Annotated in this window: 45 protein-coding genes and 8 pseudogenes; 17 read left to right on the forward strand and 36 right to left on the reverse strand. The window is 70.9% G+C overall.

Annotation, left to right across the window (positions count from 1 at the left end; all coding sequences use genetic code 11):
• Positions 1-71: 71 nt before the first annotated feature.
• Positions 72-539 (forward strand): annotated as a pseudogene (locus ACWCXB_RS09705) (DUF6629 family protein); the annotation flags it as partial.
• Positions 540-1,127: 588 nt separating this feature from the next.
• Here the strand turns inward: ACWCXB_RS09705 and ACWCXB_RS09710 are convergent.
• From ACWCXB_RS09710 to ACWCXB_RS09720, 3 genes are read right to left on the reverse strand one after another with little or no spacing between them, the layout of a single operon-like run.
• Positions 1,128-1,955: an amino acid ABC transporter ATP-binding protein gene (locus tag ACWCXB_RS09710; RefSeq protein WP_450720863.1), complete on the reverse strand. Its 828-nt coding sequence runs from the start codon at positions 1,953-1,955 to the stop codon at positions 1,128-1,130.
• Positions 1,956-1,972: 17 nt separating this feature from the next.
• A complete protein-coding gene (locus tag ACWCXB_RS09715; RefSeq protein ID WP_450720865.1) occupies positions 1,973-2,773 on the reverse strand; it encodes an amino acid ABC transporter permease in 801 nt (266 codons plus the stop codon).
• The gene (locus tag ACWCXB_RS09720; RefSeq protein ID WP_450720953.1) at positions 2,770-3,612 is read right to left on the reverse strand and encodes an ABC transporter substrate-binding protein; all 843 of its coding nucleotides are present in this window, start codon (positions 3,610-3,612) and stop codon (positions 2,770-2,772) included. Before ACWCXB_RS09720 ends, ACWCXB_RS09715 begins: the two co-directional genes overlap by 4 nt.
• A gap of 150 nt (positions 3,613-3,762) precedes the next feature.
• Here ACWCXB_RS09720 and ACWCXB_RS09725 point away from each other — a divergent pair, with 150 nt between their 5' ends.
• Both ACWCXB_RS09725 and ACWCXB_RS09730 read left to right on the forward strand, forming a co-directional pair.
• Positions 3,763-3,930 carry a hypothetical protein gene (locus ACWCXB_RS09725; protein ID WP_450720867.1) on the forward strand — a complete coding sequence of 56 codons (168 nt, stop codon included), beginning with the start codon at positions 3,763-3,765 and terminating at the stop codon, positions 3,928-3,930.
• Positions 3,931-4,038: 108 nt separating this feature from the next.
• Positions 4,039-4,314 carry a hypothetical protein gene (locus ACWCXB_RS09730; RefSeq protein ID WP_450720869.1) on the forward strand — a complete coding sequence of 92 codons (276 nt, stop codon included), beginning with the start codon at positions 4,039-4,041 and terminating at the stop codon, positions 4,312-4,314.
• A gap of 144 nt (positions 4,315-4,458) precedes the next feature.
• Here the strand turns inward: ACWCXB_RS09730 and ACWCXB_RS09735 are convergent.
• The 5 genes and pseudogenes from ACWCXB_RS09735 to ACWCXB_RS09755 all read right to left on the reverse strand — a co-directional run.
• Positions 4,459-4,683 (reverse strand): annotated as a pseudogene (locus tag ACWCXB_RS09735) (hypothetical protein); the annotation flags it as partial.
• Positions 4,684-4,706: 23 nt separating this feature from the next.
• Positions 4,707-4,790, reverse strand: a pseudogene (locus ACWCXB_RS09740) (Mini-circle protein); the annotation flags it as partial.
• Positions 4,791-4,910: 120 nt separating this feature from the next.
• Positions 4,911-6,389: a glutamate-cysteine ligase family protein gene (locus ACWCXB_RS09745; protein WP_450720871.1), complete on the reverse strand. Its 1,479-nt coding sequence runs from the start codon at positions 6,387-6,389 to the stop codon at positions 4,911-4,913.
• 239 nt (positions 6,390-6,628) lie between these two features.
• Entirely contained in the window at positions 6,629-7,303 is a 675-nt protein-coding gene (locus ACWCXB_RS09750) for a DUF6766 family protein (protein WP_450720873.1), read from the reverse strand.
• Between the two features lie 106 nt (positions 7,304-7,409).
• Entirely contained in the window at positions 7,410-7,820 is a 411-nt protein-coding gene (locus ACWCXB_RS09755) for a hypothetical protein (protein WP_450720875.1), read from the reverse strand.
• Between the two features lie 221 nt (positions 7,821-8,041).
• On the opposite strand from ACWCXB_RS09755, the gene ACWCXB_RS09760 reads away from it, so the two are divergent.
• Positions 8,042-8,362, forward strand: a complete 321-nt coding sequence (locus ACWCXB_RS09760; protein WP_450720877.1) for a WhiB family transcriptional regulator — start codon at positions 8,042-8,044, stop codon at positions 8,360-8,362.
• 30 nt (positions 8,363-8,392) lie between these two features.
• Here ACWCXB_RS09760 and ACWCXB_RS09765 read toward each other — a convergent pair whose 3' ends face one another.
• From ACWCXB_RS09765 to ACWCXB_RS09775, 3 genes are read right to left on the reverse strand one after another with little or no spacing between them, the layout of a single operon-like run.
• Positions 8,393-8,605 carry a CDGSH iron-sulfur domain-containing protein gene (locus ACWCXB_RS09765; RefSeq protein ID WP_450720879.1) on the reverse strand — a complete coding sequence of 71 codons (213 nt, stop codon included), beginning with the start codon at positions 8,603-8,605 and terminating at the stop codon, positions 8,393-8,395.
• Positions 8,586-9,239 (reverse strand): HemK2/MTQ2 family protein methyltransferase, encoded by a 654-nt coding sequence (locus ACWCXB_RS09770; protein ID WP_450720881.1) that lies wholly within the window; start codon positions 9,237-9,239, stop codon positions 8,586-8,588. Before ACWCXB_RS09770 ends, ACWCXB_RS09765 begins: the two co-directional genes overlap by 20 nt.
• A 34-nt stretch (positions 9,240-9,273) precedes the next feature.
• Positions 9,274-10,320 (reverse strand): iron-containing redox enzyme family protein, encoded by a 1,047-nt coding sequence (locus ACWCXB_RS09775; protein WP_450720883.1) that lies wholly within the window; start codon positions 10,318-10,320, stop codon positions 9,274-9,276.
• Between the two features lie 77 nt (positions 10,321-10,397).
• Here ACWCXB_RS09775 and ACWCXB_RS09780 point away from each other — a divergent pair, with 77 nt between their 5' ends.
• Positions 10,398-11,669: a preATP grasp domain-containing protein gene (locus ACWCXB_RS09780; RefSeq protein WP_450720885.1), complete on the forward strand. Its 1,272-nt coding sequence runs from the start codon at positions 10,398-10,400 to the stop codon at positions 11,667-11,669.
• Positions 11,670-11,793: 124 nt separating this feature from the next.
• Here the strand turns inward: ACWCXB_RS09780 and ACWCXB_RS09785 are convergent, their stop codons facing one another.
• The gene (locus tag ACWCXB_RS09785) at positions 11,794-12,852 is read right to left on the reverse strand and encodes an NAD-dependent epimerase/dehydratase family protein (protein WP_450720887.1); all 1,059 of its coding nucleotides are present in this window, start codon (positions 12,850-12,852) and stop codon (positions 11,794-11,796) included.
• A 167-nt stretch (positions 12,853-13,019) separates the two neighbouring features.
• Between ACWCXB_RS09785 and ACWCXB_RS09790 the strand changes: the two genes are divergently transcribed.
• Positions 13,020-13,196, forward strand: coding sequence for a CsbD family protein (locus tag ACWCXB_RS09790; RefSeq protein ID WP_450720889.1), 177 nt, complete (start codon positions 13,020-13,022; stop codon positions 13,194-13,196).
• Between the two features lie 267 nt (positions 13,197-13,463).
• Here ACWCXB_RS09790 and ACWCXB_RS09795 read toward each other — a convergent pair whose 3' ends face one another.
• Positions 13,464-14,102 carry a histidine phosphatase family protein gene (locus ACWCXB_RS09795; RefSeq protein WP_450720891.1) on the reverse strand — a complete coding sequence of 213 codons (639 nt, stop codon included), beginning with the start codon at positions 14,100-14,102 and terminating at the stop codon, positions 13,464-13,466.
• Between the two features lie 113 nt (positions 14,103-14,215).
• On the opposite strand from ACWCXB_RS09795, the gene ACWCXB_RS09800 reads away from it, so the two are divergent.
• The gene (locus ACWCXB_RS09800; protein WP_450720893.1) at positions 14,216-14,686 is read left to right on the forward strand and encodes a PaaI family thioesterase; all 471 of its coding nucleotides are present in this window, start codon (positions 14,216-14,218) and stop codon (positions 14,684-14,686) included.
• Between the two features lie 223 nt (positions 14,687-14,909).
• On the opposite strand, the gene ACWCXB_RS09805 is transcribed toward ACWCXB_RS09800, so the two are convergent.
• From ACWCXB_RS09805 to ACWCXB_RS09850, 10 genes are all read right to left on the reverse strand, one after another.
• A complete protein-coding gene (locus ACWCXB_RS09805; protein ID WP_450720895.1) occupies positions 14,910-16,421 on the reverse strand; it encodes a glutamate synthase subunit beta in 1,512 nt (503 codons plus the stop codon).
• 215 nt (positions 16,422-16,636) lie between these two features.
• Entirely contained in the window at positions 16,637-19,438 is a 2,802-nt protein-coding gene (locus tag ACWCXB_RS09810) for a non-ribosomal peptide synthetase (RefSeq protein ID WP_450720897.1), read from the reverse strand.
• Between the two features lie 59 nt (positions 19,439-19,497).
• Positions 19,498-20,322 carry an SDR family oxidoreductase gene (locus tag ACWCXB_RS09815; RefSeq protein ID WP_450720899.1) on the reverse strand — a complete coding sequence of 275 codons (825 nt, stop codon included), beginning with the start codon at positions 20,320-20,322 and terminating at the stop codon, positions 19,498-19,500.
• Positions 20,323-20,336: 14 nt separating this feature from the next.
• The gene (locus tag ACWCXB_RS09820; protein ID WP_450720901.1) at positions 20,337-21,113 is read right to left on the reverse strand and encodes a thioesterase II family protein; all 777 of its coding nucleotides are present in this window, start codon (positions 21,111-21,113) and stop codon (positions 20,337-20,339) included.
• 1 nt (position 21,114) lies between these two features.
• On the reverse strand, positions 21,115-22,395 hold the full coding sequence (locus ACWCXB_RS09825) for a cytochrome P450 family protein (protein ID WP_450720903.1): 1,281 nt from the start codon (positions 22,393-22,395) through the stop codon (positions 21,115-21,117).
• Positions 22,392-23,765, reverse strand: coding sequence for an MFS transporter (locus tag ACWCXB_RS09830; protein ID WP_450720905.1), 1,374 nt, complete (start codon positions 23,763-23,765; stop codon positions 22,392-22,394). The genes ACWCXB_RS09825 and ACWCXB_RS09830 overlap by 4 nt, the downstream gene beginning before the upstream one ends.
• A 2-nt stretch (positions 23,766-23,767) precedes the next feature.
• On the reverse strand, positions 23,768-28,123 hold the full coding sequence (locus ACWCXB_RS09835) for a beta-ketoacyl synthase N-terminal-like domain-containing protein (RefSeq protein ID WP_450720907.1): 4,356 nt from the start codon (positions 28,121-28,123) through the stop codon (positions 23,768-23,770).
• 1 nt (position 28,124) lies between these two features.
• Positions 28,125-29,354 (reverse strand): cytochrome P450, encoded by a 1,230-nt coding sequence (locus tag ACWCXB_RS09840; RefSeq protein ID WP_450720909.1) that lies wholly within the window; start codon positions 29,352-29,354, stop codon positions 28,125-28,127.
• A complete protein-coding gene (locus ACWCXB_RS09845) occupies positions 29,351-32,866 on the reverse strand; it encodes a non-ribosomal peptide synthetase (protein ID WP_450720911.1) in 3,516 nt (1,171 codons plus the stop codon). Before ACWCXB_RS09845 ends, ACWCXB_RS09840 begins: the two co-directional genes overlap by 4 nt.
• Positions 32,866-34,563 (reverse strand): condensation domain-containing protein, encoded by a 1,698-nt coding sequence (locus ACWCXB_RS09850; protein ID WP_450720913.1) that lies wholly within the window; start codon positions 34,561-34,563, stop codon positions 32,866-32,868. The genes ACWCXB_RS09845 and ACWCXB_RS09850 overlap by 1 nt, the downstream gene beginning before the upstream one ends.
• Before the next feature lie 437 nt (positions 34,564-35,000).
• Here ACWCXB_RS09850 and ACWCXB_RS09855 point away from each other — a divergent pair, with 437 nt between their 5' ends.
• The 3 genes from ACWCXB_RS09855 to ACWCXB_RS09865 are packed head-to-tail and all read left to right on the forward strand — an operon-like array spanning position 35,001 to position 38,075.
• Positions 35,001-36,260 carry a cytochrome P450 gene (locus ACWCXB_RS09855; RefSeq protein ID WP_450720955.1) on the forward strand — a complete coding sequence of 420 codons (1,260 nt, stop codon included), beginning with the start codon at positions 35,001-35,003 and terminating at the stop codon, positions 36,258-36,260.
• Positions 36,261-36,268: 8 nt separating this feature from the next.
• Positions 36,269-37,042 carry a thioesterase II family protein gene (locus ACWCXB_RS09860; protein WP_450720915.1) on the forward strand — a complete coding sequence of 258 codons (774 nt, stop codon included), beginning with the start codon at positions 36,269-36,271 and terminating at the stop codon, positions 37,040-37,042.
• A 46-nt stretch (positions 37,043-37,088) separates the two neighbouring features.
• A complete protein-coding gene (locus ACWCXB_RS09865) occupies positions 37,089-38,075 on the forward strand; it encodes an aldo/keto reductase (RefSeq protein WP_450720917.1) in 987 nt (328 codons plus the stop codon).
• 100 nt (positions 38,076-38,175) lie between these two features.
• Here the strand turns inward: ACWCXB_RS09865 and ACWCXB_RS09870 are convergent, their stop codons facing one another.
• The 3 genes from ACWCXB_RS09870 to ACWCXB_RS09880 form a co-directional block, all read right to left on the reverse strand.
• Positions 38,176-38,583 carry a VOC family protein gene (locus ACWCXB_RS09870; protein ID WP_450720919.1) on the reverse strand — a complete coding sequence of 136 codons (408 nt, stop codon included), beginning with the start codon at positions 38,581-38,583 and terminating at the stop codon, positions 38,176-38,178.
• An 81-nt stretch (positions 38,584-38,664) separates the two neighbouring features.
• Positions 38,665-39,546 carry a diacylglycerol/lipid kinase family protein gene (locus ACWCXB_RS09875; protein ID WP_450720921.1) on the reverse strand — a complete coding sequence of 294 codons (882 nt, stop codon included), beginning with the start codon at positions 39,544-39,546 and terminating at the stop codon, positions 38,665-38,667.
• Between the two features lie 31 nt (positions 39,547-39,577).
• Positions 39,578-41,179, reverse strand: a complete 1,602-nt coding sequence (locus ACWCXB_RS09880) for an FAD-binding oxidoreductase (protein ID WP_450720923.1) — start codon at positions 41,177-41,179, stop codon at positions 39,578-39,580.
• Positions 41,180-41,254: 75 nt separating this feature from the next.
• On the opposite strand from ACWCXB_RS09880, the gene ACWCXB_RS09885 reads away from it, so the two are divergent.
• Both ACWCXB_RS09885 and ACWCXB_RS09890 read left to right on the forward strand, forming a co-directional pair.
• On the forward strand, positions 41,255-41,854 hold the full coding sequence (locus tag ACWCXB_RS09885) for a TetR/AcrR family transcriptional regulator (protein WP_450720925.1): 600 nt from the start codon (positions 41,255-41,257) through the stop codon (positions 41,852-41,854).
• Positions 41,851-43,428 carry a glycerol-3-phosphate dehydrogenase/oxidase gene (locus tag ACWCXB_RS09890; protein ID WP_450720927.1) on the forward strand — a complete coding sequence of 526 codons (1,578 nt, stop codon included), beginning with the start codon at positions 41,851-41,853 and terminating at the stop codon, positions 43,426-43,428. The genes ACWCXB_RS09885 and ACWCXB_RS09890 overlap by 4 nt, the downstream gene beginning before the upstream one ends.
• Before the next feature lie 179 nt (positions 43,429-43,607).
• Here ACWCXB_RS09890 and ACWCXB_RS09895 read toward each other — a convergent pair whose 3' ends face one another.
• The 3 genes from ACWCXB_RS09895 to ACWCXB_RS09905 form a co-directional block, all read right to left on the reverse strand.
• Positions 43,608-44,045, reverse strand: coding sequence for a DUF5959 family protein (locus ACWCXB_RS09895; RefSeq protein WP_450720929.1), 438 nt, complete (start codon positions 44,043-44,045; stop codon positions 43,608-43,610).
• Positions 44,046-44,198: 153 nt separating this feature from the next.
• A complete protein-coding gene (locus tag ACWCXB_RS09900) occupies positions 44,199-44,744 on the reverse strand; it encodes a hypothetical protein (RefSeq protein WP_450720931.1) in 546 nt (181 codons plus the stop codon).
• Between the two features lie 104 nt (positions 44,745-44,848).
• Entirely contained in the window at positions 44,849-45,307 is a 459-nt protein-coding gene (locus tag ACWCXB_RS09905) for a transglycosylase SLT domain-containing protein (RefSeq protein WP_450720933.1), read from the reverse strand.
• Between the two features lie 586 nt (positions 45,308-45,893).
• Between ACWCXB_RS09905 and ACWCXB_RS09910 the strand changes: the two are divergent.
• Positions 45,894-46,525 (forward strand): annotated as a pseudogene (locus ACWCXB_RS09910) (IS630 family transposase); the annotation flags it as partial.
• A gap of 109 nt (positions 46,526-46,634) precedes the next feature.
• Here ACWCXB_RS09910 and ACWCXB_RS09915 read toward each other — a convergent pair.
• A pseudogene (locus ACWCXB_RS09915) lies at positions 46,635-46,748 on the reverse strand (VOC family protein); the annotation flags it as partial.
• Between the two features lie 488 nt (positions 46,749-47,236).
• On the opposite strand from ACWCXB_RS09915, the gene ACWCXB_RS09920 reads away from it, so the two are divergent.
• On the forward strand, positions 47,237-47,650 hold the full coding sequence (locus ACWCXB_RS09920) for a hypothetical protein (protein ID WP_450720935.1): 414 nt from the start codon (positions 47,237-47,239) through the stop codon (positions 47,648-47,650).
• 17 nt (positions 47,651-47,667) lie between these two features.
• Here the strand turns inward: ACWCXB_RS09920 and ACWCXB_RS09925 are convergent.
• A pseudogene (locus ACWCXB_RS09925) lies at positions 47,668-48,057 on the reverse strand (transposase); the annotation flags it as partial.
• Between ACWCXB_RS09925 and ACWCXB_RS09930 the strand changes: the two are divergent.
• Both ACWCXB_RS09930 and ACWCXB_RS09935 read left to right on the forward strand, forming a co-directional pair.
• Positions 48,053-48,300: pseudogene (locus ACWCXB_RS09930) on the forward strand (amino acid transporter); the annotation flags it as partial. The pseudogenes ACWCXB_RS09925 and ACWCXB_RS09930 sit on opposite strands and share 5 nt — an antisense overlap.
• A gap of 55 nt (positions 48,301-48,355) precedes the next feature.
• Positions 48,356-49,291, forward strand: a complete 936-nt coding sequence (locus ACWCXB_RS09935; RefSeq protein WP_450720957.1) for a DUF5996 family protein — start codon at positions 48,356-48,358, stop codon at positions 49,289-49,291.
• A gap of 707 nt (positions 49,292-49,998) precedes the next feature.
• Here the strand turns inward: ACWCXB_RS09935 and ACWCXB_RS09940 are convergent.
• From ACWCXB_RS09940 to ACWCXB_RS09955, 4 genes and pseudogenes are all read right to left on the reverse strand, one after another.
• Positions 49,999-50,472, reverse strand: a complete 474-nt coding sequence (locus ACWCXB_RS09940) for a VOC family protein (RefSeq protein WP_450720937.1) — start codon at positions 50,470-50,472, stop codon at positions 49,999-50,001.
• A 312-nt stretch (positions 50,473-50,784) separates the two neighbouring features.
• Positions 50,785-52,024, reverse strand: a pseudogene (locus ACWCXB_RS09945) (IS1182 family transposase); the annotation flags it as partial.
• A 124-nt stretch (positions 52,025-52,148) separates the two neighbouring features.
• A complete protein-coding gene (locus ACWCXB_RS09950) occupies positions 52,149-52,718 on the reverse strand; it encodes a GNAT family N-acetyltransferase (RefSeq protein ID WP_365435250.1) in 570 nt (189 codons plus the stop codon).
• Positions 52,719-52,764: 46 nt separating this feature from the next.
• Positions 52,765-53,022 carry a hypothetical protein gene (locus ACWCXB_RS09955; protein ID WP_450720939.1) on the reverse strand — a complete coding sequence of 86 codons (258 nt, stop codon included), beginning with the start codon at positions 53,020-53,022 and terminating at the stop codon, positions 52,765-52,767.
• Between the two features lie 616 nt (positions 53,023-53,638).
• Here ACWCXB_RS09955 and ACWCXB_RS09960 point away from each other — a divergent pair.
• Complete coding sequence (locus ACWCXB_RS09960) at positions 53,639-54,232, forward strand: GNAT family N-acetyltransferase (RefSeq protein WP_450720941.1); 594 nt, start codon at positions 53,639-53,641, stop codon at positions 54,230-54,232.
• 441 nt (positions 54,233-54,673) lie between these two features.
• On the opposite strand, the gene ACWCXB_RS09965 is transcribed toward ACWCXB_RS09960, so the two are convergent.
• Complete coding sequence (locus tag ACWCXB_RS09965; protein WP_450720943.1) at positions 54,674-54,919, reverse strand: hypothetical protein; 246 nt, start codon at positions 54,917-54,919, stop codon at positions 54,674-54,676.
• Positions 54,920-55,030 lie beyond the last annotated feature (111 nt).

Here is a 55,030-nt window from a genome sequence, read left to right on the forward strand (position 1 = left end):
CGAAGAAACCTTACGGTTGCCGAAAACAGGGAAAATACCTCTCGTTCTCCCTCCGGCCCCTGGACGGCGCCATGTGCTGGAGCGCGACGGCCGACCTCGTGGCGGGCACGGCCGTCACCGCGATCGGCGTGGCCTGTGTGGCACACGTACGCCGCCCGCAGGATCTGCCGCTCGCCGCCCTGCCCCTGCTCCCCTGCCCCTGCTCCTGGGCGCCCATCAGATCATCGAGTCCGCGGTCTGGAGCTCCGGCGGCGGCACGGGCCCGGCCACCCTCGCCTGGGCCGTCATCGCCCTGCCACTGCTGCCGCTCTGGGTGCCCGCCGGCGTACTCCTCGCCGCGCCGGCCCGGGCCCGGCCCCGCGAGGCGGCCCCGCTCGCCGCGGGACTCGCCACCGCCTGCGTCCTTGCGTACTGCCCCCACCCGCCCCGTCGCGGCCGAGGTCCGCGGCCACACCCTGGGCTACGTCATCGGCCTGCCGTACGCGTCCCTTCTCGTGGCGGGCTACCTCCTCGCCACCGTCGGCTCGCTCCTGCTCGCACCCGTCGCCCCTGGCAAGCACCCTTCGACGCACCGCACTTGAGGGAGAAGTCCTAGTCGTCTGCGCCTCGGATCGAGGACGGAGGAGGCCCGTCGCCTCGGTTCCGCAGGGCTCTCCGTTCCCCGCAGTCAGAGTGAGATGAACGGGCCGTTGAGCTTGCAACTCTCCCTTGTCCAGCAAGCGGCACTCCGCCGCGCGTGCATTCTTGTCCGGCACGCAGGGAATCCGGCCCCCGGCCAGTGGGCTGCGCCGGGGGTGACTCGGTAGAGGCGCCGGTCCCGGATCAGGGCCCACAGGACGTTGACCCTGCGGCGGGTGAGGGCGATCACATGCCGGCCACGACCTCGGTCTGTTCGTGAGTGCGGAATCCGGCCTCGATGAGCCCGTCGGCCTCATTCACCGCGGCCCTTGAACCGGACGATGTGAGCGGATCTGGGAAAGGCCGATCGCCGATCCGTCTTCCGCGCCGAGATGGAGCTGTGCTCGCTCTACGGCATTCCCCGTAGCCAGCTCTCGGGCGCAGGGGAGGGCCGGTAGCCAGCTCTTGACCGGGCCAACGAACGGCCCGAAGAGGGACCTGAACCCAGCTCAGGACTTCCCCACACCCTCGCCTCCACCGGAACCGTCACCGGAGTCGGCGCCCTCGCCGGAACCCGCACCCGGCTCCTCCGCGGCCGCCGGGTCAAGGATCCGGGTGAGGAAGTTCCGCGTGCGCTCGTGCTGCGGGTTGCCCACCACCTGCTCGGCGGGCCCCTGTTCGACGATCACGCCGCCGTCCATGAACACCACACGGTCGGCGACCTCCCGGGCGAAACTCATCTCATGGGTGACGACCATCATTGTCATGCCCTCCGCGGCCAGTACGCGCATCACGGCCAGCACGTCCCCGACCAGCTCCGGGTCGAGCGCCGAGGTCGGCTCGTCGAAAAGCATCACCTCGGGATCCATCACCAGCGCCCGCGCGATGGCGACGCGCTGCTGCTGCCCGCCCGACAGCTGCGCCGGATACGCATCGGCCTTGTCGGCCAGCCCGACCCGCTCCAGGTTCTCCCGGGCAACGGCCGCCGCGCGCGCCTTGTCCCGCTTCAGGACGCGCCGCTGCGGCAGCGTGAGGTTCTCGGTCACCGTCACATGCGGGAAGAGGTTGAACTGCTGGAAGACCATGCCGATCCGGCGGCGTACGGCATCGATGTCGACGTCGAGATCGGTGACCTCAGTGCCGCCCACGAAGACCTGCCCCTTGGACGGGTCCTCCAGCAGGTTCACACAGCGCAGCAGCGTCGACTTGCCCGAGCCGGACGGCCCGATGACACACACCACCTCACCCCGGGCGATGTCCAGGTCGATCCCGCGGAGCACCTCGTTGTCACCGAACGACTTGTGCAGCCCCCGGATCTCGATCTCGTTGCGTGCCATCCCGTCCTCCCCGGTCCTCACTTGGCCTTCTCGGTACGGGCTTCCAGCCTGCGTACGACGAAACTCAGCGGAATCGTCACCAGCAGGTAGCACATTCCGGCGACCAGGATCGGTGTGGAGTTCGCGGTCTGACTGGCCAGGTCCCGGCCGAACTTGGTCAGTTCCCGCTCGTTCAGTGTGACGCCGAGGAACAGCACCAGCGACGAGTCCTTGAAGAGCAGCACCAGTTCGTTCGTCAGCGGCGGAATGACGATCCGGAACGCCTGCGGAATGATCACCGACACCATGGCGCGCGGATGCGAGAACCCCAGCGAGCGCGCCGCCTCCATCTGACCCTTCGGTACGGCCTGGATCCCGGCCCTGATCGTCTCCGCCATGTACGCGGCGGCGACCAGTCCGAGTCCGAGCGCGACCTTCCCGTACACCCCGCCGGGAATCTCCACACCGGGGAACGCCAGCGGCACCGCCACACCCACGAAAATGAAGATCAGCAGCGCGGGCAGGCCCCGGAAGAGCTCGATGTAGACGCTCGCGACCCAGCGGTACGGTGCGACCGATGACAGCCTCATCAGCGCGACGACCAGGCCTAGGACGAGGCCGAAGAGGAATCCGGAGAGCGTGTAGACCACCGTGTTGCGCAGGGCGACCGTGATGATGGCCGGGAACAGCTGGCTCGCGAGATCCTTCTGTGCGAACTGGTTCTGCAGCCGGTCCCAGTCGGCCAGCACGGCGACCGCGACCACAGCGGCGACGAAGACTGCGTACTGAATGCCCTGCGAGACGCGTCGGCGCTGCCGCCTGGTCAGCCGAGAGGTCACGACTGGCCCTGGGGCAGCGGCCCGATCCACTGCTCGTACAGCTTGTTGTACGTGCCGTCCGCCTTGGCGTCCTTGATCGCCTTGTCGATGGCGGCCAGCAGCTTCGTGTTGCCCTTCTTCACGGAGAAGCCGTACTGCTCACCGGTCTCGATGTTCTCGCCGAGGGCGAACGCGTCGGCGTTGGCCTTGTCCTTCAGCCAGCCCTGGACGACGGGATAGTCGATCACCACGGCGTCGACCTGCCCGGTCCGCAGACCGTTGAGCACGGCGTCCGAGCTCTCGAACGCCACCGGGTCGAAGCCCTGGGACTTCGCGTAGCTCTCGCCGGTCGTCTCCGCCTGCGCGCCGAGCTTCGCGTTCTTCGCCTTGACGTCGGCGAGAGAGGTCAAACCGCTCTTCTTTGTCGCGAGCAGCGCCTGCGTGGCGTCGAAGTACGGGACGGAGAAGTCGACGTTCTTCTTGCGCTCGTCGGTGATCGTCATGCCGGCGGCGGCGAGGTCGCACTCGCCGGAGTTCAGGAACGCACCGGTCTTGAAGTTCTCGAAAGGCGTGTCAAGGATCTTCTGTTCGACCTTGAGGTTTTTGGCCACCAGATCGATGAGCGCCACGTCGAACCCGACGATCTTGCCGTTCTGCTCGAACTGGAACGGCGGATACGGCAGATGCGTGCAGGTGGTGAGCTTCCCCTTCTCCACGACGGGCACGCCGCCCGCGGCCTCTCCCGGCCCGTCGTCCCCGGACGAACAGCCGACGGCGAGCAGCAGCCCGGCCACGGCGGCACCTGCCGTGGAGAGGGTACGAATACGCCGGCCACGACGGCCGCCGGATGTCCTGGACATGGTTGACCTCCATCGGCGCTGGGGCGGCCGTGAGCGGACAGACCGCCGAGCCATGATCGTATGACATCGGACGTGCGACGTCGCGGCTCTTCTCAGGTTGTCCGGTTCGGACGTTCCCGGCATCCGCCGGCGCTGTGCATCCTCGGGCGCATGAGTGACCCGCATTGCTCGAAGTGCTGCCCGGTCGAGCCCGAGGCTCCCGCGGAACCTGAACCCCTGCCGCCGGCGGCGATCATGACCGCACTCGTCGGGGCCGTGGTCGTCGTCGGCGGCTGGCTCGGAGTGATCTGGATGGGCACGTCGCTGTTCCCCGGCTGAGCCGCCGCCTTGCGGGCGCCCTCGTCGCCGACGCGCCGTCCGGGTGATCGGCTCCGGCGCGCACGGAGCCGCCCACGCGAGAGCGTCCGGGCTGCCTATGGTGCCCGCATGGACCTGGACGGCGATCTCGACGCACTGAGCCGTGACCAGCTGATCGCCGAGGTGAGACGGCTGCGTGCCGGCATCCGCGCGCACCGGGACAGCACCGGGCACGAGCTGTGCTGGCACCATCCGCAGCTCTGGGGCCTGCTGCCCGAGCGCGTCGAGCCTGATGTGGCGGTGCCACCGTGGCCCAAGTTCCTGCGCGGCTGTGTCCGCTACCGGGAGTCCCTGGAGCGCCAACTGCCGGACGCGCCCGTGCACGACAGGGAGTTCGGGCAGTAGGCGTGCGCCGTCGGCCGGGCACCGGCGTGCCGGACCCGACCCAGCCAGGAGCCGGACTACTCGCCCGTGGCCCCGTCGATTGCGCTCAAGGAGCAGATCGGCATGCCCGTTGTGCCGGGCGTACTCCTCGATCATGTGCGTGACGACGTAACGCACGGAGTACGTCTCGTCGCGAAAGCGCACCGTACTGTCGAGCGACTGCGCCGCGTCCACGACGCCCCGCGACCGGGCGCACTCCTCCCGCCAGATCGTGAACGCCTCGTCGGGATCGGCGCCGTCGCCATCGAACTCGGCGAAGTTTCCGGCCGGCCGGACGTGCCCGGCCGGTGACCGTTGCTGTCCTCGCCACTCAGGACGTTCCGGAACCAGATCCGCTCCACCTCGGCCAGATGCCGCACCAGCCCGAGCAACGACAGCCCGGACGGCGGAACAGCCCGCTGCCTGAGCTGTTCCGCCGTCAGTCCATGGCACTTCATCGCCGGCGTCTCGCGCTGGTACTGCAGAAACCCGGTCAGCGACGCCCGCTCGCCCGCCACCCGCGACGGCTTCGTCCTCCCGTGATCATTCGTTGCCTCATCTTGTCGGCCGGCGCCATGTCAGTCGACGGGCCAGGTATGGGCCGGTGCGTTGAGATGCATGTAGTCGATGTACTGCCGTGTCATCCGCCGCAACGCCTCATGGTGGTCGACATGGGCCGTGTCGACGACGTGATGGAACATCTCCGCCTGCCACACCGCGCCGTTGCGGACGGTCACGCACCGCTGCTCGATGATGCCCAGCAGGGGCTCCCGCCAGGCCGCGTCCATGCCGGACAGCTCAAGGCCCCGGTGCGCCAGCGGCAGCAGCCGGCGCAGGACGAGCTCGGCGACCGGCACCTCGCCCATCCCGGGCCAGTACAGGCGCGCGTCGATCCCGTGCCGGGCCGCCGCGTGGAGGTTGTCCTCCGCGGCCGAGAACGACATCCGCGACCACACCGGCCGCTCCTCCTCGACCAGGGCGCGAGTCAGGCCGTAGTAGAAGGCGCCGTTCGCCAGCACGTCGGCGACCGTCGGTCCGGCGGGGAGCACCCGGTTCTCCACGCGCAGATGCGGCCTGTCGTGGGCGACGGCGTACACCGGGCGGTTCCAGCGGTAGATCGTGCCGTTGTGCAGCGTGAGTTCGCCGAGCTGGGGGATGTCGCCGCCCTCCAGCGTCTCCAGCGGATCCTCCTCGTCGCACAGCGGCAGCAGCGCGGGGAAGTAGCGCACGTTCTCCTCGAAGAGATCGAAGACGCTGGTGATCCACCGCTCCCCGAACCACACTCTCGGCCGCACGCCCTGCACCTTGATCTCCTCCGGCCGGGTGTCGGTGGCCTGCTCGAACAAGGGGATCCGCGTCTCTCGCCACAGCTCCTTGCCGAACAGGAACGGGGAGTTCGCCGCCAGCGCCACCTGCACTCCCGCGATCGCCTGCGCCGCGTTCCAGTACCCCGCGAACTCGTCCGGCGCCACCTGCAGATGGAACTGCGTGCTCGTGCATGCGGCCTCGGGCGTGATCGTGTCCGCGTACGTCCGCAGCCGGTCGACCCCGTCCACCGCGATCCGCAGATCCTCACCCCTGGCGGCGAACACCTGCTCGTTCAGGAGGTGGTACCGCGGATTCTCCGACAGCGCCGACTCGCCCACATCCTGCTGCCGAAGCGTCGGCAGGATCCCGACCATCACCAGGTGTGCCCCCACCGCCGCGGCGCGTTCCTCGGCGTGGTTGAGCGCGTCCCTGATCTCCTTCTCCCATGCATCGGGCCCGCCGGCCGTCAGCTCCCGCGGAGGCACGTTGATCTCGAGATTGAACCGCCCCAGCTCACTCGACCACGCCGGATCCGCGATCGCCTCGAGCACGGCAGTGTTCCGCATCGTCGGCTCCCCGTCCCCGTCCACGAGGTTCAGCTCGATCTCGAGGCCGACCTGCGGCCGCTCTGCCTCGAAACGTTCCTCCCGCAGCATCTGCGCGAACGTGTCGAGGCACCGCTGCATCTTGGTCCGGTACCGGCGGCGGTCTTCGCGGGTGAACACCAGCGCCGGGACATCGCGTCCCATCGGCCCTCCCGAGTCTCCTCGGCGGCACCTTCAGCCTCCAGCGTCCCACTCACCGCCCGCTCGGACCAGTGGGTGCGACGCCGGTGCGACGCGCTCCGTCGGCTGATCACGCCGCGGTCCTCGGGCCCGTGGAGGCCTCAGGGTCGCGAGCTCTCAGTGATGCCATGGGCACTGACCGTGAATATGCTCGTGCTTACTACGGGCGGACGCGGACGCCTACGGCGCGACGCCTCGAATCATCAGCCCTCGACGCCGGTGGTGGTGTGGGCGGCGCCGACGGGCTTGGATTCCGGTGACCCGCGCTGGCGGAGGTAGACGGAGAGTACGGCCATGGATGCGACCGCGAGGAGTTCTGACTGCCAGTTCTGGAGGGAGCGGCTCCAGAAGTCGGCCGAGATCACATACTCGCCCCAGCTGACGGGCGCCTGGAGCTGGCGCAGGCGCTGTTCGTCGTAGGCGGCGACACCCGCGATGGACTGCGCAAGCCACGAGAGGAAGAACAGTGCCGCCATGACGAGCCCGAGTGAGCGGGAGAACACTGCCTGGCGCCAGTCCCGCGTGCCCGCCCAGCGCGGCGAATCGGGTCCCGCGTGCTCACCCATGCGCTGGTCCTTCTCGGACTCCACGCCTGCCTTGTGCAATTTCTTCGACTCCGGTGAACCGCGCTGGAGCAGGTGGACCGTGCCGAAGACGTAGAGGAAGAACTGCAGGTATTCCGACTGCCAGTTCTCGGTGACGTCCACCGCGAAATCCGATGACATGAGGTAGTCGCCGAGGCCGATCGGGGCGAGACCGTCAACTGCCATCTGCTCATTGAACTCGGCCTGGCCGGCGATTGCCTGACAGGCCAGAACCAGCAGGAACGCGCCACCGAATGCCAAGCTCAGACCGTTGTCACGCGCGAAACGGCGCATGCGAGATGCGGGTCGGGTCATCGGTGCAGCAGCCCGAGCGTGATGAAGTACGCCAGACCACCCAGCACTGTCACCAGGCAGAGCGTGAACATGACTCTCACATCGGTCAGCCTCCTTCGACCCGGCACTTGTACGGCCGTCCGCCCGGCTCGGGCAGACAGCCCGCCGCGACGACTCTCCAGCCACCCGGGAACTGAGACAGGAACACGGTGTCGTCCCGGAGCGCGACCATGGCCTGTCGGCCGTACACCTCCACGCGCCGTACGCCTCCCGTGGCGGGGATCTGCGCCTCGTCCAGACCGGAGGCGCATGTCCCGTGCCCGGATTCCTCGAGTTCGCTGCGCGTTTCGGGAGCCAGGAGGGCGCATGCGGCCACGGCATTCCCGTCGTGCAGGGCGCGTTCGAACTCCTCGGCCAGGGCAGAGGCGTCGGCCCCACGGACGCCGGCACCACCGCACCCGCTCAGGGCGCCCAGCACGAGAAGCACCAGCCCCATGCGTACGCATCGCTCGTGCATCCGCACCTTCCGCCCAACGAGCACCCGTCCGACGCCCATTGTGACCAGGGCCGCAGGCCGCGCGGTGCGCAACGCCGAAGGGCCGGAGAAGACCTGTGCGTGGGGGACCGAGCGCCACGGGAGGCACGCCGTTGCCCTGATCGCGAGGAGGTCCGCGTATCGAGGCCCGCTCGGGGTACCCGACGAAGGAACTGATGATTACCCGAGGGAAGGACGGTCCGATGACGGATGTTTCGCGTCTGCCCGGCGCTTTCCACCAGCACTGGGACTGGCAGTTGCGTGCCGCCTGCCGTGGCGCCGAAAGCAGTCTGTTCTTCCATCCGCCCAACGAGCGCGGCGAGGAACGGGACGAGCGGGAGAAGATGGCCAAACGCATCTGTCGCCGGTGCCCGGTCCGCAGGGCCTGCCTGCGCCACTCCCTGGAAACGCGTGAGCAGTTCGGCGTGTGGGGCGGACTGGGCGAGGAGGAGCGCCGGGCCGTGCTCGGACCGGTTCGTCGCCGACGGCGTGCGGGCCGCCCCATGGACGGATCGGCGAACTGACCGGCATGGACTGATCAGCGCACCGGACGTTCATCCGCGCGTGCGCCGCCGGTGGCTGGTGTCGCACCAGGGAAACCTGAGACTCCTCCGGCAGGTGCACAGCGCGACGCAGAAGCGGTCGGAGAAGACGACGGTGCCGTCCTCCAGGACGACCTCGACCGGGCCTTCGACGAGCAGTGGCCCGTCGGTCCGCACAGCGATGCGGCGTGGTGCTTGTGGTGCTTCACGGCGTTCGTCGGGCACGAATGACCACCAGCTCTTCCTTCTGTCCGCCGGGGGTCAGCAGACCCCGGCTGCACAGCCAGGGCCGCCTGGACCGCAGGACGGGTCCCAGGTTCACGGAGCGGCGCTCTGTCACCTCGGCCTTCAGGCCGGCCGACCGCAGCTGCGCCAGGGTGGCCCCTTCGCCGCTCAGCGCGGAGTGCACCACGAGCAGTACGCCGCCGGGCCGGAGCAGGCGCGGCACCTCACGGCAGATCCGGTCGAGGACGAGCCTGCCGTCCCGGCCGGCGTCCCAGGCACGGGCCGCCCCGCGACGCGGCGGGGAATCCGCCGGGCTCGGGACGTACGGCGGGTTGGTGACGATGAGGTCGAACGTGCGGTCCGCGACCGGGGCGGTCAGATCCCCTCGCAGCACTCTCACCGGGGTCCCGGCCAGCCGGGCGTTGAGCCGGGCGGTCCAGACGGCCAGGGGGGAGATGTCCACGGCCGTGACCTGCGCGCCGCGCGTCGCTGCCGCCAGCGCCAGGGCGCCCGTGCCGGTGCCGACATCGAGCACCTCGGCCCCCGGCGGGAGCGCCTCACGGTGCAGTGCTCCGGCCAGCAGCGCCGTGTCGTCTTGCGGGGCGTACACCCCGGGCAGGGCTATGAGCGTCACATATGTCTCGTACCCGCCTATACGGGATGAATCATTACGTGTCTCGCGCGCCGGACCTGCCACGGAGACCGGCACCGATGGGCGGACCGCCACCGTCGAGCGAGGTCCGTCCGTCTCGCCAGGCGCCGAGCAGATGGGCTGCGAGCCGGTTCTCCAGGTGGACGGTCGCGTCGATGCCGAAGGCGACGTCGGCCTCCAGGTGAGGTTCCTCCTCCAGGAGGCCTCCGATGACCTCGCGCCGCACGACCTGTTCGTGGACGGCGTCCGCTACGACGTGCTCGTCGTAGAAGAACTCCGCCGCACGCCCGGCTCCGGTGCGCCGCATGGCCGCGGCGATCCGTCTCGACCCGGGCGAAGAGGTGATCTCCACAGTCGCGAAGTGGCCGACCAGGCAGCCGCGCAGGGCGCGGTGCAGTCCGAAGAGCGACATGAGGTTCACCGTGGCCAGCACCTGGGTCGGCGCCGCCTCGAGATAGTGGCCGTACGTGGTGTCCAGGCCGAGATCCCTCATGAGGTCGGCGAAGAGTCTCGCATGGATCCGCTCGGCGCGGCCTCCGCCGTACTCGTCGAACTCCACAGCCGCCATTCCGGCCTTGGCCCGTCCCCATAGCCGCGGCAGCACCCAGGCGTGGGGATCGGCCTCCTTGAGGTGGTACAGCGAGCGTTGCGCCGCGTACTCCCTCAGCTGCCACAGCTCGCCCTCGTCCCGCAGGAAGTGGGAGACGCCGGTGCCGTGCACCGGCTCCACCAGCAGCCCGGCCAGCGCGTCGTCCACGGTCTCGTGGCGGGCGGCGTCCTCGCGCAGGGTGGCGAGGAACCGGTCCTCCAGCTCCCGCCGAACCCGTAGCAGTTCGGGATCCCATTCCAGGGCGGGGTCCACCCCGGCGAATCCGCGGTAGTGCAGCTCGTAGCAGAGGTAGAGGGCGAGCTGCAGATCGTCCCCGTAGGGATCGGCGCTCGTCGCGACCGTGGGCGCGGGAAGTGGCGCTCCTGCGGCGAGGCGGGCGATGACCGCCGCCGAGAGTGCGCCCCGCGCCTGCGGCAGCGACGGCCCGTCGTGGTTGGTCGCCGTGTCAGTCATGCCTCTCGTGTACCCGTTATCGCGCCGGTACCCGGTGCGCCGGATATGTCCCTGCCTGTGCGGGTAGGCGTCCCAGGGTGGAGCAGCACCGGCTGCCGCTGATCGTCTACGCGAACTTCTTCTCGGACGTGACCGTGGACCTCGCGGCCCACGAGATCCTGGCCCGGTGGGCGGAGCAGGCGCCACGCAAGATCTGGCTGATGCGGCCCGGTGACGTACTCGTCACGCCCACCCCCCTCAGTCCCGGTTTCCTGCGCTACGCCTGCGGTGTGCTGGGTATGCCGCCCGACTCGGTCACCGTGATCACCGCACCGCCGGTGCCGGGCTTCCCCATGGCCGAAGCGGTACGCCGGGCGGGGCTGACGGACCGGCTGCGGGCGCTCGCCGCCGAGCGGCCGGGGGCGCAGCTGCTGCCGATCGCCCTGGACACGGCCACAGTCGGCCTTGCCGGGCGGCTGGGCACACCGGTGGCTCCGTACGGACCGTCCGGCGTGGCGGCCTGCACCCTGGATGTGGTCTACCGGCTCAACACGAAATCCGGGTTCCGGGCCGTCGCCGAGGAGATCGGCATACGCGTGCCACCCGGGCGGATCTGCAGCGGCGAGCAACTCGGACCGACGGCTGCCGCACTGCTGCGCCGGTACGAGCGGGTTGTGGCCAAACCCGACCGTTCGGCAGGGGGTCACGGGCTCAGGTTCCTCTCGCGCACGGACGCCACGCCGACGGTGTCCGGACACGGTCCGGTCGGCACATGGGTGGTGGAGGAGTGCCTCGGTGCGGTCAGGTCCGTCAGTGTCCAGATGGAGGTGCTCCCGGACACCGGCCCGCACGTGGTGTTCAGCGGCGAGATGCGAACGGAGCGCGGTTCCTTCACCGGGTATCTGTCGCCCCTGCCGGACGACCTGGACGCCATCGTGAGCGAGCTGGAGCGATGGGGCTCGGTGATGGGGGCGTATCTGTCCACGCGGGGCTACTCGGGACCGTACGCGATCGACGCGGTCATCGATGCGGACGGCACGCTTTACGCCACGGAGAGCAACGTACGCCGGACCGCCACCACCACTCCACAGGCCATGGTCGACCGCCTCGCGCGCGCCGCGGGGGTCCCCTGCCCCGCCTGGCTGCTCGTCGCAGGACGATCACGCTCGGCCCGCACCCTCGCCGAAGCTCTGCGGCTGCTGCATGCGGAGTGCCTGGCCTGGGACACGGGCCGCGGCGAGGGAGCGGTGCTCTACACGGACGCGCCCCCCGACGGCCGGACCTGGCGGTACGCCGTGATCGGCCCCGACCGCGCGCGGGTGACGGAGCTGACAACGGCCCTCGCGGACGTCATGGCGCTCACTGTGTGAGCGCCCCGTGCGCCGTTGAGCCTCGTCATCCGGGCTTGATGCGGCCACGCCACGCTCCGGACCCGGTCCCGCGAGCTCGATGCCGCGCGCCGGTCGGTTCGCCCCGTACGACCGTGTCCGGAGCTCAGTTGCCCGTCCGTGTGCCCGGCGCGAGCGGTGCGGTGTCCATGCCGGCATGGTCGCGGAGCCCTTCGAGGAACTCCTGGATCGCCTCCACGGCCGTGTACCGCGGCTGCCAGTCCAGCTCTGCCCGGGCCCGGGAGCAATCCAGCAGCGGCAGGCGCAGTACGGCGTCGAACAGATCCGGTGAGGCGGGCACCAGCCGCAACCGCCAGGCTGCCGAGAGCGCGGCCCGCACCGGCATCACGGGCATCCGCAGCTGCCGGGCCTCCAGGATCCCGGCGAGCCGGGCGGTGTTCAGGGGCGGGTCAGCCGCGAGGTTGAACGCGCCGCGGACCGGACGGACCACGGCCTCGCAGTACGCCGCAGCGGCGTCGTCGGTATGCAGGGCCTGGAACGTCAGACCTGGCAGATCGGGGACCGCGGGCAGCGTTCCCGGCCGGACGAGTTGCGTGGGCAGGAGCGGGCCGGCGAAGATCCGGCACTGCTGGGACGCGGACTCCCGCTTGAACAGGAAAGCCGGTCGCATGCGGACGACCCGCACGGCCGGGTAAGTCTGTTCGAACGCGTCCAGATACCTCTCCAAGTAGGCCTTTTCGCGGCAGTAGGCCGCCCGAGGCCAGCCGTGGGTCGGCCAGGACTCGTCGACCGGCGATTCCTTGGGCCCGGGAGAGTACGCGCCGACCGACGATGCGTGGATCAGCACCGGTACCCCGGCCTCTGCTGCCGATTCGAAGACGCGGATGCTGCCCAGCACATTCGTCCGCCATGTCGTCACCGGGTCGTGGGTGGGCTGGAACTTCCAGGCCAGATGGACGACGGCGTCCGCTCCGGCGAAGTGGTGGACCAGGTCCGCGCCGCCGGGGTCGATATCGGCGGCGATCCAGGTCGTCCTCTCGGGCTGCCATTCGGGGAGCCGGCGGGCGATGCCGAGGATCGAACCCACGCCCGGATGCCCGGCGAGGGTCTGCACCACGCTCGTACCGACGTTACCGGTCGCACCTACGACCACGACCCGCAGCTTCGCTGCGCTCCCTGCCGCTTCATGCGTCCTGTCACTCATGTCGGCCGCCTTTCGGGGAAGGGGTACTGGCACCCGTGGAGGTACCCGGGCAGCTGCCCGATATACACCGGTTTACGGCATCTCAGGGCAGGTGCACGATGAACTGGGGACCCGGAGCATGTCCGAGCCCTGGGCACCTCGCCGAATCCGAGAGGACAGCGATCCCGATGACTAAAGGCAAATCCAAGGCGCAACAGCTGAAGGGCAAGATGAAGGAGACCCTCGGCAAGGCCACGCACGACAGGTCCATGAAGCGGGAAGGCCGGGGCGAGATGCTGCGCGGCAAGGCACACGAGATGGCGGAGAAGGCAGCCGATCAGATCCGGAAGAGGACCAAGCACTGACCGTGTGACGCTGACGGCGCACGAGGACCGCCCGGGCGGCCAGGAGGCCCGGTCCCCTGCCGCCGGTCGTTGCTTGCGAAGGGAGGACCCCGGCGGACAAGCCGGGGTCCTCCCCAGGGTGGTGCACGCCGTGGCGATATCCACGATACGAACGATGCAAAGGCGGCGGCCGCATCCGAGGCCGGGCGCAGGAAGCCAAGGGAAAAGCCCGTCGGCACAAGTGATGGGCCGTCACTGCGAGCTGTGGGGTCGGGGGCGGCCGCCGCCTCACATGCGGAGCTCCGGCGGGAAGCCGGTCCAGCGGAGCTCGGCAGGCAGGTGGCCCATGTCGTTGTAGAAGACCACCGCTGCGGGCCGGCCCGGCGTGTACCGGATGACCGTCAGCGCGGCGTTGCCGTGGTTGAGCCCTATCCAGCGCCACTTCGGGGCATCGAGGGCGGCCCGTACGAGCCACCCGATGAGGAAGTTGTGGGTGACGACCAGCTCGTGGCGCGCCTCGTCACCCTCGACCGGCCCGGTGAACCGGGCGAGGGCCTCGTGCGCCAACTGCGGGCCGCGTTCGCGCTCTTCGGCCGGGAACTGGGCCAGGCGACCGAGCATGCCGTCGGCCGACTCCGCCGGCAGCTCCTCCCGCTGCGGCAGGTAGGGGATGTAGTCCCCGGCCTCCTCCGACGAAAGCACGGGAACGCCGTCGAGTTGCTCGCGTATCAGCCGGGCGGTCTGCTCCGCCCTCGGGAGCGGACCGTGATGGATCGCCGCGAGAGGGCTGCCCGCAGAGCAGTGGTCACGGAGCCGCTCACCGAGGAGCACGGCCTGACGACGACCGTTCTCCGTCAGCGTGCTCTCGTCCGGGGAAGCCTCACCATGGCGCGCGAGATAGAGATGGCGGGGAGCTGTTGCGGTCATGCCTGGCCTCCGACAGTGTTCATGATCGTGCATACGCCCGGACGGACGCCGGGGTCCGCCGCGCGGTTCCGGTCCACGAGCGGGCTGTGCCGCTCGCTGTTAGCGTGGCCGAGGTGGCAGCGGCCGAGGGAGGCGCTTTGGGTGGACGCTCGGGTCCCTTCTGGGATTCCGCCGAGGGCCGCGCCCCGCTGCCGCGCGCGGCGGCGACGCTCGGGCTGGAGTTCATCGCCGCGGACGCCGACAAGGGCACGATCGAGCTGGCGTTCACCGGGACCGAGGACTTCACCAACCCGACGGGCAACATCCTGGGCGCCTTCCTCGCCGCGATGCTCTACGACACCGTGGGACCCGCGCTGCTCGCCACCCTGGAGCCCGACCAGTTCCAGTCCACACTGGAGTTCAAGGTGAACTTCCTGCGGCCGGCCCGCCCCGGCCGACTCCTCGGCCACGGCCGCGTCGTCCACCGCGACGGCGACCTCGCCCACCTCGCCGCCGACCTCACCAGGACCGACGGAACCCTCGTCGCCACGGCCACCGCGACCGCCCGCGTGATCAAGCTCGCCGACGCCCGCAGCGCCGTCTGACGGCGCCACCGTCGTCGGTTGCGGCCACGACGCCGATGGCACGGGTCGGCCGACCCCCGGCCGCCCGGTGCCGTATCAGGTGGCGCCTGCCCCGCCGTTGGGGGAGCGGTCGCGCTCGTTCGTCCGGCGCCTCCGTCACCGCCGGCCCAGGAACATCCCCGGGTCCATCTGGACCTGGCGCGGGGGACGAGGCCGCCCAGGCTGTCGCTGAGTGCCCGGCGTGTCATGCCGCGAGGGGCCGGTCCGTAGGTGTGACGGGAGCCGGCAGCACGGTGGAGCCGGTCAGATAGCGGTCCGTGGCCGCCGCGGCGGCCCTGCCCTCCGCGATGGCCCACACCACCAGGGACTGACCGCGTCCCGCATCGCCCGCGACGAAAACGCCGTCGGTCCTGGTGCGGGCCGTTCGTGGTGGTTGCTGTGACCCTTCCGCCGCGAAGGCCCCGTCCCGCGCGAAGTTTCCCCGGCCGTCCAGCGTGAGTCCGAGCTGCTCCATCAGTCCGCTGCCCCGCTCGGGGCCCGAGAAGCCGAGGGCGATCAGGACCAGCTCCGCCGGGATCACCCGCTCGGTGCCCGGCAGTGGCTGCCTGGCCGCGGGCTCCACCTCCGTCAGGAGCAGCGCGCGCACTCGGCCGGCCTGGTCCCCTTCGAAACGGAGGGTGGCCGAGGAGAAGAGCCTGGGATCCGTGCCCTCCCGACCCCGGGCCTCTGCATGGGCATGGGAGATGCGGTAGACCTTCGGATGCGTGATGGGCCAGGGCTGGGTCTCCGGCCGGTCGTCGCCTGGCTCCGGGTTGATGTCCAGCTGTACCACCGAGGTCGCACCCTGGCGCAGGGCGGTGCCCAGACAGTCCGAGGCGGTGTCCCCGCCGCCGACGATCACCACGTGCTTGCCCTCGGCGGTCACGGGCGGCGCGAGGTAGTCGCCCTCCACCACCCGGTTGGCGAAGGTCAGATAGTCCATGGCCTGATGGATCCCGGCCAGCTCCCGCCCCGGGACGGGCAGCTCCCGCCGCTCCATGGCGCCCACGGCGACGACCATCGCGTCGTAACGCCTCCTGAGCTCGGCGGCATCGAGGTCACCGCCGACGTCCACACCGGTACGGAACTTCGTGCCCTCCGCTCGCATCTGCTCGATGCGGCGGTCCAGGTACTGCTTCTCCATCTTGAACTCGGGGATGCCGTAGCGCAGCAGTCCGCCGATGCGGTCGGCCCGCTCGTAGACGGCGACGGTGTGGCCGGTACGGGTGAGCTGCTGCGCCGCTGCCAGCCCCGCGGGCCCGGAGCCGATGACGGCCACGGTCTTTCCGCTGAGCCGCGCGGGCGGTTGCGGCGGCGCGTACCCGCGCTCCCAGGCCTCGTCGGCGATCGTCTGCTCGACGTTCTTGATCGTCACCGGATCGGCGTTGATGGCCAGCACGCAGGCGTCCTCGCACGGCGCCGGGCACAGCCGACCGGTGAACTCCGGGAAGTTGTTCGTCGCGTGCAGCCGCTCGGCCGCGGCCCGCCAGTCGCCGTGCGCGGCGTACACGTTCCACTCCGGGATGAGATTCCCCAGCGGGCAGCCGCTGTGGCAGAACGGTATGCCGCAGTCCATGCAGCGCCCCGCCTGCTCGGACACGAGAGGCAGCAGCGCCTGCCCGGCGTAGACCTCGTGCCAGTCGTTCAGTCGCTCCTCGACAGGGCGCGCCGGAACGGGCCGACGGGGGATCCTGAGGAAGCCGTACGGATTGGTCATGCGCCGCCTCCATCACCCATTCGCGGTGCATTAGGGCGTTCTGAACAGCGTACGCCTGCTTTATGCCGCTTTCACCGGCCGTCTATGGGTCAGAGCCGTGGCAAGCGGCACCGGGCGGTGACCGCTCGCCACGACAAGCCCGCCGTCCGACACGAGGCGACCACCTTGCGCGGCCGCGGCACCATCTCGGAATCGTGCCCTGGAGGCGGAGGCCGTCAGCCTTCAGTCAGGGCGCGGATCGTCGGGGTGCGGTAGAGGTCGCGCAGGGGGAGGGAGGGAAGGCCGCGGGCACGGAGGGCGGCGCTGATGCGGACCGCGAAGAGGGAGTTGCCGCCCAGTTCGAAGAAGTCGTCGTCCGGGCCGACGGGGGTGCCCAGGACGGTTGTCCAGATCTCCAGCAGGGCCTCGGTGAGGCCGGCGGCCCGGTCGCCGGCGCCGGCCGGGCCGGCGCCGGTCGGCGGGGGAGCCGAGGGGGAGGGGCGGGACGGGGCCGGGAGACGGGCGGCGTCGAGTTTGCCGTTCGTCGTCAGCGGGAGCGCCTCCAGGGCCGTGACCGTCGCGGGGACCATGTGCTCGGGCAAGATGCCCGCGGCGCGCTTGCGGATGCCCGGGGTGTCCGCGGCGACCGGGTCGCCGTGCGGTACGACGTAGGCGTCGAGGCGGGCGGCGGCGGGATCGGTGGGGTCGTCACGGCGGACCACGACCGCCGCCGCCCGCACGTCGGGGTCCTCGAGGAGGACGGAGCGGATCTCGTCGAGCTCGATGCGGAAGCCGCGGATCTTGACCTGGCTGTCGATCCGGCCGAGGTGTTCCAGCATCCCGTCCGGGCGCAGCCTGCCCAGGTCGCCGCTGCGGTACATCCGGCCGCCGGTGTGCGGGTCGGTCACGAAGCGCTGCGCGGTCAGTTCGGGCCGACCGAGGTAACCGACGGCCACCCCGGCGCCGCCGACGCAGATCTCGCCGGTCACCCCGGGGGGTACCAGGCGGCCGCGCGCGTCGGTCACGTACAGGTGCCAGCCGGGCAGGGCCGGGCCCACGGAGCGCGATCCGGCCAGGGCCAGATCGCGGGTCACGGTCTGGGCGGTGACATGCACGGTGGTCTCGGTGATGCCGAACATGTTCACCATCCGGCACGCCCCTTCGGGGTGCCGGTCGAACCAGGGCAGCAGCATCCGGCTGTCCAGCGGCTCGCCGCCGAACACCACGAGCCGGACGGCGAGCGCGCCGTGGTCGACCCGCAGCAGCTGCGAGAAGGCGGACGGGGTCTGGCTGAGGACCGTGACCTCTTCGGCGACCAGCAGATCGCGGAACTCGTCGGGGTCGCGCGAGACGAAGTACGGCACGACCACGAGACGTCCACCCGTCAGCAGGCAGCCCCAGATCTCCCACACCGAGAAGTCGAAGGCCCCGGAGTGGAACAGCGTCCACACGTCGGACGTGCCCAGCCGGTACTCGTCGCGCGTTGCCTCGATGAGCGAGACGACGTTGCGGTGGGGCACGACCACACCCTTGGGGCGCCCCGTGGAGCCCGAGGTGTAGATGACGTACGCCGGATCTGCGGGCCTCGTCGTCGCCGGAGCCGCCGGAGCCGCCGGAGCCTCATGGGCCGTCCGGGCCGCCGCCAGCAGCTCGTCCGGGGTCACGGTGGCGGTGTCCTCGCCGCCCGGGAACTCCGCGAGCCGGGTGACGACCACGCCCAGCCCGGAGTCCTTCGCCGTGTAGGCCAGGCGGTCCGCGGGATAGGCCGGATCGGCCGGTACGTACGCGGCGCCCGCCTTGAGCACGCCGAGCATGGTGACGACCAGTTCCGCGGTCCGCTCCAGGCAGACGCCCACGCGGTCGCCGTCCCGCACCCCGTGGGCCCGCAGCCCGGCCGCCAGGCGGGTTGACCGGTCGTCCAGTTCGCGATAGGTGAGCCGTACGCCGACGTCGCACACCGCCACGGCGTCGGGCGTCGCCGACATGGCCCGCCGGAACGCCTCGGGCAGCGTCATCTCCTCGGCCGCGGGGGCCGTGACGGCCCCGGTGCCCCCGGCGTCCCCGAGGGCCGCGTGCGGCTGTCCGAGCCGTGCCACCCTGGCCTGCTCGGCGGCGTCCAGCAGCTCCGCGTCGCCGACCGGCGTCTGCGGTGCGCGCACCAACTGTCCGTACACATGGGCCAGATGACGTGTGAACTGCTCGACGACCTCGGGCGAGAAGTGGCTGCGCCGGTACGAGCACCACAGGCGCGAGCCACCGCCGGGCAGCGGCGCGACGGCGACCGTCAGCGGGAACAGCGGTGCGAGGAAGGGCAGATACTCGTCGCCGAGCGGCGAGGCGTCGGCCTCGGCCTCCGCACTCGCGTCGTCGATCAGACAGGCCGTGACGTGACACGCGACCCGGGCCGGCGCCGCCTCCCGCAGCGCCCCGAGGGTGCCGGCCCGCTCCACCGCGAACTCCAGCGCCCCGGCGCGGTCGGTCGCGACGACCGCGGTGCCCGTAGAGCCATGGCCGTCGTAGCGGCTCAGGGTGAGGGCGAGCGCGGCCAGCCGCCCGGCGGTGTCGCCGATGCCGCCGCCGTCCGCCAGGTCGAGGTGGTGAGTGCCGTGGCCGGCGGAGCCCGGCTCCCCGAGGCCCCAGTCCGGCGCGGGCCCCTCCGCGGGCTGCTGTCCGGAGGAACGGCCCGCCGCGGGCGCCGGGCACGCCTCGGCCGGCCGCGTCCCCCTCAGTACGCCGGTCAGGAGCCGCAGTCCCGACCGGTCCAGCCGCGCCCGGTCCGCCACGACCACCAGGTCCGCCGCGCCGTCCGCGTACCGCAGCAGGACACACCGTACGTCCGCCGCCGGCCGGTTCAGCTCGGCCTCGCGGCGGCGGGCGGCGAGCGGCTCCGCCGCCCCGGCCGGTACCTCGTCCACCCACAGCCGCCAAGGCCCGGCGGCGGCCAGCCGGGCTCCGAGCACCTCCACGGATACCGCGGGCACCCCCGGCCCCGGACCGGTCAGCCGGACGCGGACCGCATGGCACTGTGCACCCAGCACGGGTGTCCTCCCCTGTCTGATCACCGGGGTCGCCCCCTGGACAACACGTCAGCGGTCTCTCAGCGGGCGGTGAATCCGCCGTCGACGGTCAACACCGAGCCGGTGACCTGCCGGGACTCGTCCGAGACCAGGTACACCACGGCGGAGGCGACGTCCTCCGGCTCGATCAGCGCGTTCATCGGCTGCGCCTCGACGAACGTCTGCTCGTGCTCGCTCACCGGTACGTCGAGGGCCCGGGCGATCTCGGCGAGCATCCGGCCCTCCGCCGTCGAGTCGTCGCGTACCGACCCGGGGCAGACGGCGTTGACCCGGACCTTGGTGGGGGCGTAGTCGAGTGCGGCCGCCTTCGTCAGCCCGACCAGGCCGTGCTTGGCCGCGACGTAACCGGCGAAGTGCCGGTATCCGACCAGCCCCGCGGTGGAGGCGACGTTGACGATGCTGCCCGAACGGCGGGCGCTCATCGCCTTCCCGACCGTACGGATCACCCGCCAGGCACCGGACAGGTCGACGTCGATCATCAGCGACCACTCGTCCTCGCCGATCTCGTGCGCCGGCTTTCCCGAAGGGGCCGCGATTCCCGCGTTGTTGACGACGGCGTCGATCCGGCCGAACCGGTCCTCGGCGAGCGCGATCGCCGACTCGACCGAACGCAGATCCCGTACGTCACAGGCGGCCGTCAGCACCGCGGCACCCGCCTTGCGGCAGAGCGTCGCGGTGTGCTCCAACTGGCCTGCCGTACCGAGCGGATACGGCACACCGGGCAGGTCGCCGCAGAGATCGAGCAGCGCCAGGTCGGCGCCCTCGCCGGCGCACGCCACCGCGATGGCGCGGCCGAGGCCGCGGGCCGCCCCCGTGACGACGACGGCCTTTCCGTTCAGACGCATGACGTGCTCACTCCTCAACGGGCATGCAGGTCACCGGAGATGACCTCCAGCAGCGCCTGGGCGGACTCGGTGAGATACATGTGGCCGCCGGGCAGTTCGACGGACCGGAAGCCCGCCCCGGCGACCTTCGACCAGGCGGCGGCCTCGTCGCGGGTGACGAGCAGGTCGTCGGCGCCGCGCAGCGAGGTGAGAGGAGCGGGCAGCGGCAGGTCCGTGCCCGGCACATAGGTCTCGTGCATCTCGACGTCCGCCCGCAGCGTCGGGAGGATGAGCTCACGCATCTCGGGGTCCTCGAGCGCCTCGTGCGTGTAGCCCGCGAACTCGTTGACGCGCGCGAGGAATGCGTCGTCCGGCAGGCCGGTGGCGCGGCGCGCCCGCTGCTCGGCGGGCTGCGGGGAACCGCTGACGAAGAGCCGGACCAGCTCGATGCCCGGCCCGATGCCCGGCTCGATGCCTGGCCCGATGCCTGGCCCGATGCCCAGCCCGGTCTCCGGCTCGGCGACCAGGCGGTGCGCCAGCTCGTAGGCGAGTACGGCGCCGAGGCTGTGGCCGAACAGGGCGACCCGGTGCGGCTCCGCGGAATCACCGAGCACCTCGCGGAGATCGGCCAGCAGGCCGTCGACGGCGAGGTGCGCGTCGCGGTACGGATCCTCGTCGATCCGCCGCTCCCGGCCCGGGAGCTGGAGCGGCAGGACGGTCAGCGCGTCGCCGGCGATCCGCTGCCACGGACGGAAGAAGGAGGCGCCCGCGCCCGCGAAGGGAAGGCAGACCAGGGTGAGAGGGGTGGTCATCTCAGTGCTCCCCTCCGTCGGCCGCCAGCCGGGCGTCGTAGCGCACCGGCAGCTTCTTCAGGCCGCGGCTGGTGGAGTTGTCGAAAACCCACTCGAGCTCGTCGTGCGGGACCGTCAGGGCCAGGCCTGGCAGCCTGCGCAGCAGGGTGGGGAAGGCCACCTGCCCCTCGACGCGGGACAGCGGGGCGCCCACGCAGAAGTGCGCGCCCTGGCCGAAGGCGAGATGCCGGTTGCCGGTGCGGGTGATGTCGAGCCGGTCGGGGTCCTCGAAGGCCTCCGGGTCGCGATTGGCCGAGTCCATCAGGATGTGCACGAACCCCTCCCGGGGAATGGGGCAGCCCGCCAGCTCCATGTCCTCGGTGGCGACCCGGAGCGTCCCGCGGTAGACCGGCGGCTCGAAGCGCAGGAACTCCTCGACGGCCGACTCGGCCAGCTCCGGCCTCGAGCGCAGCAGTTCGAGCTGGTCGGGGTGGGCGAACAGGGCCTGCATCCCGTTGCCGATGAGGTTCGCCGTGGTCTTGTGTCCCGCGATGATCAGCAGGACCAGGGTGGAGACGAGCTCGTCGTTGGTGAAGACGTCCTCCTCGTCGGCGGCCCGTAGCAGGATGCTGACCAGGTCGTCGCCGAGGCCCTCGGCGCGGCGCCGGTCGAGCAGGCCGACGAGATAGCGTTCGATGCTGTCGCTCGCGACCTTCAGCTTGCGGTTCGACTCCTCGTCCGCGAACGGGGCGCCGCTGAGCCAGTGGCCCCAGGCATGCAGGTCGGGCCGGTCCTCGATCGGGACCCCGAGGAACTCGCAGATGACGCGCATCGGCAGGGTGAACGCGAACTCCATCAGGTCGACCTCGCCCGACTCGGGGAAGGCGTCGATGAGTTCGTCGGTGATCTCCTGGATGCGCGGCCGCAGCAGCGCCATACGGCGCGGGACGAACGCCCGGCTGACCAGCCTGCGCAGCCGGGTGTGCTCCGGCGGATCCGCGGTGATCATGTTGCGTATGAGGACCGGGCTGCTGTCCTCGAGGAGGGCCCGGAACCAGGCCGGCGCGTTCTCGACCTGCTTGGACAGGCGGGGGTCGCTGAACCCCTTGAGCGCGGTCTCGTAGTCGGCGACGACGTACGCGTCCCCGCCCGGCGGGTAGTTGATGGCATGGACCGGGCAGCCGGACGCCCGCAGCTTCGCGTTCGCGGCGTGTGTGGCGCCCGCCTCGGGAGCGGTGAAGAACTCCGGCGGCAGCCGGTCGGCGCCGGTCGTGACCTGAGCGCCCGATGTCTCGGCGGTCATCGCGTCTCCTTGTCGGTCTGGTCCGTGGCGGGGGCCGCCGTGGTGTCGGCGTACTCCTCCGGCGGGGCGAGCTTGCGGATGAGGGGGCTGAGAGTGGGCAGCGCGGCCACGCCCGAGGCGATGGCCATCGCGGTGAACACCCACGTGGGCCCGGCGAGGTCGAAGATGGCGCCGATCGCGAACACACCGACCGGGGCGGCGATCATGGACATGAACATCACCGCGCCGAGTACGCGGCCCTGCACCTTGTCCGGGGCCATGGCGGCCAGATAGGCGAGGAACAGCGCGCTGGTGATCGGCCCGCGCAGGAACACGCAGGCGACGATGATGCCCAGGGGGACGAGGCCCGAGACGTTCGCCAGCAGGACGGCGGCGACCGGTCCGATCCAGGCGGCCGTCAGGAAGAGCACCGGAGGGCTCACCCGCTTGATGACCGGGCCCGCCAGCAGCGAGCCGACGAGTCCGCCGACACCGGCGATCGACAGCAGCATGCCGATGAACGTCGAGGAGGCGCCCCGGCTCTCGGCGGTGGCGATCAGCGCGAGGAAGACCCCGGAGTGGGTGAACGCCATGTTCGACCCCATGATCCAGATGATCAGGAGCCGCAGCACCGGCTGCCGGGCGAGGAAGCGGAATCCCTCCGCCGCATTCCGCTTCTCTCCCGGTGCCGCGTTCTCCACCTTGAGGGGCTTGCGGATGAACAGCAGCAGGACCGTCGAGATCAGGAATCCGATCGCCGAGCTCAGGAACGGGAACGCACGGGCGACCGCGAACAGCGCGCCGCCGACGGGCGGGCCGCCCATGGTCGCCGCGAAGTACCGCACCTGGTTCTGCGCCGTTGCCTGTGTGAGCTGCGACGGTGGCACCAGCTGCTTGATGACCGCGAGGCCCGTCGGGTTGGAGATGCCCAGGCACACCGCCGAACCGATCGCGATGCCGAAGATGACGAACGCGTTGACGTTCTCCGTGAAGATGAGGAGCGAGAACAGCCCGAGCAGGACGACGCGGACCACGTTGCAGACGATGAGCAGCATCCGCCGGTCGACCCGGTCGGCGAGGGTGCCGCCGGGGATCGACAGCAGACTCGCCGTGACCAGTTGCGCCGAACCGACTGCGCCGGCGTAGAAGGCGGAGCCGGTGGTGGCCAGGATCAGCAGGGGATAGGCGACCTCCGCGGTCTCCTTGGCGATCGCCGCGAACGCCTCACTGGTCCACAGCGCCTGGAAGTTCCAGTTGCGCAGCAGCGGCTTCTCCACGGCGGCGGCGGTGCCGGGGTCCCCGGCCGCGTCCGCAGGTGTCGCCGTCGCAGTCGCCGTCGTCACCGGTCCCGGTCCGGGTGCGGTGTCCGTGCCCGGCGGCTTGTCAGCCATCGTCATTCCTCTCCCTGCCCGGCCGTGGAGTCGGCCGGAAGTACGTCGAGCAGCTTCAACGCCAGATCTCCGGCGTACGGGCGCGTGAGCATGGACCAGTGGTCGCCGCCGACCGGCTCGACCCGGATCCCGCCCCAGTACAGGCCGGACAGCCGCTCGCGCAGCCGGCCGGCCTCCGCCCGCCCGCTCGACGCCTTGAACAGCACCGCAGGGCAGGGAACGGGCCGCGGCCGATAGCGCAGCAGGGTCGCCTGGTTGGCGATGAACTGCCTCCGCAGCGCCGGGCTGCGCCGGACCTGCCGGGCGAGCGGGCCGACCCCGAGCGCCGCCTCGGCCTGGGCCCGCACACTGGCGCGCAGGAACGCGGGGGCGCAGGCCATCGGAAGTCCCCCCGTGTCCGGGACGAAGCCGTCCAGGCATACGAGCAGGTCCACCCGCTCGCCGCGCCGCGAGAGCCGGCGCACCATCTCGTGGGCGACGACGGCGCCGAAGGACCACCCGCCGATCGTGTAAGGGCCCTCGGGCTGGGCACGGAGCAGCGCGGTGACATGGTCGGCCGCGATGGCCTCGATGGTGCGCGGCCGCGAGTGTGAGCGCGGGTGCCCGGTGTCCTCCAGGCCGAGAACCGGCCGGTCTCCTGCGAGTCCCAGCAGATCGGCCAGGGTCCGGTAGGCGAGTGCGTTCCCGGTCGCATCGGAGACCAGGAACAGCGGCCGGTCCGAACCGCCTTCGCTGAGGGTGGCGACGCCCGGGACCGCGGACATCGCGCCGCCGCCGAACGGCCCCTGAGGGTTCGCCGGGTGCGAACCGTTCGACGGTTCCGACCCGTCCGACGGCGCGGGCAGCTGCCGCTCGACCGCTTCGACCAGCTCGCCGAACGAGGGCGCCCGCGAGAAGTCCGTGACGGACAGCACGCACCCCGTACGCTCCCGGACCCGCGTCGTCAACGAGACGGCCATGAGCGACTCACCGCCCAGCGCGAAGAAGTTGTCGTCGTCCAGCGCCACCGGGACACCGAGGGTGCGGCACCACAACTCCTCCAGCACGGGCCGCACCCCGTCGCCGCGTACAGCCGCCGCCTCGCGGGACGGTGCGGGGGTACGGGACGTACGTGCGGGCGTACGGGATTCAGGTGCGGACACCGCCGGTACGCGGGGTTCCGGCCTACGGGCCGGGCCGGGCTCGTGCCCGGCCTCCGGGTCCTCGCCGAGGAACGGGTGGCCCGGGAGGGAGCAGCGCAGCGGCCGCTCGTCGGGGGCTCCGTGCAGCGTGCCGAGCACGTCGTCGAGCGCGCGGTCGACGCCGCGCTCCCACAAGGTGGCCAGCGCCGCCAGCAGCCCGGCATCGGCCGGGTCCTCGGGCCGGGACGTCAGCCGGACCGCGGTGTACGCGATGTCCCAGCCGGCGCTGCGGCGCAGGCCGCCGATCATCGAACTGCCGGGTCCCAGCTCGATGTACGTCGTGCAGCCCGAGTCGAGCAGGGTGCTCATCGCCGCAGCGAGGAGGACCGGCCGGCGCAGCTGCGCGGCCCAGTAGTCGGGTCCTGCCACCTCCTGCGGATCGGCCCAGTCCCCGGTCGTGTTGGAGACGAGCGGCTGCCGAGGCGGGCGGGCGGGCATCGACGAAATGGTCGCCCGCACCGCCTCGGCGGCCGGTTCCATGGCCTTCGAGTGGAAGGCGCGGCGGGTGTGGATCAGGGTGGTGGGGATGCCTGCGAGGGCTTCGCCCGCGAGCAGGTCCGTCACGGCGGCCTCGGGGCCGGACAGGACGACCGAGCCGGCGCCCTCGACGGCGATGGTGACCTTGCAGTCCACGGGCAGCCGGGATGCCACCTCCTCGGCGGAGGCGCCGATGCTCACCATCCGGCCGGGTTCGGTGTCCCACATCGCGCGGGCGCGCCGGCACACCAGGTCGGCGGCGGCTTCCGGGGCCCAGACCCCGGCGAGGGTGGCGGCCACGTACTCGCCGACGCTGTTCCCGAGCATCGCGGCGGGACGGACGTTCCATGCCTCCAACTGGCGCCCGAAGGCGTAGCCGAGGGCGAACAGCCCCAGCTGCTGGTGCACCGTGTCGGCGAACCAGTCCTCCGGTGGAGCCGGCGCGTCGGTGACCACGGGGGACAGTTCGATGTCGTGCGCGTCGCGCACGGCCTTGCGTATCTCGTCGAACGCCGCCCGGAAGGCGGGCAGCAGTTGGTACGCCGCGGCGCCCGCGCCGTGCCGCAGGGTGCCCTGCCCGGGGAAGAGAAAGGCGACCTTGCCGAGCTTCTTCGGCCGCGCGCCCGCGGTCGCGACTGCGCGCGCGTCTGCGCCCGCGCCCGGTCCGTCCGGCGCCTGCGCAGCCTGCGTGTTCTGGTTTTGTGTCTGCACCGGCTGGGGCGCGTTGTGTGTCGCGTCCTGGCCGGTCGACGTCCGCGTTTCCGGCGTATTGTGCGCATTGTGGGCGTTCTGGCTGTGGGCCTGCGTCGCCGTCGCATCCCGCGCCGCCGGCGGGCCGTCCGGCGCCTGCGTAGGCTGCGTGTTCTGGTTTTGTGTCTGCACCGGCTGGGGCGCGTTGTGTGTCGCGTCCTGGCCGGTCGACGTCCGCGTATCCGACGTGTCCTGGGCATTGTGCGCGTTCTGGCTGTGGGCCTGCGCTGGCTGTGGCGCCTGCGCCGCCTGTGGCGCGCCCTCCGACGCGCCCTCCGACGCGCCGGGCATCGCCTGCGCGTGCTGCGCTGAGGGTGTGCCTTGCGTCGCCGTCGCATCCCACGCCGCTGGCCAGCCTTGCACCGCCGTCGCACCCCGAACCGTCGGCGCGCCTACCCGCGCCGCTTCCGCCGATCCCGCCGTGGCCGACACGCCGCGCAGGAGCCGCACGGCCTCCGACGTGTCCGCGGCCACGAGCGCCCTGCGGTGCCGGTGCACGCGTCGCTCGGCCAGCGTGCGGGCCACCTCGGCAAGCGCCGGGGCGTCTTCGTCCGTAGCGGCCGGCTCCAGGCGGTCCGCGATCGCCGCGGCCAGCCGCCCCAGTGCTTCCGGCGTGGCCGCCGACAGCGTCAGCGGACGCGGCCCTGGTCGCGCCACCCGCGGCGCCCGGCTGGGCGCGCCCTGGAGCAGGACGTGGGCGTTGGTGCCGCCCACGCCGAAGGAGCTGACCGCTGCCAGCCGGGTTCCCCGATCGGGCCACGGCTCGACCGACGCGGCGATGCGGAAGGGTGAACTCTCCAGGTCGAGCAGCGGGTTGGGGCCGGTGAAGTGGGCGGTGGGCACGATCTGTCCGCGCTCCATCATCAGCGCGGTCTTGATCAGTCCGGCGACGCCGGACACGACTCCGGTGTGCCCGATGTTCCCCTTGACGGCGCCGAGCAGGCACCGCCCGGTCGCGGCGGAGGCGCCCCCGACGCCCCCGAAGGCGTCGGTCAGGGCCTGCACCTCGACCGGGTCGCCGAGCCGGGTGGCCGTGCCGTGCGCCTCGACGTAGTCGATGTCCGCCGGGTCGACACCGGCGATCCGCTGGGCGGCGCGGATCACCTCGCTCTGGCCGGCGATGGACGGCGCGGTGTAGGCCATCTTGTCCGAGCCGTCGTTGTTGACCGCCGTGCCCGTGATCACCGCGGCGATCCGGTCGCCGTCGTGCAGCGCGTCCGCGAGCCGCTTGAGCACCACCACGGCGACGCCTTCGCTGGGTACGGTGCCCGCCGCGTGCTCGTCGAAGGGCCGGCAGTGCCCGTCGGGGGACAGGATGCCGCCCGGCTCGAAGAGGTAGCCCCACTCTCCCCCGGGCATCACGGTGACACCGCCGGCCAGGGCCGCGTCGCACTCGCCCCCGACGAGGGCGCGCACCGCGAGATGGACGGCGGTCAGCGATGTCGAACAGGCCGTCTGGACGGTGAGCGCGGGCCCTCGCAGACCCAGCTTGTAGGCCACGCGGGTGGCGAGGAAGTCCTTCTCCTGGCCGATGTAGCGGGCGAGTTCGCCGAGCTCGTCGTCGCTGCGGAAGCCGACCCGGTCGGCACCCGCGTACACCCCGACCCGGCCGGGGAACCGGGTCGGATCGATGCCCGCGTCGTCGACGGCCGTCGACGCGCACTCGAGGAACACGCGCTGCTGCGGGTCCATCGCCGCGGCCTCCGCCCGGCTGTAGCGGAAGAAGGCCCGGTCGAACCGCCGGGAGCCCGCGATGACCCCCATGGCGGGAACGAAGTTCTCCCGCCCCACGTAGTCCGGGTCAACGCCCTGCGCCAGCAGCTCCTGCGGCGTGAAGCGGCTGATCCCGTCCACGCCGCCCACGAGCGCGTCCCAGTACCGGCCGACGTCCTCGGCGCCCGGCAGCCGGCAGGCCATGCCCACCACGGCCACAGCGTTGTCCACCGACACGTCACACCCCTCCGGTCAGGGACGACACGGTGTCTTTGGCCCCCAGGTCGACGTACAGATGGTCGAGGCCGACGTACGAGAGGTTGGGTCCCCACACCGCTGCGTCGGGGGCGAGCCGGGCGTTCGGGAACCGCTGCGCGAATCGGCGCAGCAGTAGGGCAGCTTCCAGCCGGGCGAGCGGCGCGCCGACGCAGTAGTGCGGCCCGTGGCCGAAGACCAGATGCTGCTCCGACCGTCCGGCCACGACACGTCCTGCAGTGTCGGCCCTGGTCACCGGACAGCCACCGGCGGCCGCCGGCTCACCGGGCCGGTCCGCGTCGGCGAGCAGCCCTTCGCCCGTGAGGCTGACGAGCACGAGGTCGCCCTCCTTCAGCTGCGCTCCGGCCACCTCCTGGTCGTACGCGACGACGCGCCCGAGATGCCGCAGCGGCGGCCGCCGTACGAGCACGGTCTCCACGAGCGCCTCCACCGCGCCAGGACGCTCCTCCCGGATCGCGTCCCACACGGCCTGGTCGCCCAGCGCGGTCAGCACGGTCGAGCCCAGCAGCGACGCCGTCGTCTCCAGCCCGCCGAAGAGGTTCATCGCCCAGGTCGCGTTCGTGCGCGCCCGGTCCTGCGGTGTGTCGCGCGGGAAGGCCGCGGGGGCGGAGGCCCGGGAGAGGGCCTGCGTCATCTCCGTCATGGCCCGGTGCGCGTCCCTGGCGTAGTCCTGCCGGTACATCGCGCCGATGAACAGGGACAGCGTCCGCGACCAGCGGTGCAGCACCGCCGGCTGCTCGTCGACGCCGACCACGTGGGCCATGACCTTGCCGGAGATCCCGTCCGCGACCGCCGGCACCACGTCGTGCGGCCTGGCCGCGGCGAGGTCGTCGAGGCACTCGTCGACGATCTCCTCGATGCGCGGGGCGAGGGAGCGGACGTACGAGGCGGACATCACCCGCTGCACGGGGCGCCGAAGCGCCGTGTGTTCGGGGGCGTCGGCCTGGACGAACCACAGCCGCAGGAACTCGGTGAGTTCGCGGTACTCCTCACGCGCCCCCTCCGTCATGTACAGCTGGAAGGAGCGCTCGAAGGTCCCGGAGGCGAAGCCGGGGTGGTTGAGGACCTGCCGGGCCAGCCGCGGATCCGCGACGACCCAGCAGTCCAGTCCCTCGTCCCATTCGGGAGCGTGCACACCGTCCGGGAGGGACAGTGGCGACGGCGACAGGGCGGGCGCCGGGGTGCGGTTCACCGGCCGGAGGCCTTCTCGACGAGTGCCCGCAGACCGTCCGGGGTCGGGGAGAGCAGGAAGTCGCGCAGCCGCACGGTCACTCCCAGCCGCTCCTTGACCTTGCGCATGAGCCGTACCGCGCCGAGTGAGTTGCCGCCCACCATGAAGAAGTCGGTGTCGGACGCGACCCCGGCTTCAGGTTCACCGCCCTCGATCACCGCGGTGAAGAGCTCCACGATCTGCTCGGTCAGGTCACGAACGGTCTCCTGCGCGGTCTCCTGCGCGGTCTTCTGCACGTCCTGCGCCGGGGCCGGGGCCGGGGCTGCTGCCCCCGCACCCGCGGATCCGGCAGCTGCCGCCCGGGCGGCCTGGGCGGCCGGCACGGCACGCGCGGCGAGGGCGCGCCGGTCGACCTTGCCGTTCGCCGTCACCGGCAGCCGGTCCACGACGGCCCACAAGGTGGGCACCATGTAGGCCGGGAGCCGCTCCTGGAGAAGGGCGCGCAGTCCGACGGCGTCGACCTGTGCACCGGCGGCCAGGACCACCGCCGCGACCAGCCGCTTCTCGGCGCTGTCGCCGTCCGTCACCGTCACGACGGCGTCCTGTACCTCCGGATGGCCGGTCAGCACATCGCTGATCGCGCTCAGTTCGACCCGGTAGCCCCGGAGTTTGACCTGGTCGTCGGCACGGCCGAGGAAGCGCAGCCGGCCGTCGCGGTCGATCCGTACGACGTCGCCCGTGCGGTAGAGCCGTGTGGGCACGTCGGGGGAGAAGGCTCCGAACGAGCGTGCCGTCTCATGCTTGTCGCCGAGATAGCCGTCCGCCAGGCCCGCACCGCCCGTGTACAGCTCGCCGACCGCGCCCGGCGGGACGAGCCTGCGGCGCGCGTCGAGCACGTAGACCCGGGTTCCCGGCACGGGCCGGCCGATCGGCAGCGGTCCGTCGACGTCCTCGGGCCGCGTCACCGAGTGGGTGGTGGTGAAGGTGGTGTTCTCCGTCGGCCCGTAGCCGTTGGTGATGACGAGCCCCGGGTGGCGGGCCAGGGCGCGCGCCGCGTGTTCGTGCGGCACGACGTCGCCGCCCGTCAGCAACTGGCGCATTCCGCCCAGCGAGTCGGGGGCGAACTCCTCGACCAGCCGGAACAGGCCCGCGGTGAGCCAGGCGACGGTGATCCGGCGCTCCCGCAGGAATGCGCCGAGCTCGGTCGGCGATGCCGGTCCGGCCGGATGCACCTCCAGGGTCGCTCCGGTCAGCAGTGCGCCCCACAGTTCCAGCGTCGAGGCGTCGAAGGCCAGTGGGGAGAGGCGCAGCATCCGCTCGCCCGGGCCGAGCCGTACGTAACCGGCGTCGTGACCCGCGTCGTGCACCAGGCGGATCACGGCCCGGTGCGGAACGCACACGCCCTTGGGCTCGCCGGTCGAGCCCGAGGTGAAGGCCACGTAGGCCAGTCGCGCGGGATCCTCCGGGGCGACGGGAGCATCGATCTCGTCGGTTCCGGCCGGCCACGACGGCTCCCAGGTCGCCACCGCGCCGACGCCCAGCTCCGCGACCCGCGTCGCGGCGGCCCCGGAGACCGGGCCGGCCAGCGCCGCGGTCGGCTCGGCCCGCGCCACGATCCTCGCCAGGTGGGTGTCCGGCTGGCTCAGGTCGATGCCGACGTACCCGGCACCCGCCCACTGCACACCGAGGACGGCGACGGCCTCGGCGACCGAGCGGTCCAGTCCGACCAGCACCCGGTCACCCGGCCCGACCCCGGCCTCGCGCAGCAGCCGCGCCTGCGCGGCGGCGGCCGCGGCCAGCTGCGCGTAGGTCAGTTCGGAGGTCTCGTCGCGTACGGCGACGGCGTCCGGCGTACGCGCGGCCGCGGCCCGGAACAGGGCCTCGAGGGACGTCTCCGGGAAGTCCCGGACCGTGTCGTTGATCTCGTCGAGGCGCGCCCGGCCCTCTGCGGACATGCAGCGCACATCCTCCAGCAGACCGGTCGTCCCGGACGCCAACTGCTCGACGGCGGCGCGGAATCCGGCGATGAACGCCCGGGCTTCCTCCTGCGTCCACACACTCGTCGCGTACTCCACGTGGCCCGCGAACGAGGGTTCGGCGTGCCCGACGAGCATCGTGAGGTCGAACTGCGCGCCGCCGCCGTGGCCTTCCTCGACCCGCAGCGTCGTGTCCCCGGCGGCCAGGCGCTGCGGCACGAGCTGGTCGTGCATGCCGAAGCAGACCTGGACGAGCGGATGGCAGCCGAGGCTGCGCTCCACCCTGAGACGGGCGACCAGCTCCTCGAAGGGCAGATCGCCGGCGTCGATGCTCAGGGCCAGGGAGGCGTGCACGGATCGGAGGTAGTCGTCGGCGCTCGCGTCGTCGTCGACATCGATGCGTACCGGCACCAGATTGCCGGAGACGGCGACCAGGCGTTCCAGCTCGGACGTTCCGCGCCCGAGCAACGGTACGCCGACGAGCAGCCGCCGCGTGCCCGTCCACCGGCTCAGCGCGAGGCCGAAGGCGCCGAGCAGGAAGGCGTACGGCGTGACGCCCAGCTCGCGGGCCCGTTCGGCCACCGCCGTGGTGGCCTCGGCGCCCAGGTCCAGCACGGTACGGTCACCGGCCGCGTCCTGGATCGCCGGGCGCTGCCGGTCCGCGGGCAGTTCGAGCACCGAGGGGACACCGTCGAGCTGCTTCCTCCAGAACTCGGTCTGGCTGTCCCAGGCGCCGAGCGCACGGCGGGAGTCCTGGTGGCGGGTCAGCGCCCGCAGCGGGACGGCGGGGCCGAAGCCGGGCTCGGATCCGCCGTCGACGAGGGCCCCGTATCGGGTGAACAGCTCCTGGAGGAGCAGGCCGACGGCCCAGCCGTCGAGCAGCATGTGGTGGGCGGCGAGGACGACCGCGTGGCGGCCCTGCGGGTGCGAGAAGTGCAGGAAGCGGTAGGCGGGTGCCGCAGACAGATCGAAGGGCTTGCGCCCCTGTTCGGTTCCCTCGCGGCGCACGTACTCCTCGAACCCGTCGGCGGGTCCGTCGTACGTGATTGCGGTGACCTCCGCCGCGTACGCCGGCAGGACCTCACGGACGACGTCGTCGTCGGTCTCCCGGAAGACGGTGCGCAGCCCCTCGTGACGCGCCACGGTCTCGGCCAGCGCCTTGGCGAGGATCCCGCGGTCCAGCTCACCGCCCTCGGCGAAGCAGCTGAACACCAGGTTGTAGGGGGAGCCGCCCGCCACGCGCTCGATGAGCCACATGCCGCGCTGGGCCGGCGAGAGGGCGTCCACGGTCCCGTCCGCCCCGTCTCCCGCCGAGTTACCGTCAGTTGCGGCAGGAGCGGCCTCCTCTGCCCGCGCCCCGGCGAGCACATCGTCGAGCGGCTCGCCGCCCAGCAGGTCCTTGATGGCGATGCGGAGTCCGAGCTGCTCCTGGACCAGAGCGGCGAGGCGCATGGCACGCAGCGAGTCACCACCGAGCGCGAGAAAGCTCTCCGTGGCGAAGGTCTCGGGATCCGTGCCCTCTCCCAGGACGGAGACCGCCAGTTGCCGGCGCCTCATCAGACGGCCTCTTCCCCGGCGCGCCGACGGTTGCGGGCAGCGTCGAGCATGCCGGCGCGGCCGGTGGCGGGGGCTGCGGAGCCCGGCTCCTCGGCGGGGCCCGCGAGGAGTTCGGCCTGGCCGCTCACCGTCGCCGAACGGAAAAGGTCGATGGTCCGCAGTGCCCGCCCCGACGCCTGGCTCAGCCGCTCCACGAGCATCACCAGCAGCAGGGAGTCGCCGCCCGACTCGAAGAAGCTGACATCGTCGTCGACCTCATCGGTCGCCAGGACCTCGCGCCAGATGGACCGTACGAGTTCGAGCCGCTCGGCGGGGTCGTCCAGGTTGATCGCGGAGACGGACTGTTCGAGCACGGGTTCCTCCGGAGAAGTGGCAAGGTCCGCGGCGCAGCGCCGCAGATCCGTCAGGAAGGCGGAGACGTCGGCGTGGTCGGTGACGTCCACCGGGTGGTCCAGGGAAAGTTCCAGCTGCGGCCCGTCGCCGTCGCCGTCGCCGTCGTCGTCGACGCGGACGAACATGGCGAGGTCGTACTTGATGTAGAGGGGGTCTAGCGGCCGGAGCCGTCCCGTGACACCGGGGGCGAGCTCGGGGGCGCGCGGCGCGTCGTCCAGGTTGATGAGCACGGGCGTCAGGGGCGGCCACAGCGCGTTGCGGTCGGGATTGAGCTCGGCCGCGACGGCGTCCAGCGGTACGTCGCTGTCCATGAACGCCTCCATGCTGCCGATCCGGGCGCCGCGCAGCAGTTCGCGCCAGGTGGTGCCGGGCTCGAGCGAGACGCGCAGCACCACCGTGGTGATGAACATGCCGATGACGTCGCCGGCATCGGGGTGGTCGCGGCCGGGCCAGGCGAAGGCGATGAGGAAGTCCCGCTGGGTGCTGCCGCGGGCCAGCGCCCCGGCCAGCAGCGCCACGCCCAGCATGAAGGTGGTGCAGCCTTCCTCGGCCGCCACCGCCTGAGCCTTGGCCGTCGTCTCGGCGTCGACCAGGGTGGCGGCGGTGGCCCCGAGAAGTGACCTTTCCTCCTGGGCCTGTTGGGAGTGCGGGCCGTGTTCGCCGCGCCGGGTGCGCTCGAACGGGAGCTGTACGTCGGTGGGGGCGCCGCGCAGCCGCGCGACGACCTCCTCGACCTGCGCGGCCATCTCCTCCTCGGAGCGGGAGGCGACGACCGATGCGGGGTGCGGCGGATTGCTCAGCTCCGGTTCCACACCGGCCAGGGCGGCACGGTAGACGGCGCAGATCTCCTCCAGCAGCATCGTGCGCGACAGGCCGTCGACGACGATGTGATGCGCGGTGAGGACAAGGAGCGTGCGCTCGGCACCGATCCGGATGACCTCGGCCCGTACGGGCGCCTCGCCGGCCAGGTCGAACGGTGTGCAGCACAGGGCCTGTACGAGCCGGTCGACCTCGTCCTCGGTCCAGCCTTCGGCCGCCGCGTCGAGGAACCCGGCATCGGCCGGCTCCCCGTGGGTGCTGTACTCGACCCGGCGGTGCACCGCGTCGAGCCGGAAGCGGGCCCGCAGCGACGGGTGCCTGCCGAGCGTCCGCCGGATCGCGGCCACGAGCAGCGCGTGATCCACCGGGCCGGTGAACTCGACGACCGACGGGACGAGTTGGGTCGGTCTCAGGAGTTCATCGTGATCCAGCACCCACAGCCCTTGCTGCATCCGGGTTGCCGGGTACCAAAGAGGCTCTTCCACTGATGAATCGGACAGCAAGAGAGAATCCCCCCGAAGACTCACTTGGACGATGGAGCCATGAAAATCAAAAGCCGATTGCTGCGAATACTTCGCGCCAGTGCAAAGAGAAGATGAAGAGCGTTTTGCGGCCGGACGTCGTCTCCGGCCAACGGCTGGATGAGGCTAGGTCGCCGTCGTTCGGCGTGTCAAGGGTGATCTTGTCCGGGGTAAACACACAGCCCGGATCTGCCAATTACCTATTTCGGCCACGTGGCTCAAAGCCTGCCGTCGGCCGAAAATCGATGTCCAAATCTTTGCGCGCGCTCGGATTCATCAGGCCGGAAAAGTAGTTGATTCCCGTTCCGACAACCGTCCTGTACGTTGTCCTGCGGCACGTCTGCGACCGAATTCACGAGGGTGGGCACCACCACTCGGACGAAAGGACCACGGCCTTGACGGTGCACGACGCCGCGATTTCCCGATGCCCCGTACATCCCGGAGCGACCGACCTCGTCGACCCCCTGCTCTACAGCGAGGGCGACGCGCACGCCGTGTGGCGGCGGATGCGGGACCTGGACTCGCTCACCCGTCAGGAGGTCGACGACACACGCGGGTTCTGGAACATCGTCGGATTCGACGACGCCGAACGCGTACTGCGCGACACCGCGACCTTCACCTCGGAACGCGGCACCATGCTCGACCTGCTGGGCACCGACGACCCGGCCGGCGGCAAGCAACTGGCCGTCACCGACCCGCCCCGTCACACCGAGATGCAGACCCGCCTCAAGAAAGCCCTCGCCGTCAAGGCCGTCGAGCGGCAGAAGGACATGATCCGGCCCCTGATCCTGGACCTGATCAGGCCGCTCGGCGACGGCGGAAGCTTCGACTTCGCCGAGGCGATGCTGGCGATGCCGATGTCGGTCACCGGAACGATGATGGGCCTGCCCCGGAACGACTGGCCCTGGCTCAGCCGCCTCACCACGATCTGCATCGCCGCCGACGACCCGGAGTACCAGGACCCGGGCGGCAAGGCCGCGACCCTGGAGAGGGCCCACCGCGAGCTGTTCGCCTACTTCCAGGACCTGGTCCGCTTCCGCCGCGACAACCTCGGCGACGACCTGCTGAGCGTCCTGATCTCCACCGAGTTCGAGGGCCGCCACATGGACCCCGGCGAGATCGTGGCGAACTGCTACAGCCTCCTGCTCGGCGCGAACGTCACCACCCCGCACTCGCCCAACTACGTCATGGCCGAATTCATCGACGCCGGAATACTGCAGGACTGGGCGGCCAACCCGGACGTCAACGTCACGGCCGTCGAGGAAGCACTCCGCTGGGCCTCCCCGGTCAACCACTTCCTGCGATACGCCACACGCGACGTCGAGGTCCGCGCCACCCTCGTACCCGCGGGCGACGCGGTGGTGGTCTGGCTCGGCTCCGCCAACCGCGACGAGGCCGTCTTCCCCGACGCCGAAACCTTCGACATCCGCCGCAAGCCCAACAAGCACGTGGCGTTCGGCATCGGCCCCCACTACTGCATCGGACACAGCGTCGCCCGCGTCACGCTGCGGATCCTCTTCGAGGAACTCCTCACCCGCTTCGAGGACTTCCAGCCGGCCGGCAAACCCGAACGCCTGCGTTCCAACTTCGTCTCCGGCTACAAGCACGTCCCCATCACCGCCCGGCCCCGCACCGCATCCGACACCCGACGGCCCCGGTGACGCACCCGATGCCCGCGACCCCACCACCCGACACACCGTGGCTGCGCCGCTTCCACCCCGCGGCCCCGGACGCCCCGCAGCTCTTCTGCTTCCCGCACGCCGGCGGCAACGCCTCGTACTACTTCCCCTTCTCGGCCCGCCTCGCGCCCCGGGTCGAGATGCAGGCCGTCCAGTACCCCGGCCGCCAGGAGCGCTTCAACGAACCCTGCATCGAGAGCATGACCGAGCTGGCCGACGCCATCGCCGCCGAGCTCGCCGACCGGATCCGCCGGCCCTGCGCCTTCTTCGGACACAGCATGGGCGCGTCCCTGGCCTTCGAAGTGGCCTGCCGACTGCGCACGAACGGATCCGAACCGTCGGCCCTGTTCGTCTCCGGCCGCCGCGCGCCCTGCATCCCCGCTCCCGGCTCGGTGCACCTCGCCACCGACGAGGAACTCATCGCCGACATGAAGCTGCTCGGCGGCACGGACTCACGCATGCTCGACAACCCGGAGCTGCTGGCCGCCGTCCTTCCGTCCGTACGCAGCGACTACGTCGCCACCGAGACGTACCGCTACCAGGGAGCCCCTCGTCTCGACTGCCCCATCACCGCGTTCATCGGGGACACCGACCCACGGGTGGACACCGCCCAGGCCGAGGCATGGGCCAACCACACCACGGACCGATTCCGTTTACGGGTCTTCAGCGGGGGACACTTCTTCCTCGTTCCGCATCTCGGCGCCATCGTGGAGAACATCACCACATCCCTTGCCGGCGACCGAGTAATGTTCACGCAGACGTAACTATTCCGCTTTCCCGCACAGTTGCCACCCCCTGAAGAGGACTCCCATGAAATATCGCGTCATTGGCAGCGACCCGAACACGCGCCGCGAGGTGAGTGTCCTGAGCCTCGGTTCGATGCTCTTCGGAACGGTGACCGACGAAGCGACGTCCTTCGCCATTCTCGACCGCTTCGTCGAGGCGGGCGGCACCTTCATCGACACGTCCAACAACTATGCCTTCTGGGTCAACGGCACACAGGGCGGTGAAAGCGAGGAACTCCTCGGCCGCTGGATCCGCAGCCGCGGCATCGGCGACGACATCACGATCGCCACCAAGCTCGGCGCCCGGCCGAACACCCCCACGAATGGATTCAGCCTCGACGTGGAGGGACTTTCGGCCAAAGCCATCCGCGAGTCCGCGGAGCGCAGCCGCGACCGACTCGGGATCGAGCGGATCCACCTTCTCTACGCACACATCATGGACGAGAAGACCCCGCTGGAGGAGACCGTCGAAGCCTTCGGCGACGTCGTGAACGACGGCATCGCAGGACTGCTCGGCGCGAGCAACCACTGGGCGTGGCGCATCGAGCGCGCCCGCACCCTGGCAGCGGCGGCAGGCCTGCCCGGCTACGAGGTCCTGCAGCACCACCACAGCTACCTGCGCCAGCGCACCGACGTCCCCAGCCTCCGCTCTCCCGACGGCAACCAGGGCCTGGTCAGCGGGGACCTGCTCAGCTACGTGCGGGCCACTCCCTCGCTCACCCAGGTCGCCTACTCCCCGCTGCTCTCCGGCGCGTACGTCCGCGACGACAAGCCGCTGGGCCCCGGCTTCGAGCACGCGGGCACGGCCACCCGCCTCGCGGCGGTCCGCGAGGTGGCCGAGGAGACCGGCGCGACCGTCAACCAGGTGGTCCTGTCGTGGCTGATGGGAGGCGACATCCCGATCCTCCCGCTCGTCGGCGCCTCCTCAGTCGCGCAGCTGGAGGAGAGCCTCGCCGCGGTCGATCTCGAACTGACCGCGGAGCAGCGGACGAAGCTCGACTCGGCGACCTGACCCGAGGGCCTCCCGCGAACGGGCTGAAGAGGCCGACGGGATACGACGAGACGCCGACGACCGGCTCCGGTACGTACCGGAACCGGTCATCGGCGCATGATCAGCTGTTCGTCGCGGCCTCAGCCGCTGCGCGTTCCGCCGCGCTGACCTCGATGCAGAACTCGTTGCCGGCCGGATCCGCGAGGACGACCCAGCCCCTTCCGTTCGGGCCGCGTCGGTCGTCGACGACGGTCGCGCCGAGCGCCGCCACGCGCTCCACTTCCTCGTCCCGCGGCCGGTCCGGCTGCAGATCGAGGTGCACCCGGTTCTTGAGGGTCTTCTTCTCGGGCACCCGCAGGAACAGCAGGGTCGGCTGACCGGCGGGCACCTCCAGGGCCACCTCGTCGTCGCCCGGTTCGTCCTGTGGATGGACCGGATGACCGAGCACCTGGCTCCAGAACTCGGCCAGCTCGTACGGCTCGTGCGGGGCGGCGCAGTCGAAGGTGATGTGCCGGACGATGGAAGTCACTCGATCTCCTCGTGGGTCATCCTGCCAACGTCCCCGAACGGTACGGGAGGTTCGGCGCCGTTCGGGGACGAAGCAGTCCCTTCAGCAGAGCACGTTGAGCGCGCCGGGCTGCACCCTCGCGGTCACCGGCAGCGTGGCGTCGACCTCGCCGTCCGCGCCGTAGGGGACGGGCCGGTCGGCTTCGATGCGGATCTCCTTGCCGTGCAGGATCTCCACCTCCGGGCGCTTGAGGTGCGCGCCCGTCTTGAGTTCGTTCATCATCGTGAAGAACAGCCGCTTCGGCGCGTGCTGGATGACGACGACGTCCAGCAGCCCGTCGTCGAGACTGGCACCAGGCGCGATGTTGCGGCCGAAGCCGTAGAAGCCGGAGTTGGCCGCCACCACGGTGTATCCGCGCCGCTCGTGCAGCACCCCGTCGATCGTGATGCGGTAGTTCGCGGGGCGCCAGGTCACCACGGCCCGCAGGCCGCCCGCGTAGTACGAGGCGGCGCCGCGCAGCAGCCGGGAGGTGTTGGCGTGCCGGTTGGCCACCGCGTCGACGCCCGCGTAGACACTGCCCAGCACGGACACCCCGGAGTGGACGGCGGACTCGACCTGGATGGTGTCGACCGGCCGCGGTGAGCCGTTCAGCAGCAGCTCCGCCAGGGCCGGAGCGTCGGTGGGAAGCCCCAGCGCCCGGGCGAAGTCGTTGCCGCGGCCCGCCGGGACGAGGCCGAGGACGGCGTCCGTCCCGCTGAGCGCGCCGCCGACGCAGCCGGCTATCCCGTCGCCGCCGACGGCGAGCACGACGTGCCCCTGTTCGCCGGCCTGCCGGGCGATCTGGCCCGCGTGCTCCAGGCTGCGGCTGTACTGGGTGTCGAGCCGGGCCCCGGCCTCCCTCAGCAGACGGGCCAGCGGAAGCAGGCCCGCCGTACCGCTGGATCCGCCTGCGGCGGGGTTGACGACCGCGGTGAACTGTCGCATGGAATGCGCCTCCGGAAGGCAGGGGGGCCGCTCAGCGGACGGGGATGAGGACGCCGGGGTTGAGGATCCCGGCCGGATCGATTTCGGCCTTGACGGCCTGCAGGATACGGACACCGACCGGGCCGATCTCCTGGACGTACCAGTCCCGGTGGTCGGTCCCGACGCCGTGATGATGGCTGATGGTCCCCCCGGCCGCCAGGATCGCGTCATTGGCGGCCCGCTTCACGGGCGCCCAGTGGGCGACCGGGTCCTCGCCCTGCGCCGAGACGACCGTGAAGTACAGCGACGCGCCGTTCTCGTACACATGGGAGATGTGGCACATGACCAGGGGCGGGGTGCCCGCCTGCGTCAACGTGGAGGTCAGCGCCTGGCGCACGGCGTCGTACAGCCCCGGGAGGGCGGACCAGAAGGCAGCGGTCTCCAGGGTCTCGGCAAACGCGCCGGCATCCAGCAGTGCGTCCCGCAGATACGGGGCGTTGTAGCGGCCGTGGGCCCAGCGCTCGCCCGGCTCCTCACCCACGTACTCGCCGCCGCACGCCAGCAGCACTTCGCGGGCGCGGGCGCGCCGGTCCGCGGTGTCCTCGGGCGTGCCCTCGTATCCGGCGATGGCCATGCATCCGGCCGACTGGGGGGCGTCCGCGCTGCCGATCCTGTCCGGCTGGGCCAGACCGATGAACGTCTCCGTCTCGTCCGACAGCCGCAGCACGGTCGGCCGTGGGCCGTCCTGGGCGAGCTTGCGCAGCGCCGCTGCCCCCGCCTCGAAGGAGGCGAAACGCCAGCCTTCGTAGATCCGGGTCTCGGGCAGTGGCCGGATCCGTACGGTCACCGAGGTGATCACCCCGAGCGCGCCCTCGGAGCCGAGGATCAGCTGGCGCAGATCGGGACCGGCCGCCGAACGCGGCGCCCGGCCGACCTCCAGGGTGCCTTCGGGCGTGGCGACGCTCAGGCCGAGCACCATCTCGTCGAAGCGGCCGTAGCCCGCCGACGCCTGGCCGCTGGAGCGGGCCGCGGCGAAACCGCCGATCGAGGCCCATTCGTACGACTGCGGGAAGTGGCCCAGGGTGAAGCCCTGCTCGTTGAGCAGCGCCTCGGCGTGCGGCGCGCGCAGTCCGACCTGGAGGGTGGCGGTGCGGGAGACCTCGTCGAGGGCGAGCAGGCCGTCGAGGCGGCGCAGGTCCATGGCGATGAAGCGCCGGCCCTCGGGGGCCTCGGGGGCGAGGCCGCCGACGACAGAGGTGCCGCCGCCGAACGGCACGGCGGCCAGGCCGTGTTCGGCACAGGCCCGCAGGACGGCGAGCACCTCGTCGTGGCTGCCGGGGAGCACCACGGCCGCCGGGATGTCGTCGACCTCTCCGGCGCGGATGCGCAGCAGATCGGGGGTGGACTTGCCGCGGGTGTGGCGGATGCGGCTCTCGGCGTCGATGCGTACGTGCTCGCGATCGCCGACGCAGTCCACCAGGGCCTTCCACGTCTCGTCGCTGAGCGGGGAGTCGGGGACGGCGATTCCGTCGAGGGACGCCGGACCGGACTCGAGCGGGGTGACGCCGAGCAGGTCGCGCAGCAGACCGATCACCGTGTCGGGCAGCGGGGCCGCCTTGGCCGGGTCGCCCCAGCCGCTCCACAACATGTCCACGTGGGTTGTTCCTTCACCGTCGGTTTTCGCGGGGCGCCGTGCCGGGCGGCCTGCACTGGCATTACACTGTGACAGATGACGCCCATTCGTCACAACCACTCGGACACAGATGCCGTCCTCGACGCGGCACGCGACTGCGTCCTCGCCGTCGGCGTACGCCGGACCACCCTCACCGACGTGGCCCGGCGCGCCGGTGTGTCCCGGATGACGCTCTACCGCCGCTGGCCGGACGTACGGACCCTGGTCGGCGACCTCATGACCAGGGAATGGGTCGCGCTCGCCGTCGGCGCCATGCCCGCCCCCGACCCGGCCGCCCCCACCCGGACCCGCCTCGTCGAAGGACTGGTCGCCGGAGTCGCCGCCTTCCGCTCCCACCCGCTCTTCCACAAGATCCTCGACGTCGACCCCGAACTGCTCCTGCCGTACGTACTCGACCGCCGAGGCGCCAGCCAGGACGCACTCCTCGGACTCATCACCGGCGCCCTGACCGAGGGCCACGCCGACGGCTCCGTCCGAGTCGCCCACCTCGACCTCCAGGCCCGCTCCCTGCTCCTCGTCGTGCAGTCGTTCACGCTCTCGCTGCGCACGATGACCGAAGAGGCCGACCCCGAGCTCACCGACGCCGCCTTCCTCGAAGAGCTGCGGACCCTTCTGGAGAGGACCCTCACGCCATGAGCCGCCCGAGCAGCCCCGAGCCCACCTCTTCCTCTTCGCTGAACGCCGCACGCCGCACCCGGGACATCACCCGGCTCGCCGACGGCACACAGGTCGACGTCCTCGTCGTCGGCCTCGGCGCGACCGGCGCCGGAGCCGCCCTCGACGCCGCGTCACGCGGCCTGTCCGTGGCCGCGATCGACGCCCACGACCTCGCCTTCGGCACCTCCCGCTGGAGCTCCAAACTCATCCACGGCGGACTGCGCTACCTCGCCACCGGCCAGCTGGACGTCGCCCACGAAAGCGCCGTCGAACGCGGCATCCTCATGCAGCGCACCGCCCCCCATCTGGTGCGCGCCCAGCCGTTCGTCCTGCCGCTGACGCCCCTGGTCTCCCGTGCCCAGGCCGCACTGGCCTGGGCGGGCTTCCGGGCGGGCGACCTGCTGCGCGTCTCGGCCCGCACTTCGCGCGCCACCCTGCCGGCACCCCGCACCCTGTCCACGGTGGAAACCAGGCACCTCGCGCCCGCGCTCCGGCAGACCGGACTGCGCGGCGGGCTGCTCTCCTTCGACGGCCAACTCACCGACGACGCCCGCCTGGTCACCGCCATCGCCCGCACCGGCGCCGCGCAGGGCGCGCACATCCTCACCCGCGTCCGGGCCCTTGCCCTGAGCGGATCCGGCGCCAGGGTGCGCGACGAACTCACCGGCGAGGAGTTCGTCATCCGGGCCCGCAGCGTCATCAACGCGGCCGGCGTCTGGGCGGGCGGCCTCGTCGACGACGTCCGGCTGCGCCCCTCGCGCGGCACGCACCTGGTACTGCGCTCGGAGGACCTCGGCGCACTCTCGGCCGGCCTGCACATCCCGATCCCGGGGGAGTCCAACCGGTTCGTCCTGGTCCTGCCGCAGGGCGACGGCCGGGTGTACGTGGGCCTGACCGACGAACCGGTCGACGGCGACGTCCCGGACGTACCGGAGGTGCCCGAGAGCGACATCGGTTTCCTCCTCGACGTCCTCGGCTCCGCCCTCGACATCACCATCGGCCGCGACGACGTGATCGGAGCCTTCGCCGGTCTGCGCCCCCTCCTCGACACCTCCGGCACGGGGGACCCCGGCCGCACCGCCGACATCTCCCGCAAGCACGCGGTGCTGACCTCCCCCGACGGCGTCGTCACCGTCGTCGGCGGCAAACTCACCACCTACCGCCGCATGGCCCAGGACGCCGTCGACGCCGCCGTCACCGCCCGCGCCCTGGCCGCAGGAGCGTGCCGCACCGCCACCCTCCCCCTCGTCGGTGCCGCCGACCCCGCCACACTCGCCACCCTGGACGCGCCGCGACGCCTGATCGCCCGCTACGGCACCGAAGCCCCGGCCGTCCACGCCCTCGCCCAGGGCGCCCCGGCCCTGTCCCGCCCGATCGTCCCCGGCCATCCCGTCACCGGAGCCGAACTCCTCTGGTCCGTACGCCACGAGGGAGCCCTCGACGAATCCGACCTCCTCGACCGCCGCACCCGCATCGGCCTGGTCCCGCACGACCGCCGGACGGCCGAAGCGGCGGCCCGCGAAGCCCTCGCCGACGCCGACGGAGCGGCATGAGGCCGCGGCGACAGGGTGGGTGACGCAGCGTCGAGGGCGGGTGGGATGCGGTCGCGTTTCGTCGGTGTCCCGGAGCTGACAGGAGTCGCCGCGGCGAGCCCACCAGTGGCGGGTGCGCCGCGGCTACCGGGGCGCGCACCGCAGCGATGTCGAACAGACGTCGGTCGGCCTGCAGACTCTCAGACGGCGCCGTCGAGCGGCCAGGTCTGCATCGCCCGGTCCAGTCGGTCGTACGCGTCGTCGAACCAGGCGTCGGCCAGAGTGACAGTCACCGTCACGGACGTGAGCGACATGGAGCGATCAGTGACCGTGACCTCGGTGCGCTCCCCGTCCGGATCGAGCGCGACGAACAGCTCGGTCGCGCGCTCGCCCTCACGCCACGCGATGTCCTCCCCGCCGTCGAGCGCGTCGAGGGCCCGCTGCCAAGCTGCCAGGTCCTCGGAGAAGATCCACGTTGCGATGCTCCCGCTCACGAAAGCAGTGTCGACGAGGATCTCGCCGACCAGCGCGTCCGCCCCGTCGGGGCCATGGGCGGGCTGCATCCCTGTGATCCTCACGATCACGCTGCTGCCTTCGCCCTCGAGCCTGATCAGGTCGATCGGCCACTGAGACGTCATCGCTGCTCCCACTCCCCGGGTACACGTGTCCGGGACCCTAGCCGAGAGCGCTGACCCCCTCTGTCCTGAGGCACGGATGTGCACCCGGGTCCACCGGACCGACCGGCAACGGCGCCGTCCCCGAGCAGCTCCGCACGAGCAAGATCACGATCTTCAGGCGGCGTGTTCCGCACCCCAACCGGTGGCGGCCACCACCGCACGTGCAAGCTCCACGACAGTGTGCCCGTCGGTCGCGATCCGCACCGTGTCCGTGGGCGCCCGCTCGTCCAGGAGCCGGGCACTGCGGGTGCTGCCCCGTACCTCCTGGTCGAGCTCCGAGCCGAGCTCCCGGCCCGCCAGCAGTCGGCGGGCGGTGGCATCGGAGGCCGTGAGCAGCACCCGTACGATCCGGACGTCCGCCCCCATGGCGCGCTCGAACATGCCCGCCGCCTCGGGCAGCACGCTCACGGTGTTCGTGTAGATCAGGCGGCAGTAGCCGAGCCGGGCGAAGTTCGCCCAGACAGCTGTCAGGTTGCTCCCGGTGATCTCCGAGCGGAGAGGATCCCCCGCCGGCGCAGGATGCACCTGACCCAGGAAGTCCCCCTCGACGATCGCGTGCGCGACCGCCGCGGCGCGCAGCCGCGCCGAGACCTCCCATGCCACAGTCGTCTTGCCGACGCCGGCACGCCCTCCGATGAGCAACACTTCGGGACGATCCATGGGGGCAGGGTGTCAGCTCGCGTTCCCCTCACGCGATCCGATATCGGCCCCCCGCGACGGCCGCTGGGCGTCCTGGGCGACCTGCCTGGCGGTGGCGGGTCCGGTCAGTAGGGGCCGTTCACGTTGTCGATGGACCCGTAGCGGTGGGCGGCGTAGTTGCACGCGGCGGTGATGTTCGAGATTGGGTTGTAAATGTCCCAAGGTGTGCCATCGACGTGGTATGTCCGAAATGTGGGGTCAATGACCTGCATGAGGCCTTTTGAGGGAATACCCGCTTTTGCGTTGGAGTCCCAGAGATTGATGGCATACGGATCGCCGCTCGACTCGCGCATCAGATTACGGCGGATCCCCTCGTAACTCCCGGGAATTCCCTTTGCCTCCATCACCAGCAGCGCATGCTTGATCCATCCGTCAACACGCGTGCTGCTCGCGGGAGCTGCAGCCGCCGGGGTGGGGGCCAGGGCACTGGTCGCACCGAGCAGTACGGCAGCCGTGGCAGCGCCGCCGGCGATCCGCCGGACGACCTTGGAAGCTGTTTGCCTGGGGAGAATGGAAAGCCGCACGACGCCGCCCTTTCACATGATTCTGCGGATGATGATCCCGGAGTAATTGCGGTTCATCGGGGGAAACGGGAATATTCCGCTCCCTTAGGATCCGAGGCTCATGTGGTGCAGGCAAGACCCAATTCTGTGATTGCCGCCACAAGGGGACATTTTGATTGGCCGGTGCCGCGCGGCCTCATTTCCGGCACCGGGAACAGCCGCCCCGGGCCCCGGGCCCCCAGGCACTCCCCGGCGCACCCTCCCTGCACGTCCCGCGGCCCCCTCAGGGCGCCGGCCTGGGTCGCTGGCGGCAGCGCACCGGCCCTCCGCTCGTCGTGCGGCCCTGCACCGTCTTGCCGTGCGCGCCAACTGCGGGTCCTTCGCGAGCATTTCCGTCACGCACCCGGTGAACTGCCCAGGGTGGTCCGGCGGGTTGTATTGGAGGCCAGGATTGGCCGGCTGCGCTTTTCGTGCGGCACCCTCCGTGCCCATGGCGTGCGCGCATCGGATGCCCGGTGCGAGGCCGGACACAACTACTGAACTTGATTCGGTGATGTCGGGGATGTTTGCCTGACGCCGGCCTGTCGGCTGCGGTAGCTGTGGGGCTGTGAGGTACGCGCAGGGCGGCGGGCTGACCGACGCCGAGAGGGCCGCGCGGGAGCGGATCCGGCTGCAGGCCGTGGAACGCTTCGAGGGCGGGGAGAAGAACCGGGAGATCGCTGCCGCGCTGCGGGTGAGCGAGCGGTCGGTGGAGCGGTGGCGCCGGGCTTGGCGCGAGCGAGGCGAGGCCGGGATCCTGTCGAAGGGATCGCCCGGACGTCCCAGGCTCAGCTCGGTTCAGATTGCGAGACTGGAGCGGGAGTTGGAGCGTGGACCACTCGTCCACGGCTGGGCCGATCAGCGGTGGACGCTGGCGCGAGTCAAGACGCTGATCGGTCGACTGTTCCACGTTTCGTACACGGTGGAAGGCACGTGGCGGCTGCTGAAGCGGCACGGCTGGTCGTGGCAGCAGCCCACCCGCCGGGCGATCGAGCGCGACGATGCGGCGGTTGAGTTGTGGAAGAAGGAGGTCTGGCCACGGGTAAGAGCTGTGCGGCGGCGTGTAACGGCTGGATCGTCTTCGAGGATGAGGCCGGCCAGTCGATGACGCCGCCGCGCTCTCGAACCTGGGGACGGATCGGCCGAACCCCGGTCGTCCGGGTTCGCGGCCGGGGCTCCGGACGGGTGTCGATGGCGGGTAGACATGCAGCGTGACGGACGTACCTCCGCCGAGCGAGGTCGGCGCGGCGAAGGAGGCGGCCTCCGCCTCGTCCACGCCGGCGTCGCCCAGCATCAGGGCCGACCGTCCGATGGTGATTTCGGCGTGCAGAATCCCGCCGCCCGGAGCGTCGATCCTGAAGTCCTCACGGGCGCCGAACGCCCGCTGGTAGAAATCGGTCGCCGCGGCGGCGTCGTCGACCATGATGTGCGGGATCACTGCATAGCGGTAGCGGTCGGGGATCTCGATGTGGGCTGTGCGCTCGGTCACGGCGAACCTCCTTGCAAAGGCACCGCTGGTCGGTTCCTGCGGCTCTGGAAGGAACCTAAAAGCTCAAGTTCGGTTGAGGTCAAGCATCGATGTGGCCTTACAAGTCCTGCCTGCAGGGCACCTGCACGCCCTGCCCTGCCAATCGGAAGGCACAGCTCGCCAACTCGAGCGCTCATCCGCCACAGAAGCGTTGAGTCACATCAGGCATGAAGATCACGATCTACGGCTGGAGTACTACTCGACTTGATTGGGTGATGTCGGGTGGCGTGGGCCATCGGTCACCTGCGCCGGTGACCGCCGACCCACATGGGCTGGCCCTCGGTGTGCATACTGTGACCGGCAGAGGGGCCGTCGTCCGACCGAACGGCGATGGGTGGGGCCGATAGGCCACGGGCCGGGCCGGACGATCAAGGAGACCAGCGATGGATGTCAAGGAATGCTGGCGCCGCTACGGGCTTCGCCCCGTCGGCGCGGACCTCGACGAGATCCGTGCACTCCTCAGACAGCACACGGCGCGTGAGCGACGCGTCCAGGGCGCGGGCGACACTGAGCTGATGAGGCTCTGCTGCTTCCAGCTGTTCAACAGCGGCGACCTCGACGACGTGCTCCTGATCTGGAGTGCGAAGCAAGCCAGCTTCGACGCAGCGTGCTCGATCGACATCGAATTCCTGCTTGGGCACGGGCTCGACGCGACGAAGGCCCACCTCTCGGCCAACCGTGCACCTTCTGCGACGGCGGCACTGGATCGACTGCGCGAGCTCGAGGCAGACGGTGAATTCGAGGGCTTCTCAGTGGAGGAGCGCTCCGCCGTCTACGACCGGTACTACGGCGACTGACGAATCTGCAGCACCGGTCAGTCGTCCGTGATGAGGCCGGTGCCCGCAAGGCAGCTGTCGACGAAATCCGGGCGGTACTGGATCTGCTTGAGCCTGCGCTTCACGGCCCTGGTGATCTGGCCCAGGTCGGCTGCGGCGAGGTTGCCGATGTCGCGTTTGACCAGCGACCAGATGCCCTCCTGCGGGTTCAGGTCCGGCGCGTAGGTGGGGAGTTGGAACACGGTGAGCCAGGCGGCATTCGCGGCGATGAACTCCCGCATCCCGGCGGTCAGGTGGAGGCGGACGTTGTCCCAGACCAGCACGATCGGTCCGCCGAGCTGGATGCGGGCACGCACCAAGAGGTCGCGGAGGTCCCGCCAGCCGAAGCCCTTCGGCTCGCCCTTGCGCCCTCGGTACTCGCGGATGGCGTTCAAGGGCGTGCTCCCGGGCATCGGCGGGCTGATGCTGAGTGCCGTGTTCCTCCAGGCCCTGAAGGACATGTGGGACCCGCCCTACGGCAGCGGCAGCTCGGTCGCGGGCGTCGGCTCGGTCTTCGTCATCGCCGTGGGCCCGGCCTCGTGCTGATGCTGGTCATGCAGTGCCGCAGCCCGGCCCTCTTCCGGGGCGAGGTGCTGCACGCGTCCACGCCGGCTCTGGTGGCCGAGGACTGAACCGCTCCCTCCGGCGGGTGCCGGACGCCGCCCGCGGGGTCATCATGGGAGCGTGATGGAGCTGTTCCCACCGATGCCGCTGACGGAGTGGCGGGACACCAAAGAGACACTGCACCGCTTCGCACAGATCGTCGGCAAGATCCGCCTGGCGGCGAGCGCCCGGCGCAACCACTGGTGGAACGTCCCGTTCCATGTCACGGGGCGCGGCATCAGCACGCGTCCGATGGGTCAGGTCGACGGGAATCCGATCTTCACGATCGACTTCGACTTCGTCGACCACCGGCTCATCGTCTCGACGCTGGAGGGCGACGAGCGGTCCTTCCCGCTTCCGGGCCAGTCCGTCGCGTCCTTCCACGACGCGACCCTGGCCGCTCTGACCGCGCTGGGGGTCCGGGTGGACATCGCCATTCCCAGGCCCTTCGACCTCCCCGACGCCAGCCGGCCGTTCGCCGAGGACACCGAGCACGCGACCTACGATCCCGTGGCCGCCAACCGCTACTGGCGGGTCCTGAGCCAGGTGGCCTCCGTGCTGGAGGAGTTCGCGGCGGGCTACTCGGGAAAGAACAGCCCGGTGCACCACTTCTGGCACACCTTCGACATCGCCCACAGCCGGTTCTCCGGGCGACGGATCGACCAGCCCCGGCAGGCCGACCCCGTTACCCGTGAGGCGTACTCCTGTGAAGTGATCAGCTTCGGCTTCTGGTTCGGCGACGACACCTTCACCGAGCCCGCCTTCTACTCCTACACCGCCCCCGAGCCCGCCGGCCTGGCCGGGGAGCCGCTCAGCCCCGCGTCCGCGCGGTGGGTCGCGCGCGGCGACAGCCACCTGGCCGTGCTGCGCTACGACGCGGCCCGCGTCGAGGCCGATCCCCGTGCCGCCGTCCTCGCCTTTTACGAAAGCGCCTACCGGGCCGGGGCCGGACGCGCCGGATGGAACATCGCGGAGCTCGCGTGCCCCGGAGGCATCACGGACCCAGTCCGGCAGATCTGACTCCCGGACCGGAGAGTCCAACGATCGAGCGCGGTCAGTGGAGCTGCCGCTCCCAGTCCCCAGGGACCTTGTCCCCGGGGCCGGAGTGGGCTGCGAGGCCGGGTGCGCGGTCGGCAGGGCCAGCTCCGGCCGGTCGTAGTACTGGTCGGTCGCGATATTCCAGAACCAGCTCTCTCCCGGTTCGAAGCTGGTCAGGAAGGGGCGTCCCGCCTCGCGCGTCACGTTGTGGTCGTGGACCCCCAACTCAGGACCCGGCGCTGCTTACGCAGCTCGTAGTCGGCCTCGGTCTCATCGTCACGCACGGAACATGAGACGCCGGTGTGTGGCTTGCGAGTACCCGCTCAGCAACACCTGCCCCGCTTCTCATCCTCGCCGCCGGCCACCGATCCGGCAGGTCCGCTTTTCAGGCGCAGCCGCTGAGGGCGGCGAGTGTGGCCTACACGGGATGCTGATCGAGCGGGAGTCGGCGCGGAAGCATGGTCGCAGAGGCATCTGACATCTGATCTTGCGCCCTGCATCTACGGACGTGCTGCCCATCTGCTGTCCGTCGTTCTCGTGAACAGAGCCACCCGCAGGTGGAACCACCACCCCGGTCCGTCGCCCGCCATGCACTCCACGCAGCCTGCTCCGCTGGGAGTGGCGGTCGGATCGAGGCCTGGGGTCTGGTCGTGTGGCATGTGGGACGCCTCCCTGATGAGGCGCCGTCGTCACGTTTCGGTGCCGGTCCGCGCCAGGATGCCTTTGAGCAGCCCCGTGGCCTGGCCCACCTCGATGAGGTAGCCGTCCGGATCGCGCATATAGCAGCGCAGCTCGGCGCGGCGGTCGATGGGCGGGGTGAGGAACTCGGCCCCTTTGGCGCTCGACGTGGCGTAGAAGTCGTGGATGTCCGCCACCCGTACGTTCAGGAAGCTGGAGACGGTGTTGGGGTCCTCCGGTGTGCGCAGGACGACATCGGGTTTGTCGTCGGTGGGCCCGCCGCCTGGATTCATGATGATCCAGCTGTTGGCGACCTTGACGATGCAGGGGTTCTCGTCCAGCACCACCCTTCCACCCAGTACGTCGGCGTAGAACGCCCGCGAGCGAGGGACATCGCTGACCGTGAGGAAGTGCGTGAGCACCAGGCCCTCGGCCGGTGCAGGAAGGTCATCGGCTGTGGCGCCGGCAGACGTGACGTCGGACATATGTCGAGCGTATGGCGCGCATGGCCGTGCGGCATTCTCAGCCGGTGCGCCACTTCACCTGGGAAGTGCCTCCGGCTGGTACGGGAACAAGGACCTCGACAATCCTCATTATCGCTGGTCAGAGGGACTTTCTGCTGACGTGATCACTACTGGACACCGAGCCGCGTGAAAGCCCGAGGCTAGGAGCGTGGGTCGGTAATGGCCCAGCCGACGAGCGGTTGTGGATCGGCTGATGGCCGGTCGCGGCCGTTTGTTCGGGCCTGGTGCCGCAGTGGTGGGCTCGGTGGGCCGTTGTTCAGGGGGCTCCGGCCGGGCCGTCAGGCTCGGGCGGCGGCCAGCCCGGCGTTTCCGGCGTGCCGGAAGATCTTGCGGAGGTGGGATGCGTCCGCGCGGTGCGGCGCTGACCTGCTCGTCGTGGGTCAGACGACCGGTGGCCATGAACGTGTCGGTGCCGTGTTCTTCCTTGCGGTCGGCCGCGGCCGCGAGGTTCGCCTCGGAGCAGTACCCTGCGTCGACCAGCGCCTGCTTGGGATGGATACCGGTGTTCGCGGCGGACTGGTCGAGCATCATGGTGTAGTTCAGCACGTCCGAGGGGTTCGTCGTCACATCGGCGGCGGTGATGATCTGGTGCGCGCCGTCCACGACGGCCTGGGCGTTGTAGGCCTGGATGTAGGCCCCGTCGCTGTTCTTCATGATCCGGGAGTCCGGGTCGGTGAAGTTGGCCTGCGCCTTGTCCATCGGCCGCGCAACCTCGGCGGCCTTGTCTCCGGCGGCCTGCACGGCGTCGGGATTGTCGCCGGCACCGGACCGCCCCTGGCGTCGGCGTTCCTTGTCCTCGGCGTGGCGCCGAGCCCGCTCGGCGGCCTCGGCCTCGATCTGCGCGCGAGCGGCCTGCATCTTCGCCAGGCGCTTCTCCCGCCGGTCCAGCTCGCCGGGCAGATCGGTGTCCTTGCCACCGCGGCGAACTTCTCATCCTCGGCGGCGTCGACGGCGGCCGCGTCGGCCAGCAGCGCGGCCGCAGCCGCTTCGAGTTCTGCAATCTCCGCCTCGACGTGCTGCTCCTTGTCGACCAAGCGGGCGTAGCTCATCGCCTTGTGCTTTGAGGCATTGGCCTCAAGCTTCGTGCCGTCCAACGCCACCCTGCCCAACTTCACCATGCCCAGCCTCTGCGCCAGGTGCAGCGACTGGGTGAAGATCCCGGCCAGGGCGTCCAGGTGCCGGGCCCGGAACCTGGATATCGACCGGTAATCCGGGCCGGCCCCGGCGGCCAGGTAGCGGAACGCCACATCGTCCACGCACCTGCGCTCGATCGCCCGCGACGAGCGCACCCCGGTTGTGTAGCCGTAGATCAGCAGCCGGACCATCAGACGCGGGTCATACGGCGGGAACCCGCGCTTCTCGGTGTAGGCCGCCAGGATCGGGGCCAGGTCCAGGACCTCGTCGACCAACTCGGCGACGAACCGGGCCAGATGGTCCTGCGGCAACCACTCATCCAGCGACGCGGCAGCAACATCATCTGATCGGGGACGAACACACGGAACGTCTTCTTCACCGGCACCGTCGGCGCGGTCTGCGGCTCCACCACCGCCGCCGTATCCACCTCGAACAGGCCATCCCCACCAGACATACCAGGATTCTTCCATACGGAAGATCACGAACAGGAGGTGGCGTCGGGCTCAACTGCCTGATTGACCGCCAATGTCCGCGGCCAGCGCCGCGTAGATGTACTCGCTGCCCCAGCGATCCCCGTCGAGGTCGTTCTCGACCAGGTGCGCCTCCCGACGCATCCCGAGGCGCTCACAGACCCGCACAGACCCGGTGTTCTCCACATCCAGCCGTGCGTAGAGCCGGTGCACGCCCAGCCTGTCGAAGGCAAACCCGGCCAGCGCCACGGCCGCCTCGGTCGCATAGCCGTGCCCCTGGTGACGTGGGTCGAGAGTCCAGCCGATCTCGGCCTGGGCGGCGCGGGCATTGGCCAGGGTGAGCGTCACCTCGCCAAGGACGCCGGGCTCATCGCGTCGGCACACAGCAAGCGCCAGCTTGTCCCCGTCGGCGCACCAAACCGAGTGCGCCGCGCGCTCGGCCGCAACCTGCTCGCTGCGCTCCCGCGTGTGCGCCGGCCGGTACAAGTAGCGCGCCACGCTCGGCAGGCTCTGGTAGGCGTACAGGTCGTCGGCGTCGCCGGGAGTGAACAGACGCAGCGACAACCGGGGCGTGGTCATCGGCAGCAGCGAGGCGATGTCCATGCGGACCTCCGGGACGCGGATTTGGATCAAGATGCGGATTGTCGCATCACGACTGACGGGCAGCCACGCCTTTCAACAGCAGCGCCCGCTCGTAGTGGTCGACGTCCTCGAAGCCGACCGAATCGGCCTCGGCGCCGAAGAAGGAGGCCGTCCTCATCCACCAGGGCGAGTGCGTGAGCGCATCGTCCGCGTACTCCCGCTGGGATCCCGTCAGGTCCGTGGCGATCTCGCGCACGCCCGACGGGCTGAGTGCCAGCAGGCAGGTCTCCGTCGCGCTCCTGGCTCCCGTGGGTGCCTCTAGCATGCGGTCGGGCAACCGGCCGAACGCTCGGCGTCGTGGAGGTGTCTGCCGTACCAGGCGCAGGAGGTGCTCGCGGACATCGGAGCGCGGAGCTCGTACAGCCGGTCCGGACCGTGACGGAGTAGTCGCTGTAGTGGCCGAGCGCCCCGTCGCCCAGGGGCAGGGGCACGGCGTGGTCGGCGAAGCGGGTCACGTCGTCCCGGTCGGCATCCCGGTCGTCGCGGCGGCCGAACGGTTCGAGCCGTAGTTCGTCACCCACGGCATTCATGGGGGCGTCGTCGGCGGAGGTGCGGAGGACGAGTACGAAGAGACCGTCGGACGTGCCCGGCTCCGGCGTGCAGGACGCGACGTAGTCGGGTGAGTTCTGGCGTACAGCACTGCGCGGCTGGTGCCGGCGCGTGCGGCGACGGCCTCGTATGTCAGCTGTAAGTAGCAGACGGCATCGTCCCCGGCCGCTGCCCGCAGCGCCGCCTCCAGCTCGGCTCCTCGGCGGCGCTTGCGTGCGGGCGTCGGACGGGTCGGCTCCCGCGACGGCCCTTCCGCCGATCGATCTCGAGGCGTTTGCTCTAGTGCAACAACGGATTGCATCTAGTCCAATGCGTGGCTACGGTTACGTCCCATGCCCGCCAAGACACCGCTGCCCGTAACGCTCACGGGCCACCACGTACGTCTCGATCCGTTGACCATGGACCATCTCGGCGAGCTCTTCACCGCGGGCGGCCGGGACGACGAGGTCTGGCGCTGGCAGGGCGGGCCGACACCGCAGACGCGGGACGAGCTCGGAGCCACACTCAGGGCGCTGCTGGAAGCCTCCGAGCGCGGTGAACATGTTCCCTTCGCGGTCATCCACCGCGCGAGCGGCCAGGCCGTCGGCTGGACCACGTTCATGGACATCGACGCCGCCAACGAACGGCTGGAAATCGGCTGGACCTGGTACGGGCGCGCGTACTGGCGCACCGCGGTCAACACCGAGTCGAAGCTGCTCCTGCTCACCCACGCCTTCGAAGAACTGGGCATGGGGCGCGTGCAGTTGAAGACGGACCACCTGAACCACCGCTCGCAGGCGGCCATCGCCCGCCTCGGCGCGCACCGCGAAGGCGTGCTGCGACGTCACTTCCGGCGCCCGGACGGCACGTGGCGGGACACCGTGTATTTCTCCATCCTGGCCGAGGAATGGCCCGAAGCCAAGGCGCGCCTCAGCGCCCGGCTCTGAGTCCTCAACCCCGGACGCCACCTTCCGCGTCGCCTTTCACTGCGGTCTGTCACCCGCTGACCGGTCGTTCATGGGGAATTCCCACTGGCCGCAGTCACAGTGGGATTTGCTCCAGCGCGTCGGTGCCGGTGCACATGATGCGGGCCGTGGACCTGAGACCCGAACTGCTGATCCCGTCCGTGAGCCGGCAACCCCTCGATGAGTTGAGCGAGATCGATCGGAGCGCCGGCCTTTTGCCCGACCGTTCCGAGGGACGCTGGCGGGGCGGTCCGTGCGGCCGGTCGCGCTCCGAGCCATGAGGTCGAATCAGCCGACCCGCCGCCTGTTTTCCGGCGCGGGCGCGGGTGGTGTGGGGGCGGTGGGGATCGCACCCAACGCTCTGACTGCAGTTGCGTGAGTCGCCGGGCAGGAGGCGGTGTCGTGCCGGCCGCATGGCGATTCTCAGAGAGAGCCAGGGTGGCCTGTGGCGGCGAACCGCTCCACGGCATGCCGGAGCTGTTCGAGGAAGTCGCCCAGATCGACGGCTACGGCATAGAACTCATCGGTCCATGACGCGGTCCTGGACTTGTGGACCCGGCCGTCGCTCGCGAGGGCGATGAGACGGCCGCCTCCGTCGTTGCCGAAGACGATGCCGGACTCGCCCCCAGCGAGGGTTGCGTGGCCGTACTCGGCCAGGTGCTCGGTCACGGTGGCGGGGGAGTGGTTGACATCCTCCCCGCCCTAAAGGGCGAGGATTCCCGTCTGCCGGCCGGTGGGTACCGGCTGGGGCTTCGGGTGGGTTCCCCGTTCAGCGGGCCG

This window comes from Streptomyces sp. NPDC001514 (assembly GCF_053597075.1).

Excerpts from the sequence above, each read along its gene's own strand:
- ACWCXB_RS09710 (WP_450720863.1), bottom strand. The coding sequence starts at position 1,955 with ATGGCACGCAACGAGATCGAGATCCGGGGGCTGCACAAGTCGTTCGGT.
- ACWCXB_RS09720 (WP_450720953.1), bottom strand. The coding sequence starts at position 3,612 with ATGTCCAGGACATCCGGCGGCCGTCGTGGCCGGCGTATTCGTACCCTC.
- ACWCXB_RS09725 (WP_450720867.1), top strand. The coding sequence starts at position 3,763 with ATGAGTGACCCGCATTGCTCGAAGTGCTGCCCGGTCGAGCCCGAGGCT.
- ACWCXB_RS09730 (WP_450720869.1), top strand. The coding sequence starts at position 4,039 with ATGGACCTGGACGGCGATCTCGACGCACTGAGCCGTGACCAGCTGATC.
- ACWCXB_RS09745 (WP_450720871.1), bottom strand. The coding sequence starts at position 6,389 with ATGGGACGCGATGTCCCGGCGCTGGTGTTCACCCGCGAAGACCGCCGC.
- ACWCXB_RS09750 (WP_450720873.1), bottom strand. The coding sequence starts at position 7,303 with ATGCGCCGTTTCGCGCGTGACAACGGTCTGAGCTTGGCATTCGGTGGC.
- ACWCXB_RS09755 (WP_450720875.1), bottom strand. The coding sequence starts at position 7,820 with ATGCACGAGCGATGCGTACGCATGGGGCTGGTGCTTCTCGTGCTGGGC.
- ACWCXB_RS09760 (WP_450720877.1), top strand. The coding sequence starts at position 8,042 with ATGACGGATGTTTCGCGTCTGCCCGGCGCTTTCCACCAGCACTGGGAC.
- ACWCXB_RS09775 (WP_450720883.1), bottom strand. The coding sequence starts at position 10,320 with ATGACTGACACGGCGACCAACCACGACGGGCCGTCGCTGCCGCAGGCG.
- ACWCXB_RS09785 (WP_450720887.1), bottom strand. The coding sequence starts at position 12,852 with ATGAGTGACAGGACGCATGAAGCGGCAGGGAGCGCAGCGAAGCTGCGG.
- ACWCXB_RS09790 (WP_450720889.1), top strand. The coding sequence starts at position 13,020 with ATGACTAAAGGCAAATCCAAGGCGCAACAGCTGAAGGGCAAGATGAAG.
- ACWCXB_RS09795 (WP_450720891.1), bottom strand. The coding sequence starts at position 14,102 with ATGACCGCAACAGCTCCCCGCCATCTCTATCTCGCGCGCCATGGTGAG.
- ACWCXB_RS09805 (WP_450720895.1), bottom strand. The coding sequence starts at position 16,421 with ATGACCAATCCGTACGGCTTCCTCAGGATCCCCCGTCGGCCCGTTCCG.
- ACWCXB_RS09815 (WP_450720899.1), bottom strand. The coding sequence starts at position 20,322 with ATGCGTCTGAACGGAAAGGCCGTCGTCGTCACGGGGGCGGCCCGCGGC.
- ACWCXB_RS09820 (WP_450720901.1), bottom strand. The coding sequence starts at position 21,113 with ATGACCACCCCTCTCACCCTGGTCTGCCTTCCCTTCGCGGGCGCGGGC.
- ACWCXB_RS09825 (WP_450720903.1), bottom strand. The coding sequence starts at position 22,395 with ATGACCGCCGAGACATCGGGCGCTCAGGTCACGACCGGCGCCGACCGG.
- ACWCXB_RS09830 (WP_450720905.1), bottom strand. The coding sequence starts at position 23,765 with ATGGCTGACAAGCCGCCGGGCACGGACACCGCACCCGGACCGGGACCG.
- ACWCXB_RS09845 (WP_450720911.1), bottom strand. The coding sequence starts at position 32,866 with ATGAGGCGCCGGCAACTGGCGGTCTCCGTCCTGGGAGAGGGCACGGAT.
- ACWCXB_RS09860 (WP_450720915.1), top strand. The coding sequence starts at position 36,269 with ATGCCCGCGACCCCACCACCCGACACACCGTGGCTGCGCCGCTTCCAC.
- ACWCXB_RS09865 (WP_450720917.1), top strand. The coding sequence starts at position 37,089 with ATGAAATATCGCGTCATTGGCAGCGACCCGAACACGCGCCGCGAGGTG.
- ACWCXB_RS09875 (WP_450720921.1), bottom strand. The coding sequence starts at position 39,546 with ATGCGACAGTTCACCGCGGTCGTCAACCCCGCCGCAGGCGGATCCAGC.
- ACWCXB_RS09885 (WP_450720925.1), top strand. The coding sequence starts at position 41,255 with ATGACGCCCATTCGTCACAACCACTCGGACACAGATGCCGTCCTCGAC.
- ACWCXB_RS09890 (WP_450720927.1), top strand. The coding sequence starts at position 41,851 with ATGAGCCGCCCGAGCAGCCCCGAGCCCACCTCTTCCTCTTCGCTGAAC.
- ACWCXB_RS09895 (WP_450720929.1), bottom strand. The coding sequence starts at position 44,045 with ATGACGTCTCAGTGGCCGATCGACCTGATCAGGCTCGAGGGCGAAGGC.
- ACWCXB_RS09900 (WP_450720931.1), bottom strand. The coding sequence starts at position 44,744 with ATGGATCGTCCCGAAGTGTTGCTCATCGGAGGGCGTGCCGGCGTCGGC.
- ACWCXB_RS09920 (WP_450720935.1), top strand. The coding sequence starts at position 47,237 with ATGGATGTCAAGGAATGCTGGCGCCGCTACGGGCTTCGCCCCGTCGGC.
- ACWCXB_RS09935 (WP_450720957.1), top strand. The coding sequence starts at position 48,356 with ATGGAGCTGTTCCCACCGATGCCGCTGACGGAGTGGCGGGACACCAAA.
- ACWCXB_RS09940 (WP_450720937.1), bottom strand. The coding sequence starts at position 50,472 with ATGTCCGACGTCACGTCTGCCGGCGCCACAGCCGATGACCTTCCTGCA.
- ACWCXB_RS09950 (WP_365435250.1), bottom strand. The coding sequence starts at position 52,718 with ATGGACATCGCCTCGCTGCTGCCGATGACCACGCCCCGGTTGTCGCTG.
- ACWCXB_RS09955 (WP_450720939.1), bottom strand. The coding sequence starts at position 53,022 with ATGCTAGAGGCACCCACGGGAGCCAGGAGCGCGACGGAGACCTGCCTG.
- ACWCXB_RS09960 (WP_450720941.1), top strand. The coding sequence starts at position 53,639 with ATGCCCGCCAAGACACCGCTGCCCGTAACGCTCACGGGCCACCACGTA.